The 57,671-nt window shown below is 46.9% G+C and carries 56 protein-coding genes (1 of these 56 cut by a window edge); 11 read left to right on the forward strand and 45 right to left on the reverse strand.

The annotated features are described in order from the left end of the window. The first annotated feature begins 25 nt into the window (after positions 1–25). Positions 26–790, forward strand: a complete 765-nt coding sequence (locus tag QP775_RS08095) for a hypothetical protein (RefSeq protein ID WP_285105050.1) — start codon at positions 26–28, stop codon at positions 788–790. Between the two features lie 574 nt (positions 791–1,364). Next, entirely contained in the window at positions 1,365–1,700 is a 336-nt protein-coding gene (locus QP775_RS08100; protein ID WP_239328702.1) for a DUF898 domain-containing protein, read from the forward strand. A 184-nt stretch (positions 1,701–1,884) separates the two neighbouring features. Here the strand turns inward: QP775_RS08100 and QP775_RS08105 are convergent, their stop codons facing one another. The 5 genes from QP775_RS08105 to QP775_RS08125 form a co-directional block, all read right to left on the reverse strand. Then, positions 1,885–2,391 carry a Crp/Fnr family transcriptional regulator gene (locus tag QP775_RS08105; protein ID WP_239328703.1) on the reverse strand — a complete coding sequence of 169 codons (507 nt, stop codon included), beginning with the start codon at positions 2,389–2,391 and terminating at the stop codon, positions 1,885–1,887. Positions 2,392–2,523: 132 nt separating this feature from the next. Then, complete coding sequence (locus tag QP775_RS08110) at positions 2,524–2,817, reverse strand: hypothetical protein (protein WP_239328334.1); 294 nt, start codon at positions 2,815–2,817, stop codon at positions 2,524–2,526. A gap of 50 nt (positions 2,818–2,867) precedes the next feature. After that, positions 2,868–3,458 (reverse strand): nucleotidyltransferase family protein, encoded by a 591-nt coding sequence (locus QP775_RS08115; RefSeq protein WP_285105054.1) that lies wholly within the window; start codon positions 3,456–3,458, stop codon positions 2,868–2,870. Continuing rightward, positions 3,458–4,081, reverse strand: coding sequence for an NUDIX hydrolase (locus tag QP775_RS08120; protein ID WP_239328336.1), 624 nt, complete (start codon positions 4,079–4,081; stop codon positions 3,458–3,460). Before QP775_RS08120 ends, QP775_RS08115 begins: the two co-directional genes overlap by 1 nt. Before the next feature lie 186 nt (positions 4,082–4,267). Then, a complete protein-coding gene (locus tag QP775_RS08125; RefSeq protein WP_285105060.1) occupies positions 4,268–4,510 on the reverse strand; it encodes a DUF2164 domain-containing protein in 243 nt (80 codons plus the stop codon). Between the two features lie 175 nt (positions 4,511–4,685). On the opposite strand from QP775_RS08125, the gene QP775_RS08130 reads away from it, so the two are divergent. Beyond that, positions 4,686–5,099, forward strand: a complete 414-nt coding sequence (locus QP775_RS08130; protein WP_285105062.1) for a YhjD family protein — start codon at positions 4,686–4,688, stop codon at positions 5,097–5,099. Between the two features lie 147 nt (positions 5,100–5,246). Here QP775_RS08130 and QP775_RS08135 read toward each other — a convergent pair whose 3' ends face one another. Further along, the gene (locus QP775_RS08135) at positions 5,247–5,768 is read right to left on the reverse strand and encodes a GNAT family N-acetyltransferase (RefSeq protein WP_285105065.1); all 522 of its coding nucleotides are present in this window, start codon (positions 5,766–5,768) and stop codon (positions 5,247–5,249) included. Between the two features lie 430 nt (positions 5,769–6,198). On the opposite strand from QP775_RS08135, the gene QP775_RS08140 reads away from it, so the two are divergent. Together QP775_RS08140 and QP775_RS08145 are read left to right on the forward strand one after the other, a co-directional pair. Continuing rightward, positions 6,199–7,467 carry a DNA polymerase IV gene (locus QP775_RS08140; protein ID WP_285105068.1) on the forward strand — a complete coding sequence of 423 codons (1,269 nt, stop codon included), beginning with the start codon at positions 6,199–6,201 and terminating at the stop codon, positions 7,465–7,467. Then, a complete protein-coding gene (locus tag QP775_RS08145; protein ID WP_285105071.1) occupies positions 7,464–7,946 on the forward strand; it encodes a YhjD family protein in 483 nt (160 codons plus the stop codon). Before QP775_RS08140 ends, QP775_RS08145 begins: the two co-directional genes overlap by 4 nt. A gap of 124 nt (positions 7,947–8,070) precedes the next feature. On the opposite strand, the gene QP775_RS08150 is transcribed toward QP775_RS08145, so the two are convergent. Continuing rightward, a complete protein-coding gene (locus QP775_RS08150; protein WP_285105073.1) occupies positions 8,071–9,900 on the reverse strand; it encodes a DNA/RNA non-specific endonuclease in 1,830 nt (609 codons plus the stop codon). 476 nt (positions 9,901–10,376) lie between these two features. Here QP775_RS08150 and QP775_RS08155 point away from each other — a divergent pair, with 476 nt between their 5' ends. Then, positions 10,377–11,072, forward strand: a complete 696-nt coding sequence (locus QP775_RS08155) for an SOS response-associated peptidase (RefSeq protein ID WP_239328343.1) — start codon at positions 10,377–10,379, stop codon at positions 11,070–11,072. Positions 11,073–11,159: 87 nt separating this feature from the next. Here QP775_RS08155 and QP775_RS08160 read toward each other — a convergent pair whose 3' ends face one another. The 6 genes from QP775_RS08160 to QP775_RS08185 form a co-directional block, all read right to left on the reverse strand. Next, on the reverse strand, positions 11,160–12,446 hold the full coding sequence (locus QP775_RS08160; RefSeq protein ID WP_285105766.1) for a globin-coupled sensor protein: 1,287 nt from the start codon (positions 12,444–12,446) through the stop codon (positions 11,160–11,162). Positions 12,447–12,642: 196 nt separating this feature from the next. Next, a complete protein-coding gene (locus QP775_RS08165) occupies positions 12,643–12,930 on the reverse strand; it encodes a stage VI sporulation protein F (protein WP_239328344.1) in 288 nt (95 codons plus the stop codon). Between the two features lie 161 nt (positions 12,931–13,091). Next, positions 13,092–15,140: an ATP-dependent DNA helicase RecG gene (recG, locus tag QP775_RS08170; RefSeq protein ID WP_285105078.1), complete on the reverse strand. Its 2,049-nt coding sequence runs from the start codon at positions 15,138–15,140 to the stop codon at positions 13,092–13,094. 19 nt (positions 15,141–15,159) lie between these two features. Next, positions 15,160–16,032, reverse strand: coding sequence for a DegV family protein (locus tag QP775_RS08175; protein WP_239328346.1), 873 nt, complete (start codon positions 16,030–16,032; stop codon positions 15,160–15,162). 48 nt (positions 16,033–16,080) lie between these two features. Then, positions 16,081–17,808: a DAK2 domain-containing protein gene (locus QP775_RS08180; RefSeq protein WP_239328705.1), complete on the reverse strand. Its 1,728-nt coding sequence runs from the start codon at positions 17,806–17,808 to the stop codon at positions 16,081–16,083. Positions 17,809–17,862: 54 nt separating this feature from the next. Beyond that, positions 17,863–18,222 carry an Asp23/Gls24 family envelope stress response protein gene (locus tag QP775_RS08185; protein WP_239328347.1) on the reverse strand — a complete coding sequence of 120 codons (360 nt, stop codon included), beginning with the start codon at positions 18,220–18,222 and terminating at the stop codon, positions 17,863–17,865. Positions 18,223–18,405: 183 nt separating this feature from the next. On the opposite strand from QP775_RS08185, the gene rpmB reads away from it, so the two are divergent. After that, complete coding sequence (gene rpmB, locus QP775_RS08190) at positions 18,406–18,594, forward strand: 50S ribosomal protein L28 (protein WP_239328348.1); 189 nt, start codon at positions 18,406–18,408, stop codon at positions 18,592–18,594. A gap of 182 nt (positions 18,595–18,776) precedes the next feature. Here rpmB and spoVM read toward each other — a convergent pair whose 3' ends face one another. From spoVM to QP775_RS08285, 19 genes are all read right to left on the reverse strand, one after another. Further along, the gene (gene spoVM, locus QP775_RS08195) at positions 18,777–18,857 is read right to left on the reverse strand and encodes a stage V sporulation protein SpoVM (RefSeq protein ID WP_036696910.1); all 81 of its coding nucleotides are present in this window, start codon (positions 18,855–18,857) and stop codon (positions 18,777–18,779) included. Between the two features lie 423 nt (positions 18,858–19,280). Next, complete coding sequence (locus QP775_RS08200) at positions 19,281–19,541, reverse strand: hypothetical protein (protein WP_239328349.1); 261 nt, start codon at positions 19,539–19,541, stop codon at positions 19,281–19,283. A 25-nt stretch (positions 19,542–19,566) separates the two neighbouring features. Continuing rightward, positions 19,567–20,229 (reverse strand): ribulose-phosphate 3-epimerase, encoded by a 663-nt coding sequence (gene rpe, locus QP775_RS08205; protein ID WP_239328350.1) that lies wholly within the window; start codon positions 20,227–20,229, stop codon positions 19,567–19,569. A gap of 1 nt (position 20,230) precedes the next feature. After that, on the reverse strand, positions 20,231–21,148 hold the full coding sequence (rsgA, locus tag QP775_RS08210; RefSeq protein ID WP_239328351.1) for a ribosome small subunit-dependent GTPase A: 918 nt from the start codon (positions 21,146–21,148) through the stop codon (positions 20,231–20,233). Positions 21,149–21,182: 34 nt separating this feature from the next. Next, positions 21,183–23,408 (reverse strand): Stk1 family PASTA domain-containing Ser/Thr kinase, encoded by a 2,226-nt coding sequence (pknB, locus tag QP775_RS08215; protein ID WP_285105084.1) that lies wholly within the window; start codon positions 23,406–23,408, stop codon positions 21,183–21,185. After that, positions 23,405–24,172, reverse strand: coding sequence for a Stp1/IreP family PP2C-type Ser/Thr phosphatase (locus QP775_RS08220; RefSeq protein ID WP_239328353.1), 768 nt, complete (start codon positions 24,170–24,172; stop codon positions 23,405–23,407). Before QP775_RS08220 ends, pknB begins: the two co-directional genes overlap by 4 nt. Before the next feature lie 5 nt (positions 24,173–24,177). Further along, complete coding sequence (rlmN, locus tag QP775_RS08225) at positions 24,178–25,230, reverse strand: dual-specificity RNA methyltransferase RlmN (protein WP_285105087.1); 1,053 nt, start codon at positions 25,228–25,230, stop codon at positions 24,178–24,180. Between the two features lie 223 nt (positions 25,231–25,453). Continuing rightward, a complete protein-coding gene (rsmB, locus tag QP775_RS08230; RefSeq protein WP_285105090.1) occupies positions 25,454–26,842 on the reverse strand; it encodes a 16S rRNA (cytosine(967)-C(5))-methyltransferase RsmB in 1,389 nt (462 codons plus the stop codon). Further along, the gene (fmt, locus tag QP775_RS08235) at positions 26,839–27,801 is read right to left on the reverse strand and encodes a methionyl-tRNA formyltransferase (protein ID WP_285105092.1); all 963 of its coding nucleotides are present in this window, start codon (positions 27,799–27,801) and stop codon (positions 26,839–26,841) included. Before fmt ends, rsmB begins: the two co-directional genes overlap by 4 nt. 4 nt (positions 27,802–27,805) lie before the next feature. Then, positions 27,806–28,282 carry a peptide deformylase gene (gene def / locus QP775_RS08240; RefSeq protein WP_239328356.1) on the reverse strand — a complete coding sequence of 159 codons (477 nt, stop codon included), beginning with the start codon at positions 28,280–28,282 and terminating at the stop codon, positions 27,806–27,808. A 192-nt stretch (positions 28,283–28,474) separates the two neighbouring features. Further along, on the reverse strand, positions 28,475–31,192 hold the full coding sequence (gene priA / locus QP775_RS08245) for a primosomal protein N' (protein ID WP_285105097.1): 2,718 nt from the start codon (positions 31,190–31,192) through the stop codon (positions 28,475–28,477). After that, positions 31,179–32,435, reverse strand: coding sequence for a bifunctional phosphopantothenoylcysteine decarboxylase/phosphopantothenate--cysteine ligase CoaBC (gene coaBC, locus QP775_RS08250; RefSeq protein ID WP_285105100.1), 1,257 nt, complete (start codon positions 32,433–32,435; stop codon positions 31,179–31,181). The genes priA and coaBC overlap by 14 nt, the downstream gene beginning before the upstream one ends. A 416-nt stretch (positions 32,436–32,851) precedes the next feature. Beyond that, a complete protein-coding gene (rpoZ, locus tag QP775_RS08255) occupies positions 32,852–33,058 on the reverse strand; it encodes a DNA-directed RNA polymerase subunit omega (protein WP_028545060.1) in 207 nt (68 codons plus the stop codon). Between the two features lie 82 nt (positions 33,059–33,140). After that, entirely contained in the window at positions 33,141–33,707 is a 567-nt protein-coding gene (gmk, locus tag QP775_RS08260; protein ID WP_239328708.1) for a guanylate kinase, read from the reverse strand. Between the two features lie 13 nt (positions 33,708–33,720). Then, a complete protein-coding gene (gene remA, locus QP775_RS08265; protein ID WP_005548256.1) occupies positions 33,721–33,981 on the reverse strand; it encodes an extracellular matrix/biofilm regulator RemA in 261 nt (86 codons plus the stop codon). A gap of 32 nt (positions 33,982–34,013) precedes the next feature. Next, positions 34,014–34,898, reverse strand: coding sequence for a YicC/YloC family endoribonuclease (locus QP775_RS08270; RefSeq protein ID WP_285105103.1), 885 nt, complete (start codon positions 34,896–34,898; stop codon positions 34,014–34,016). A 32-nt stretch (positions 34,899–34,930) separates the two neighbouring features. Continuing rightward, positions 34,931–36,850, reverse strand: a complete 1,920-nt coding sequence (locus QP775_RS08275; RefSeq protein ID WP_285105106.1) for a bifunctional homocysteine S-methyltransferase/methylenetetrahydrofolate reductase — start codon at positions 36,848–36,850, stop codon at positions 34,931–34,933. Positions 36,851–37,053: 203 nt separating this feature from the next. After that, on the reverse strand, positions 37,054–37,899 hold the full coding sequence (gene dapF / locus QP775_RS08280) for a diaminopimelate epimerase (protein WP_239328360.1): 846 nt from the start codon (positions 37,897–37,899) through the stop codon (positions 37,054–37,056). A 206-nt stretch (positions 37,900–38,105) separates the two neighbouring features. Then, positions 38,106–40,916: a calcium-translocating P-type ATPase, SERCA-type gene (locus tag QP775_RS08285; RefSeq protein ID WP_285105110.1), complete on the reverse strand. Its 2,811-nt coding sequence runs from the start codon at positions 40,914–40,916 to the stop codon at positions 38,106–38,108. 237 nt (positions 40,917–41,153) lie between these two features. Between QP775_RS08285 and QP775_RS08290 the strand changes: the two genes are divergently transcribed. Then, the gene (locus QP775_RS08290) at positions 41,154–42,950 is read left to right on the forward strand and encodes an Rqc2 family fibronectin-binding protein (protein ID WP_285105113.1); all 1,797 of its coding nucleotides are present in this window, start codon (positions 41,154–41,156) and stop codon (positions 42,948–42,950) included. Between the two features lie 83 nt (positions 42,951–43,033). On the opposite strand, the gene QP775_RS08295 is transcribed toward QP775_RS08290, so the two are convergent. The 9 genes from QP775_RS08295 to QP775_RS08335 form a co-directional block, all read right to left on the reverse strand. Next, positions 43,034–43,933: a PHP domain-containing protein gene (locus QP775_RS08295; protein ID WP_285105116.1), complete on the reverse strand. Its 900-nt coding sequence runs from the start codon at positions 43,931–43,933 to the stop codon at positions 43,034–43,036. Further along, positions 43,934–44,845: a selenium metabolism-associated LysR family transcriptional regulator gene (locus QP775_RS08300; RefSeq protein WP_285105119.1), complete on the reverse strand. Its 912-nt coding sequence runs from the start codon at positions 44,843–44,845 to the stop codon at positions 43,934–43,936. Positions 44,846–44,996: 151 nt separating this feature from the next. After that, positions 44,997–45,434: a hypothetical protein gene (locus QP775_RS08305; protein ID WP_285105122.1), complete on the reverse strand. Its 438-nt coding sequence runs from the start codon at positions 45,432–45,434 to the stop codon at positions 44,997–44,999. A gap of 234 nt (positions 45,435–45,668) precedes the next feature. Next, on the reverse strand, positions 45,669–45,932 hold the full coding sequence (locus QP775_RS08310; RefSeq protein WP_028545050.1) for a YlbG family protein: 264 nt from the start codon (positions 45,930–45,932) through the stop codon (positions 45,669–45,671). Between the two features lie 73 nt (positions 45,933–46,005). After that, entirely contained in the window at positions 46,006–46,446 is a 441-nt protein-coding gene (locus QP775_RS08315; protein ID WP_239328366.1) for a YlbF/YmcA family competence regulator, read from the reverse strand. Positions 46,447–46,477: 31 nt separating this feature from the next. Next, a complete protein-coding gene (locus tag QP775_RS08320; protein ID WP_285105126.1) occupies positions 46,478–48,574 on the reverse strand; it encodes a helicase-associated domain-containing protein in 2,097 nt (698 codons plus the stop codon). Then, on the reverse strand, positions 48,540–50,231 hold the full coding sequence (locus QP775_RS08325) for a DNA repair helicase XPB (RefSeq protein ID WP_285105772.1): 1,692 nt from the start codon (positions 50,229–50,231) through the stop codon (positions 48,540–48,542). Before QP775_RS08325 ends, QP775_RS08320 begins: the two co-directional genes overlap by 35 nt. 296 nt (positions 50,232–50,527) lie before the next feature. Next, positions 50,528–50,953: a CBS domain-containing protein gene (locus QP775_RS08330; protein WP_239328368.1), complete on the reverse strand. Its 426-nt coding sequence runs from the start codon at positions 50,951–50,953 to the stop codon at positions 50,528–50,530. Positions 50,954–51,011: 58 nt separating this feature from the next. After that, positions 51,012–52,217: a M20 metallopeptidase family protein gene (locus QP775_RS08335; RefSeq protein WP_285105129.1), complete on the reverse strand. Its 1,206-nt coding sequence runs from the start codon at positions 52,215–52,217 to the stop codon at positions 51,012–51,014. A 225-nt stretch (positions 52,218–52,442) separates the two neighbouring features. Here QP775_RS08335 and QP775_RS08340 point away from each other — a divergent pair, with 225 nt between their 5' ends. Further along, a complete protein-coding gene (locus QP775_RS08340) occupies positions 52,443–52,790 on the forward strand; it encodes a YugN family protein (RefSeq protein WP_239328370.1) in 348 nt (115 codons plus the stop codon). Between the two features lie 35 nt (positions 52,791–52,825). Beyond that, entirely contained in the window at positions 52,826–54,052 is a 1,227-nt protein-coding gene (ftsW, locus tag QP775_RS08345) for a putative lipid II flippase FtsW (RefSeq protein WP_285105134.1), read from the forward strand. 21 nt (positions 54,053–54,073) lie between these two features. Here the strand turns inward: ftsW and QP775_RS08350 are convergent, their stop codons facing one another. Beyond that, the gene (locus QP775_RS08350; RefSeq protein ID WP_239328372.1) at positions 54,074–54,460 is read right to left on the reverse strand and encodes an Asp23/Gls24 family envelope stress response protein; all 387 of its coding nucleotides are present in this window, start codon (positions 54,458–54,460) and stop codon (positions 54,074–54,076) included. Between the two features lie 224 nt (positions 54,461–54,684). Here QP775_RS08350 and cax point away from each other — a divergent pair, with 224 nt between their 5' ends. Then, positions 54,685–55,737 carry a calcium/proton exchanger gene (gene cax, locus QP775_RS08355; protein ID WP_481857261.1) on the forward strand — a complete coding sequence of 351 codons (1,053 nt, stop codon included), beginning with the start codon at positions 54,685–54,687 and terminating at the stop codon, positions 55,735–55,737. Between the two features lie 186 nt (positions 55,738–55,923). Here the strand turns inward: cax and QP775_RS08360 are convergent, their stop codons facing one another. The 3 genes from QP775_RS08360 to QP775_RS08370 form a co-directional block, all read right to left on the reverse strand. Next, positions 55,924–56,220, reverse strand: a complete 297-nt coding sequence (locus QP775_RS08360; RefSeq protein ID WP_239328374.1) for a DUF1507 family protein — start codon at positions 56,218–56,220, stop codon at positions 55,924–55,926. 139 nt (positions 56,221–56,359) lie between these two features. After that, on the reverse strand, positions 56,360–56,605 hold the full coding sequence (locus QP775_RS08365; RefSeq protein WP_028545041.1) for an HPr family phosphocarrier protein: 246 nt from the start codon (positions 56,603–56,605) through the stop codon (positions 56,360–56,362). A 132-nt stretch (positions 56,606–56,737) separates the two neighbouring features. Then, positions 56,738–57,671: the 3' portion of an aminopeptidase gene (locus QP775_RS08370; RefSeq protein ID WP_285105137.1), read on the reverse strand. Its footprint extends 182 nt past the window's final position; the window shows 934 of its 1,116 coding nt (coding positions 183–1,116); the start codon falls outside the window, past its right edge; the stop codon is at positions 56,738–56,740.

A 57,671-nucleotide genomic window follows, 5' to 3' on the forward strand; every position in this document is an offset into this window, starting at 1 on the left:
ATTACACTTTGAGAGGAGTGCTCTTTTGAAGAAATTTTTTTCTCATTCTTTGTCTTTGTTCCTAGTCGTCTGTTTGTTATTGACCGCAACACCTGTTTCAGCGCAGAATACAACTGCAACTAGCAATGTTTTCTACTACGACTATACTGACCTCGACGGGAACGTGGTAGGAAAGCAAAAGAAAGAGGTTACTTTAGGAGCCCCTGTTCATGATTCTAATGGAACTATACACGTTACTGTAACAGAAGTTATTTCTTTTGAACTGAATGATGATTTTGACTTAAAGGATAAGCTAAATACTACTACACGCACTACAACATTTTCCCATGACAAACTCGGAAACAATTATATCGACAACGAATTAGTTACTCCCCTAGAAGTAAATGATGACTTTTCTTCCCTCGACTCTGGCGGCCACTGGAAATACACCAATTATAATTGCGACTCACAAACTCAATGTTACTTGTACACTGGCTCTGGAGTATCTTACAATCTGCAAGATGTACACAACGCGTACAAAGAAAAGTATTTAGTGAAAAACAGTACGAATAACCCTACAATTTCAGACTTTAAGCTTTATGCAACACAAGCTGCTAACTCGGTTTCTATATATAACAATAGCGGAATAGCGTATGCACTAGCTATCGCAGGTACAACTGGAGCAATCCCATTCGTAAATGCCATTGCAGCAATAATTGCTGGAGGAACTGCGATAGCACTTGCCTATCAAGGTTACAGCGCTTGGAAAGACCTTAACGATGCCATGAAAAATGCATACTCAATTTTGTAGGTAAACAAGAAAAATCTGCACGAGTAAAATGCAGATTTTTTCTTTAGTCCAATTATTCAGGAGGTTAAGCAGCTATGAAATACAGGCGTCTATTCGTATATTTATGTGGACTTCTAGGCATTGCCATGAGTATCCGTGGTTTATTGCTTTCAATTTCTTTTGGAAAATCATACGTGATAGATGTTGTTGCTCTAGTCTTGTGGATATTATACCTTTACTCTTTTCGTTCTATTTTCAAACAGCAAATTGATAACGAAAAAAAAGGTAGTGCTAATACGTAGATTTAAGTATTGTGTGACGTGTTCAAAAAAACCTAGAATCTTTAAGTATCAGCAATAGAATTTATCCCTTCATCATAACGACGATCAACCATACTCCCGACCAACTAAAAATATATATTAGATGAAAGGCTCTGGAATTTAGTCCAGAGCCTTTATTGCGCTATCATCAAGGCTTCGGCTTTAAATATGTGAAAAAAAGTTCATATTTAAAAACAAGGCAGGAAAAAGCAACATGGAAATGGAAGTATACTTGTAGATTACATAGAAAAGGGGAAAACAAGATGAGTATGACGATGAATGCGCGTCCATATGCGCAGGATCAGGTGAGTGGAGACTCTTATTTTGATGGAGGATTGCTGCAGTACATCGGGTTAACGATTCTAGGCATTATGGTGACGGTGTGTACGCTTGGCATTTGTCTGCCATGGAGCTTTACAATGCTGTATCGTTGGAAAGTAGAGCATACGGTCATTGAGGGGCGACGTTTGGCGTTTACAGGAACCGCAGTCGGTCTGTTCGGCAATTGGATTAAGTGGTGGCTATTGTGTATTATCACGTTTGGTATATACAGTTTTTGGTTATTTATAGCACTGGAAAAATGGAAAGTAAAACATACCCTGTTTAAATAATATCCTTATATTGCATATTAAATACACAAGAGACCGTCCTACAGGAACGGTCTCTTGGCTTTCTTTATTAGTCACACCATTTGACGCTTCCTTAATGCCTGATGCTCGACAGCACTCCTTGCAGCACACCGACATCATATGGAACAGGATACAACATCCGCTTCTTACACGCTCATCGTTATCACTATACCCCTTGCCGAATAAGCCGATTTACTGTCTCGCGACGAACACCAATAAATTGGCCGATCTCTTCTTGCGTGAGCAGATCCGTCACCCGTTCTTCTTTGGCATAACTGTTCATCCACCTCTTCAGCAGCTCCAGTCGTTCCGCCGGCGATCCAATTGTCAGATGATCGATACGCTGCTGCATAAACCGCAGCTTCTCTTGCAGCAGCTTGGCGGCATCTAATGCTTTGTCTGTGCTTATTGCCAATTCCGCATACCAATCCTTCGCGGAGATGCGCTCCACTTCCCCATGTGTCAAGGCTGTCGCTGTGCCATGAAAATCTTTAGGAGAAATCAGCGAATGGTGCGGCACGACCTCTCCCGGATATAAAATATTAAACAACACAATATTCCCATTCTCATGCAGACGTGTTACTTTATACAATCCACTAATGATACGGTATAAATAAGTGCCAGGATCCCCTTGATGGAACAGCACTTCCCCTTTGTGCAACGTCATTTTCATTATATGCCCCTCCATCTGACCATACTCATACACCGCCCTGCTGCCTGCGTCTCTCTCGCCATGTACATGCTCCAAAATACATACCAGCGCTTGATCAGCCTTGTCCACGTCTGTGGATCAGCCACACAGTGTCTAAGCTTCCTGATGTTCTATGTAAACGCCCTGCTCCAAGTAATGCTTGTAGATACGGAAAAAGACCCGCATCCCGAGCCAATATTGCTTATCGCTCTGAATTGGTGTCAACCAATAAATGGCCTGATTCATTGCCTCGTCATGCCCCTCGGCTTCCATGTTCCGGTACCGCTCCAGATCGATATCAAACATGCCCTGCACGACCTCATCAGGTCCTGCTCCTTCCGCACGAAATTCATAGGTAGCCTTGCTTCCTTCCTCTGCAATCCGCTCAAATTGTACATGGTTTATCACTCGTATCCTCCGTTCTGCTATAATCCCCCGCTCATCCCTGATTATAGCTGCTACTTCATGCGCGCATGAGGCCATGTGACCAGCCACCCCTTATTGCGTACCCGCGCCTCATAATACGCACGATCCGTAAATTTGGGGCTTTGGCGAATGTTCATCTCCATTAAGTCTTGAAGGGCCTGCTCCCCCCACGGACATATGAAGGTCAGCGCCCCATCAGCCTCCATTCGTACACCTACAGCCGTCATCAACTCCGGCCAATGCATCATAGCGTCTGCCGTAGAAATAAATGGCTCGTCTCGTCTCAGCATATGCATGCGCGCTTGATTCTTAAACGACCACTTTCGATGCGGCAGCTTTGCTTGAAACGCTTGCTCATATTGTTTCTCAATCGATTCCTGTGTACATATCGAATCATAATAGACAACATCGACATCATTCAAAGGTGTGGGCTCTGCATAACGATGCAATTTGTCCCATACCAAATTGCGTACGTAGCCCGCTCCGATACACCAATCTGGCAAGTTCATCTCCCGAACAGCCTGCAATTCTGACATTCTGATCTCATCCTCAGCAATCCAGGCCAGTATACGCTGCTCTGCCTCATTGAAGCTCCATCTACCGACTTCATCCGTACGGTTCATCAATCAAACCACACCCCTAAGTCCGTGCTAACCGCCAAACGACACACACGATCTAACTGCTGCGCAGTGTTGCGTGATTCCGAGAGTTCAGGCCATTCTCCTATGCGGAAAAATGCCACCTCACTCGTCTCCATGCCTTGTGCAGCACTTCCTCCTGTAATTGTGCACTGGAAAAATAACTTGTACACATCATTCCAGCCAAGTGGGTGCTCATGCTTGTGCTTATCCAACACAGCGAGTAGTCTGACGGCTTCCACCTGGAACCCTGCCTCCTCGTACACTTCCTTCACAACGTTCTCTGCGGCAGACAATCCCCTGTCCGCCCAGCCTCCTGGAAGCGCCCAACGATTATCACTGTTCTCCCGCACAAGCAGCAGCTTGTCTTCATGCAAAATAACGGCTCTTACATCTACTTTGGGTGTCGCATAGCCTTGCTCCCCTGACCACAATTGAACAAGCTGCTCCGCATCTGTATCCGTATGCGAAGCAGCTATAGCTGCGCTTATATGTCTAATCTGTTCAAATCGTTCCACATCAAACGGGTCCTTTGAATAGGCCAAGCCGTTCTGACTAATGGCCTGAAGCTGTCGTGCCCAGAGCAGCCATTGCTTGCTATCCGGCATCACACATGCCCCCTATCCTACATTATCGTAATCGGATGTCATTGAACAGGATATAAAATATTCCTGTTTGCACGTACAGTAAAATCATACCCTTCCTCGCCTCAATGCTCGAACGAACCTGCATCGATACTCCTTGCAGCCTACTTGGTCCTTTTACTTGACTGCTTGAATAGGGATTGTCTGGTATTATCTCAGTGGACGCTTGTGCATCGCATACAATTCATCCTCAACAGCCGCAAAACGATCATTTAACATCTTACGGGCATCTTCCAATGCTTGATTATAAACGTATGGACCTATCGTCTTCAGCATAAATTCCAATATGTCTGCCGATGCAAGCTCTCCAATCGTTTCCGATCGTTCAACCTCATAATAATGCTGAACTTCACTTACTAGCACTTCCCGTTGTTCCTTCGTTAATTTAATCATCTGCTGCCCACACTCCTTTGTTATAGCCATTGATACATTTCGACAATGTCCTTCTCATTCCTGCCCTTTGGCACTCACTTCCGCTTGATAATCGAATATTTGTTCGTTATATTGAATATAATAAGAACACAAGTTCGTATAATGGTTAATGATAACGATACGAAGGAGGAGTCAGATGAGCTCCCGTCCAATGTCCCCTCAAGGGACGCTGCCCCACCACACCGATGATGCACTACTCGTAAAGCATTATGTGCTGCAGACACTTGTCCTCGATGTTCTGGAGCGTGATATAGCCAGACTAGCTGCTTCCTCGCTGAAGATGGCTTATATTTACATAGAAAGTCTGCGCCAAGCTCAGGACGAGGCGACCGCAGAACTCTACCGCATTCGTAAGCAATTCAGACAAAGAGGAATCAAAGTATACGATGAAGAGCGACAAACTCATGGTATACGCGTACATTACATGTGTAGAGGATACGAGCATTCTTTCTATATGCTGCGCGGCCTGCTGCGCACCGAGGTCACTGGCCTAATGAAGCGTTACTTGCATATTCATTCTTCGACACAACCGGATACGATCGCACCGTAATGGCATCAGGACAAGGTTAAGCCAGGACAGTTCATATTACAGAGCTCCTGTGAAAAGTAGTCGATCTCATCGAATCGACTACTTTTTTTTATTACGGGTTGTATCGAACGCCCTGAATAAACGAAACAAGAGACCATTTACTGGCTGCTACTGCTGAAAAAATTCTTTAGCATATTCCACAACACCGTGTACTCCTGAAAGACCACCCTCTGTAAGCTCAATGGCCATAAAACATTCGTCAGGTACTTCAAATGGAGCTTTAATCTGATATTGGCTAGCTTTTTGATAACCAAACTTAGGATAATACTGTTCATGACCCATAACAATAGAACCTTTATATCCGAGCCGGGAGGCGAGTTGATGTCCTTCCATAATCAGCAGCTTCCCTATGCTCTTCTTTTGCAGTTCTGGTAGTACAGCAACAGGCGCAAGAGCAACCAGAATATGATCCCCAACTTTTATTTCTGTAAACAGAATATAACCAACGATTCTGTCTTCATCTACAGCTACAAGCGACAATGCTGGAATAAACATGTCGCTTTTTCTTAGTCTGTTTACTAAATGATGTTCATCATGATCTGAATAGTCAGCCTTTTCAAAAGCCTTCCTCACTACATAAAATACCTCGTCAATATCTTCGATGCTTTCTTGTCTTATTACTATACTCATAGTTAACCACCTATTTTAGAAAAAGTGTTTTAATGAAAAATATAACATTTTTAAAATGCTTTACAAAGAAAAAGCAGCTATAGCACTAGACTATACCCACTTTTATGCGTAATAAGGCATCTATCAGGCATACCACCAAATAGACACCGCCTTTTCCATTAGATGCTCAAATTATACTTTAAGGGCACCTATACGTCAAACAGCAATATACCAATATTTACATAAATTCCCTTATAATCTTAGTAAAAACAACGCTATTTGTATAAGTAATTCCAGAAAATTCACTTGCATAACGAATGTATGTTCGGTATATAATAAAATAAGAATATATGTTCCCTTCGTGGATAAATTAAGTATTACATGCCGCTCTGGCTTTACAATGTTCATAATTTAGGTTAGTACCACGGTCTTAATAATTGGAGGGCTTAATGTGAGTCAAAAAAGTGAAAGGGTTATTTTTTTAGCAGACTGCGAAAGTTTTTATGCGAGCGTAGAGAAAGCGGAACATCCAGAATATAAAAATAAACCAGTAGCAGTAGCTGGCGACCCTACACGAAGGTCAGGTATTATTCTAGCCGCGTGCCCGATTGCCAAAAGTTTTGGTGTGACGACAGCCGAACGGTTAGGGGAAGCCCTCATAAAATGTCCTGATCTTATTATTATGCGTCCTCGTATGCAGCACTATATCGATGTTTCTTTGATGATTACTCAAATATATGAGGATTTTACAGATTTAGTTGAAGTATTCAGTATTGATGAACAATTTCTAGATGTCTCGGCAAGCCTATCGATCTTTGGTGACCCGATCACCATTGCCAAGACGATCCAACAACGAGTAATGATGCAGACAGGAGTAAGGATTCGTATCGGAATCAGTACCAATAAAATATTGGCTAAAATTGCGACAGACATCTGGGCAAAGAAAAATAAAACCGGTATTTTTACCTTACCCCCATCCGATATTACAACCACCCTTTGGAAAGAACCCGTCCATAAAATGTTTGGTGTTGGGTCGCGGATGAGCAAGCACTTTGCCAAACTAGGAATGGTGACAATCGGGGATATTGCAACAACTCCGCTGCCGCAGCTTAAAGATAAATTTCGGGCTCGCTTTGGCAAGCAGTCGGATATTCACGCCGAAGTGATGTGGCGGACGGCAAATGGACTAGATGATAGCCCAGTTACACCGAGTACCTTTCATACGCCGCCAAAGTCCATTGGCCACATGATGACCTTGCCCCGAGATTATGCAGTTTCCGCAGAGATCGATACGATTCTGCTTGAATTGACGGAGGAGGTATGCCGAGATTGTCGGCTGAAAGGATATATGGGCTGGGTTGTAACCGTGAGCTGCATGTGCAGTCCGTATGAAGCTCCTACAGGATTTTCACGTCAAATGAAAATGCCAGACCCGACGAACAATACGAATAAAGTATTTGAGACGGTAAAAAAAATCTTTTATCAATATTGGGACCATATGCCTGTACGCCGTGCGGGCGTTATGTTAAGCACGTTGGTGGATGACCAGCACTATCAACTGACACTCTTCGAGGATCAGGAGAAAACTCGAGCATTGGATAAAGTGACCGATACCATTAAAGAACGATACGGCAGTGCAGCAATTGTAAGAGCTTCTTCCCTTACCCGTGCAGGTCAAGCGCTAGAAAGATCCATAAAGATCGGGGGGCATTATAAATGAGTAAAAAGCTGGAGAAGAATGGCCTGTGGGAGTCCAGCCGGATGATGCTGCCGCAGCATCGGGAAGCTTTGTTGAACAGACAACGTGACACACCGAGTGATACAGCAAACCAACCGAAGAGGGAAGATATTGAATTAATGCGTGATTATATTCTGCTTCCGGTCATGTACACACTGGTAACCAAGAAAATTCACGAAGTTGAGGTCTCATCTGAAACGTTAAAAGCGCTTTATGCCAAAACAGCCCAGATCCTTGCAACGACTATCTACAAAGACTTGTCCAAAGTGAAACAACAAATGCTGGAGAAAGAAATTCGAATTATAAATGAAGAGAAGCACGACAGTACAATGCACTTACACTATACCTACCGTAACTATGAGGATAGCTTTATTATAACAAAAGAGTACATGAGGATGGCAATAAGTAAGCGATTAGCTCGATATACGGACAGTCTTATCTCCAAGTTAAGTAACTTATAAAGAGTATTTTGACTGAATCTATCGGTCACAGTGATGAGAGGCCAGCCAGTGTTCTGGTTGACCTCTCTGACTGTCAGTGCAGCACACTTCTATTTTCAGCCCGAATTGAGCCAGAAGAAAGCCATCAGATCAGCTGTATATCATCAAAGCGTTCAATCGGAACTTGTCCAAATGTGGACTCCTTAAGATCTAACCGGTCGTATATACGCAGGTTTCCAAAATCCAGCCCCGTCAAAGTCTCAAGCAAGGAGACTTTAACCTGAAATGTTTTGTAGGCGCCTAGCACAGGTTGTTCTTCCTTCGCCTTTCCTAGATATTTAATTAAACTCCACTGGGATGTGAGGTATGCCGTGACCGATAGCCGGTCGTTATGATCGATCATAACAGCAATTTTCCAATATTCAGAAGGAATTTGGACATTTCGATACCAGATATCATCCTTGCGGAATATTGGCCCTGTAAATACAGTTGCTTTGCGCTTCATGTTACTCATATGATTTAAAATATAATCCTCTAGCCCCAGCCAAATATGCTGATTAAATTTCTCATGCTGCGGTGAGCAGTTTGTAAAATGAAAGGAATCAATGTTGGCTTGTGCTCCAGTCCCCCCCCAGACTGGATCCCTTCTTCTTACTAAATGTCCTCGATCTAGAGGGTTGTCCTTGTACAATTCATTGCCACATTGATACATCCGGTCGATACGAGGGTCATAGCGCCAATCTACCCTTTCATAGTCGGTTAATTGGCTGCCATCAATATTGACCACAGTGTAATAAGCTAATCTCCGGGACTTGCTCATGGCAATGGAGAAATGCGTGTAATGGAGAATAGTGCCACCTTGTTTCAACCTGACCAGGTCTGGTTCAAGATCAATACGAAACGAAGGATGCAGAACTTCATGGGAGTCACCTAGAAACTTGCTGTCATGGCCAGTTAAACCCTCATACCAAACTAAGCTTAACTCCTCTCCTACCGTAAGACTTTCTCCTTCTGGGCCAACTCCTTCAGCAGATAAAATTAAACGATCAACATACTGCTGTTGCTGAGCTGTTAGACTTGGCTTCTTATCTTCAATATACTTGAGGATACTGCTTATTCGAACACCTTCATTCGCAATAAATTCCGCTGGGTTCTGCGGATCAGGGACACCCGAATGATGGAGAGCAACTACCATCCATTCATCATTAAACACGGCAGAACCTGATGAACCTGGCAATGTATCAGCAGAATAGTGAATAAAATTATCCAACATATCTGTTATTTTGTTCTCCCTTACGACCACTGCTTTGGGTGCGCCGGATGGGTGCTGAATAATCGATACGTATTCTCCAATCAGTACCTTACCTGTTTGTTTAACCAAAGACAAATAACCGAATTCAGCTAATTTTGTTCCATCAGAAGCTTGCTCCTCGACTGCTACCAATGTAAAATCCAATTCCTCATTCGTCATGTAAAACTGGTCCGGCATCAGTCGAAAGTTATGAATCACTCGTTCTTTCCCGTTCAGGTCGATTTCATAGTTGAACTGGCCAATGCTGGATAACGCAGTATCCGAATTAGGAAGGACATGATTATTCGTTAGCAGCAGATTAGGGGTCACCAGAAAGCCTGTCCCAAAACCTTCGACTCTTCCGGTTCGATCACGGATCTCAACTCTGCAGATGGCCTTACTGACTTGCAGCCCCTTTTCAAAAAAACTGATTGGAAATAAGTCGCTTTTTCCTAAAATACGTTCCAGCGCCATGCCGTCTCTTGGATCAATAAACTCTTGGCGTTGCGCAGCCCTTTCAGGACTATCCACTTCAAAGGGATTTTTGCGTTGCAGTTCTGACAGATGTTTATTCCGCTCGTTAGACCGCTGTTGATACCGTTGTGCAGTCAGATCATTCTGTTTTGCTTTTAATGAAATACCAATAAATTCGGATGAAGCCTTGTTGATCGGATGGATAAACATAAAGCTCAACCTCCTAATCTTTTATGAGCTTCCTATCTTAATCGTCCTACCCTTACTCTTTTGACGTATCGCAGCTTAATAGTTTGAGAAATCCCCTTAAAATTGAGCTTACTTAGTGCTGGGATAACTGAAAAATCATCGAGACAACCTATGCTTTTTCAGTTCTATAAGTACAGTGCTCTTTGCACTGATACTCTATGATATGCGGCAAAGCTATGAAATATGACAAGATTCTGTCAAACATCTAATAGATTTCAGCATTTGAAAGATAACTAGGGTCTATTGGCATACAGCATATCGATCTTTATCGTCATTGTTTGCTTGACTTATCACGGAGTGTTCAAAAACTAGGTATCTGCGGCGATTCCCCCGTTTCATTAGTCGAATCAATTCACGATATGCTACAATGCAGACATATTCACCTAACGCTGCATCCCCCGTTGCACAAGCTGTAAAGCAAAGGATGTGTTAAATAGATGTGCGGACGTTATACACTAACCATAACGTGGGAAGAACTTCTCATTTATTACGAGTTGGAGGAAGGCCCGTCCATTCCCTGCCATCAACCGCGCTATAATATAGCGCCCGGGCAAACCGCACCCGCCCTTATTCATGATGGGGAGAAACTTAAAGCAGGGCCTCTGCGGTGGGGATTAATACCTTCTTGGGCTAAGGATGACAAGATGGGATGGCGCACCATTAATGCTCGTGCTGAGACGCTGCTAGAGAAGCCTGCGTTTCGTCAACCATTCCAGCGCAAGCGCTGCCTGATTCCAGCAGACAGCTTCTATGAATGGAAGCTTGCTCCCGATGGCAAGAAACAACCGCTGCGTATCGTACCCGCAAATGGAGGCTTGTTCAGTATGGCGGGTCTATACGACACCTGGAGGAATGAACAGGGAGAGAAGATCAGCACTTTTACCGTCGTAACGACAACTCCGAATCGGGCCATGGAGCAAGTGCATGATCGAATGCCGGTCATACTGGGCCCTGAAGAGGCTGTCATATGGCTGGACAGAAGTGTAGAAGAAGTGGATAAGCTGCAACGCTTATTAAAACCTTGCCCGCCTGAGTGGCTGGAGATGTATGCTGTAGATACTAAAGTGGGCAGCGTCAAAAATGATTCGCCTGAATGTATAACGGCGATTAGTGATCCCCCGCTGTTATTCTAAATTAAGGTTACGTTTCAACTACTGATGTATATGCAAAAGGCTGTGAGTCGTCTACCTTCGTCGTAGTGACTGACAGCCTTCTGTGGATCAAGCCTTCTGTTCTTGCTGAATCATGTCCATCAGCACATCGGCTTGATGATTAACCGCATCCGAGGCTTCGCGAATCTCCTCCAGCATCGTGCCAAGAAACTCAACGTCGATTAGTACGTCCTGGCTTTGCTGTTGGTGATGTTGAATCTGCTCATAAATAAACGAGAAAAACTCAAACGCTTTACCCGTCTCCCCGTTGCCCGTCTGAATACGGTTGTCCACCTCCTGCATCACTTGATTGATTACAGCAATCTTCTCATGTGTCTTGCCGATCAAATGCTGAATGACAGTTGACGATTCATTGGTCCGCTCCGCCATACGACGAACCTCACGCGCCACAACGGCAAAGCCTTTTCCATGTTCTTCAGCGTGTGCGGCTTCAATTGTTGCATTCAAGGCAAGAAGCTGCGTCTGCTGCGATATCCCCTGTACGATGTCCATAATCTGATGTATCTCTTCAGATATAGAGATTAGCTCCGTCATACGGCCAGTTACATTATTCATCGCGGACACGATATTCTCCATACGTGCTTGCTGCTCACCTAACATCAGGCTGCCATCATGAGAAAGCACGGCTACTGAGTCAGAAGTCTGGTTGCTAGAACGTACTTTATCAAACATACACTGAGATCGTTGAACCATTTCGTTTAAGGCTTGCTGTGTTTCGGCCGTGCTGTGGGATAAAGCTGCGCTTGCCTCAGACACCATACGGCGAACTTTCTCCTTCTCCACCTCTGCCTCGGCGCGAAGACGACTATGCTCCTGCTCGTACGCTTCCAGCACAAGCTGCTGCTCCAGATTAAGCATGCGAGTAATCGCCTGTTCTAGGGCCTTATATTCATCCAAAGATATTCCTAATTTGTAAGCGGTTTCTAAAATGGATTGCTGGAGCGTATGAAAAGAGGCGATATACCATTTGGTCGGTAAATGAATGCGGACATGAACATGCGCTACAATGCGGCGTCTCTCTATGTATAGTTCATCGATCTTTCCTTCGAACAGCTGCATCAGATGCGGCCGCAGCGTAAGCTTCAGGCGATCTGTGTGGCTATGCTTGCGGATGATGTCACTTAACAGTTTTTCTTTATTCACCGTGTCATAAAATGAGTCAATAGTTTTGGCAATGCTGTCCTCTACATGAGGCTTCAACTGCTTTAGCATAGCGAGGTCAAGTGTAGTCAACCCAATCATGCGCAGTTGACTCAACATCGCCTGTGATACATCAATACGGCACGAACCACTATCAAGGCTATCGAACATAGAACTTTTTTTCTTACGTAACATGGATAACACGAATCGAATTCCCCCTATGCAGTTGGTTCCTGCTGGTCTCTATACATCGATCATACCACAACTCCCTTAATATGGATATATTTACACAGTAAATAATCAAACAAGGCACATTGCCTTTCCATATGACGACAGCTGCGGAGAAATAAAAAGAAGAACCAGGCGACATCCACCCGGTTCTACTGCAATGCTAACGAAACATTCCCCATAGTTTAAGCAAATGAAACGTATTGTTCGGGTCTATCTTAAGTGAAATAACAAAGTTGACTAGTTGATCTTCCTGTACAATCGTCAACGGCTCGTTAAGAGATTTGGCCACCTGACGAATAAGTGAACGTACTTTGGTACGATCCTGCAAATCATACTTGGTCACGCCATCCAAATGACGCTTAACTCGATCTTTTAACGCAGGATTGCGCAGCTTGGTTTTGATCCGTTCAACCAACTGCGGACTAATCCCATATTTGACATAACTCATAGTAGGGCACACCTCCGGTGCATCTTGCAGCCCTTACAACGAAAAGTAGGCTGCTTTACATGCCCAGTGCATATTGCTGAAACAAACACTGCACTGCACATAATCTGTACCATTGTATGCCCGACAGCTTGTCAACTGACCGTCCAAAAAAATGGAGGTTATTAGTCCATTAACTCACCTTGGAATAATTGATCCTTCTGCATTTCCTCCCGCAGCAACAAATACATCGGTGAGGTCCAATATTCTTCCGCACGAATAAGCTCAGCTGCATCATCGCGTGCCTGCTCCAAAACAGCAAAGTCACTCGCCATATCAGCGAGCTTAAACTCCGGCATGCCGCTTTGCTTGGTTCCAAAGAAATCACCTGGACCACGCAGTTCGAGATCACGCTGTGACAACTCAAAGCCATCTTCCGTCTCGGTCATAATATGCATACGCTCCTGTCCGATCTCAGACTTCGGATCGGCAATCAGCACGCAATACGACTGATGCTGTCCCCGTCCAACACGCCCGCGCAGCTGGTGCAGCTGGGACAAACCAAAGCGCTCCGCATCCATAATGACCATCAGGGTAGAGTTTGGCACATCTACACCAACCTCGATGACCGTCGTGGAGACGAGTACATGGATCTCACCCTCACCAAAAGAACGCATCACAGCGTCCTTCTCTACAGCGCTTAACCTGCCGTGCAGCAGACCTACCTGCAGATCAGGGAATGCCTGCTGCATCTGGACGTGAACGTCAATTACGTTCTGAACGTCCAGCTTGTCTGATTCTTCAATAAGGGGGCATATGATATAGGCTTGCCTGCCATCTGCAATTTCGCGCCTAATAAAGTTCAAGATTCGATCCAGCAGTTCATGCTTCACCCAATAAGTCTTAATTGGCTTCCGACCTGCTGGCCGCTCCTTAATAGAGGAGACGTCCATATCTCCAAATGCGGTAATCGCCAACGTACGCGGAATCGGCGTTGCTGTCATCAGCAGCACATCCGGGTTAAGCCCTTTACGGCGAAGCACGCTGCGCTGATTAACCCCAAAACGATGCTGCTCATCTGTTACCACAAGCCCTAACTTGCGAAAGTAAACATCGTCTTGAATAAGCGCATGCGTTCCAACCAGTATGTCGACCATTCCCATCTGCAAAGCGCCCAGCAAATCACGCCGCTTGCGTGCTGACACGCTGCCGGTTAATAACGCAACCTGTATACCATGCGGTTCGAACAACTTCGTAAGCGAACGCATATGCTGCTCAGCTAATATCTCTGTCGGGACCATAAGGGCTCCCTGATAACCGGAGCGAACTGCTGCGAATAACGCAACCGCTGCTACTACAGTCTTGCCTGAACCAACGTCGCCTTGCAATAAACGATTCATGCAGAATGGAGAACGCATATCTTGCAAAATGTCCGTCACGGACTTCTTCTGCCCTTCCGTAAGTTCAAAGGGCAGCGAGTGTACAAATTCACGCACAGTGGAATTAGCAACCTCATGTACAACACCATCTGCTCGCTTGCGCGTCAGTGCACGAAACATATGAAGCTTGAGCTGAAATAGGAACAGCTCCTCATATACCATTCTGCGCCGTGCATGCTTGCCTTCCTCCGCATCCTGTGGCTGGTGCAGCGTACGAATCGCCTGCTTGCGCGGCACTAACTGATAGCGCCGCACAAGCTCCTGCGGCAAAATCTCAGGGATCGTCTCCCCAAACTGAGTAAGTGCCTGAGCGATTGTCTTGCGCATCCATTGCTGTGTAATCTTTCCGCCAACGGAATAGACCGGCTGAAGCGTATCTTTGCGGAATACTCCTCGATCCGGAAATTCAGAGGTAGAGACTGTAAGCTGTAATCTGCGCTGATCCCACTTGCCGGTAACCAGAATATCCCGACCTTGAGATAATTGCTCACGCAGATAAGGCCGGTTGAACCAAGTCGCGGTCACCAGCCAGCTCTCGATCATGATTCGGCACGATAAGCGTGATTTCTTGCCGAACCGCTGTAGGACAGGTTCACTTACGATGCGTCCTTCCACCGTAATCTTCTCGCCGTCTTTTACTTCACTTAATTGCCGTACTCGAAAGTCTTCATAGCGAAATGGGAAATATAGCAGCATATCCTGAACAGTAGAGATGCCAAAGGCGTGAAGCTCTTGTTGTTTCAAAGTGCTCACGCCTTTAATCATCGTTACTGGAATTTGAGAATAGTCAATCATAAGTCAGCACACACTCCGACTAGGACTTATCTGCGGACACTTCCGCAGGCCATACAAACATGGCGACGACTCCGGGTCCGACGTGAGTTCCAACAACTGCGCCAATGCGCGTATATTGTACAGAACGGATATCAAATTGCGTCTGAAGGGCTGCTACCACTTCATCAGCCGATTCTTTTACTTTGCCATAACCAATGGCAAGATGAATAGGCTTCTCTGCAAAATCGCTGCTTAATATTTCAATAATTCGCTGAAGAGCTTTCTTATAGCCGCGTACCTTCTCCATCGCGTATACTTCGCCTACCGGATCGATGGACAGTATGGGCTTAATGTTAAGCAAAGTGCCAAACATTGCGGCCGCTTTCCCGATACGACCGCCCTTCTGTAGAAATTCAAGAGAATCAACAAGGAAGAACAACTTACGCGCCTGCTGCATCCGTGCGATCATCTCTAAAATTTCTTCCTTCGATTGTCCGTTTTGAGCCATCTTGGCTGCTTCAACAACAAACAAACCGAAACCGTATGAAGCAGAACGAGAATCAACTACCGTAATATCAGCTTCTTCTTCCATCATATTGCTAGCAAGCATGGCCGATTGATACGTACCACTTAAAGCAGATGATAAATGGATAGAAATGATAGACGTTTCCGGTTCTTCGTTCAGACGTTTAAACACATCTACAAATTCTATAGGCGAAGGTTGAGATGTAGTTGGCAACTTGGAAGACTGGACTAATTTATCATAAAATTGATCCGGTTCAATCGTAATGGCATCCTTGTACATCTCTTGCCCGAAATGAACTTTGAGCGGCACCATCTCGATGCCATATCGTTCTCGTAATTCGAGTGGAATGTCAGCGGTACTGTCGGTCACGATTCGAACTTGAGCCATGTCGTTGCCTCCCCTTCAACTTGCAATTATGATACTTATTTCAGTTGCTTATTCAACAGAAATAATGTAGGAATAAATAGGTTGTCCACCTTGATGAACTTCTACCTCTGCATCCGCATGATGCAGCGACAGCCACTCCAGCAGGGATTCCGTTTCTTCTTCCTTCGCATCCTCGCCCGTTAAGATCGTAATAATCTCGCCGCCATCTTCTAACATCTTGTCGAGCAGCCGCTCACAGGTTCCTGTCAGCTCTGCGGTCGTGGCTACAATCTTGCCACCTGAGATACCGATGAAATTACCCGCTTTAATCTCTAGGTCGTCCATGCTGGTATCACGTACTGCATACGTGACTTGACCAGACTTCACATGAGCGATTGCACTTTGCATAAGCTCCGTGTTGATCTCTACGGACTCTTCTTCCTGGAAGGCAAACGCAGCGGATATCCCTTGTGGGATCGTCTTTGTCTCAAGTACAGTTACGTCACGTTCAACAATCTCTGCCGCCTGCTTCGCAGCCATAATAATGTTAGAGTTGTTAGGCAAAATAAACAAATGCTGTGCCGTGATAGACTCGATCGCATCGATAAAGTCTTGTGTGCTAGGGTTCATTGTCTGTCCTCCAGACAACACGACGTCAATACCCAAGCTCTTGTAAATATCCGTGATGCCTTGGCCCATCGCAACGGCGATAAAGCCATATGGTGCAATCTCATCTGCAGGAGGCTCTACCGCAACAGGCTCCGACACAGAGCTTGTTACAGGCATATCTGCGAACACGTCAGCCATCGCAGATTCGCCGTGTTCACCATGCAGCAGCTCACGATGCTGTTCACGCATATTTAAAATATGAATACGAATCAATTCTCCATACTGCATGGCTAAATCCAACACTTCGCCAGGAAGGCGGGAATGCACATGAACCTTAACAATATCGTCATCCGCAATCAGGATGATGGAATCGCCGTTCTTTGCGAGCGCTTTCTCGAACTCCTCTTCCTTGTAGGGACGCTTGGCTCCACGCGAAAGATCGATAAAAAATTCCATATCGTATAAAAATTCAATATCTTCCGTATGCAGCTTGGCTTGAGCCGATGTGTTCTGCTCGCGCTTCGCCGTCTCTTTAACGACTGGAGCTGCAGGTGCCGCAGGAGATGTCACCGATTGAACTTCGCTGGTATCCGCAACAAATTCAGTTGCCCCTGCTTCTAGGGAACGGAGGAAGCCTTCGTAAATATACACCAAGCCTTGTCCACCTGAATCTACTACTCCTACCTGCTTTAATACCGGAAGCAAATCAGGGGTCTTGGCAAGTGCATCCTTGGCTTTTGCAACTACTTCGGCTACAAGCTCCCGGACATCAGGTGTCCGGCGTGCGATATGTACCGCATGCTTGGCCGCTTCTTTGGCAACGGTCAGAATAGTTCCTTCGACTGGCTTTACAACTGCTTTGTAAGCTGTGTCGACACCACTTTGCAGCGCATTAGCGAATTGAATGGCGTTCACCTCATCAAGTCCAGCTACACCGCGACTAAAACCGCGGAACAACTGGGACAAGATAACACCAGAGTTGCCACGGGCTCCCATAAGCAGTCCCTTGGACAACACCTCTGCCGTCTTGGCGATCGAGGCGGACATCTTAGCCTTCATCTCCGCCACTCCGGCCGTCATCGTTAAGTTCATATTAGTGCCTGTGTCTCCATCTGGTACCGGAAACACGTTAAGAGCATTAACGTACTCGGCATGGCGGTTGAGAGAGTCCGCACCGCTTAGCACCATATTGGCAAATTGTGTCCCACTTAAAGAACGCATGTTCAACGAAAATTCCCCTTCCTAGCTTAATACACGTACGTCCTGTACAAAGATATTCACTTGATCTACGGTAAGACCAACAACCTCATTCAACACGTATTTCACTTTTACTTGAATGTTATGCGCTACCTCTGAAATCTTCGTTCCGTAACTAACGACAATATACAAATCTATATGCAGCGCATCCTGAACACGGCGAACTTCAACGCCACGTGTCAGATTCTCGCGACCGAGCAATTCAGCTATACCATCTTTCAATTGCTTGCGCGAAGCCATGCCCACTAGACCGTAACATTCCATTGCGGCTGAACCTGCGATCACAGCGACGACTTCTTCGGAGATGCTTACTTTACCTAGTTCCATTCCAAGTTCAATGGCCATGGTTCGTTCACTCCTTTTTTGAGTATTATAGACTATTCACCATTGTACTATAAGAGAAAACAGAAATAAACAACAGAAATAAACAAAGTTATCGTTTCAGTTGACGAGGTAAATTAGCCTATGTTATGATATTTGAGTATTTGATTGTACGCTTGGTCGCTATGGGATAAGGAGGTGTTAGGCATGGCTCGCAAATGTTATATCACAGGTAAGAACCCTGGATCGGGTAACTCTAGATCACACGCGAACAACAAGACTCGTCGCTCTTGGGGCGTTAACGTTCAGAAAGTTCGCATCTTGGTCGATGGTAAACCGAAACGCGTATACGTGAGCACGCGCGCATTGAAGGCAGGTAAAGTGACTCGCGTCTAATCCCTAGCTTCAATATACAAAAAGCACCTGAACTCGAATCAGGTGCTTTTTTACGTGCGCGTGCCGAAACCCGTGTACATACACTTAACGTACGTGCCGCCTTTGAGTCATTTATACCGCTCTCGCGGAATGATCGTGTCGGATGGAAGGTGACGGATTCAGCAAAAGGGCCGCCTGCAACATCAGCTCTTGTTGAATGTGTTTAAGATCGCCTTCACAAATCCTCCCAGGAACTTAGGCAGCTTAAACGTATAAAATTTCATCTTCCACCCTCCTCGTTGTTCTCAATTATGCTTAAGAGCGAATATTGCCTTCCTTCTCAGTCCTCTCATCGCTTCACTCCACCTATACTGGAACTTCACGCTGACGAGGCTATCGGAGGATGAGCACCTAGAAGATACGAAGCTGCTCCGCTTCGAAAGCACAGATTTGGCTTATTCCCCATCAGGAACGCAGTTCTCGCAACACATCCAAAGCTACAGCGAACTTATACTTTCCTATCCGGACAAAAAAAGGTTACATGAGTCCATTGCTCATGTAACCATCATATGCCGAGTACTGGCATGGTATGCGTGTCACAGCATCAATTCCCTAACTCCCTGCCGCTGTCTAGAGTTGGACTTATCCAACTCGTTGGTTTACAGTCGGACAGGCCTTACAGCCAGCGAGACTCCGCTAACACCTATTTACGAAGGTATCGGCATTTGGGATACCGTAATGTATAACGACATTAAAATAAGGAACAACACCATATAAAAGATAGAGAGCACAATAAAAGCAATCCGCATCTTTCGGGAATCGAATTTTCGGAAGAACCACACACCTGCAATAAGTGCTCCTACGGAGCTAAGCAAATTAAACGGCATTGGCAGAAATGCGTACCAGCCTACCAGTGTGCCGCACAGAAAGCTAAAAAAACCGGTTGTTAACGCTGTTCTCCATGTCATACGGTATCTCCCCTTTTCCGTAATCCTAGATGTGTGTGCCTGCTTGGCGTATGGCTTGAATGGCTGCAGCACGATCCTTGCTGCCGTATACCGCACTACCCGCAACGAGCACGTCTGCACCTGCCTCAACAACGGAACGGGCCGTGTCAGTTGTAATGCCGCCATCTACTTCAATATGGAGGCCCTTGTGCCCGCGTTGGTCGCTTAATTGTCTGAGGCGACGAATCTTGTCTACACAGTTGCTAATAAAACGTTGGCCGCCAAAACCAGGGTTAACCGTCATTACCAATGCCAGATCGATGTCCATGATCACTTCTTCAATTGCAGATATCGGTGTATGCGGATTTAATGCGACACCAGCCCGCACACCCTGTTCTTTAATCTGATAAATGACACGATGTAAATGCGAGCAAGCCTCTGCATGTACAGTAATAATATCGGCTCCCGCTTTAGCAAAGTCTGCTACATATTTCTCAGGCTCGATAATCATTAAATGCACGTCAAGCGGCAAATTTGTATGCGGCTTAACAGCTTGTACAGCAAGCGGCCCAAATGTCAAGTTGGGCACAAATCGACCATCCATCGCGTCGATATGTATCCAATCGGCTCCGCCTTGAGTGACATCCGCCACTTCCTCTCCCAGGCGTGAGAAATCTGCTGATAATATGGATGGAGCAATCTTTAACATATCAATACCTCCGCTTTTTGTCTTTCATCTCTTCCAAGAAGAGGGTGTAATGATGATAACGTGAAGCGGCGATTTGGCCTGCTTCCAGCGCCTCTTTTACTTTACAGCCCGGCTCATGTGTGTGTGTGCAGCCACGAAACTTACATTCGTCAGCATATTGCTGGAACTCCCGGAAACACGCCCCAAGCTGCTCGACGCCAAGCTCCAAGAAATCCAGTTGACTAAAGCCGGGAGTATCTGCGATGTAACCTCCTCCTGGCAGTGCAATCAACTCCACATGACGGGTTGTGTGCTTCCCTCTCCCTAGGCGATGACTGATCTGATTCGTCTCAAGCGTAATTCCTGGAATCATGGCATTTAGCAAGGATGACTTGCCTACACCAGACTGACCAGCAAACACACTAACATCGTGAGACAACTTTTGCTCCAGCTCCTGATAGCCAAAGCCATGTTTTGAGCTGGTTACGATCACGTTATAGCCGATTTGGCGATACGTCTCGATATACTGCTGCACTTCGTCACGCTGCCTCTGACCGATTGCTGCGGGAAGACGATCTAACAAGTCCCATTTGGTAAGCACAATGACCGCATCTAGTCCTGCATGTTCAATATGTACAAGAAACTTGTCTAGCAACTGCGTATTAAAATCCGGCTCTAATACCGAAAATGCCAGCAGCGCAAGACCAACGTTGGCTATTGGCGGACGTATAAGTTCCGTGGAACGCGATCTAATCTCTTCAACCGTACCTTCGCCATTATCAGTCAAAGAGAAGACGACATGGTCCCCGACAAGCGGGGACACGCCTCTCTTCTTAAATATACCTCTTGCTCGACACTGAACCGTTGCTTGCATCGACTCTCCGTCCGGTCGAACGTAATAATAGCCGCTCAGCGCCTTTACGATTAAACCTTCCGGCATACTTCATCCTCCAATGTCTGATGCTTATTTATACTTAACCGCCATGTGCTCCGGAGCCGGTTCCAGTATCAGTTCCAGCATTGCCTCCAGAATCGTTACCTTGCCCCGCTCCGCCCTCTGCATGCTGTCCATGACCTTCTTCAGCTTGGCCTGCCCCGTCATCTGGTTTGCCATCAACAGGATGCACTTCTGGAATAGGTACCGTACCTTGCTTCGCGTCCGAATATGAGATCGGATACGTATCTACAAACTTCCCATCACGATGTAATGAGACTACACCATCCTTATTAGGAGCGAGCACAAGCGGGATGGAGAAGACTTGAGTGGTATTGATCTTCTTTGAGCCCCACTCCATATTCTCGCCGCGCGCATCTGTATACACAATGCGGATCGTACTTGTCTTGCCTTCCTCCGCTGGAGTTACAGGCAAATTAAATGTATAGTTGATCGCTTCGGGAGGGTAGCCAGAACTAACGTAAATCTTCACCTCAGCACCCTTCATAACAGGATCATTAGGTTCATATGGATATTGCTTAATAACAGAACCCTGCGCCGCAAAGCTTGCCTCTTCAATAATACCATCCTTAGCCAGCTTGAGTTGGCTTGCTTCGATCTGTGCAATCGCTGCATCTTTAGTCATTCCTACTAGATTTGGCATCCCAAACGATTCCTTACCCTTGCTGACATTGAGCTTTACCGTCCCTGTTCTGGGATCAAGCTTCGCTCCTGCCTCCGGCACCATACCCACAACAATACCGATCTCCGCATCTTCATCAAACACAGGTTTCTCTGAGATCCGTGAACTGTCGAAGCCCATCTCCAGCAGCTTCTTCACGGCATCGTTAAAGGTCAATCCTTTTAAATCCGGCAGCGACTTGGCAGGTTCACCTTCACTAACATACAACTTAATCGATGATCCTTCCTTAACCATTGTCCCCTGCGCTTTGCTTTGGTTAAATACAATCCCTTTCGCAAAGCCTTCCTTAGGCTCTCTAATAATCGGGTCCTCCGCATGAATGCCGATCTTAGCAAGCTCCTGCAGCGCCGCTTCCTCTGTCAACTTGACTAGGTCAGGGAGTTTAACCTCATCGACAACGAGTAAGCTTTTGACGTAGAACACAACACTGATGAGGATGCCTAGAAATACAAGCGTTGAGCCAATCCAGATCGTTGGTTTCACCCATTTCTTAACAGGAGGCTTGTTAGAGCCATGCTTGCTGCTGCCGCCCTCATCCCGTCCACTAGCACGAGAAGACAAACTCCCAGGTGCTGCTGTTCTTGATTTGTCATAAGACGGGGCATACCGATCCTTGTCCGGACCTTGATATTCTGTCGCTCCAGTAGAGACGTCAGGACGAATGGCTGGCATTACACGCGTTTCCTGCTCATCATCGAATATTGCACCGCCGTTCGCAAATGTAACTTTAGGCTCATACATCCGCTCAGGTTGAAGACAAGTGTCCAGGTCGTTTAACATTTCTTTCGCCGATTGGTATCGCTCAATCGGGTTTTTCCGCATGGACTTCAAAATCACATTTTCCACACTTTGCGGGATTAACGGATTCACAAGCCTCGGCTCTTCAAAAGGCTCCTGCAAATGTTTTAACGCCACACTGATCGGGCTTTCCCCAAGGAATGGAAGCTTGCCTGTCAGCATTTGATATAACACGATACCGAGAGAATATAAGTCAGACTTCTCCCCTGTCGAGACACCTTTCGCATGCTCAGGTGAAAAATAATGGACAGACCCGACCACAGAGCCAGTCTGTGTGATCGTAGAGGAAGTAACCGCTCGTGCGATACCAAAGTCCGTTACTTTTATACGGCCATTATTGCCAATTAATATATTATGCGGTTTAATATCGCGATGAATAATATGGTTATGGTGTGCGTGATCAAGCGCATCGCAGATTTGCATGGCAATGCGCACGGCTTCGTCAGATTGCAACGGTGCCCGCTCTTTAATAATTTCATTCAGATTATAGCCTTCCACGTACTCCATCACGATAAAATGAATATCCTCTTCTTGCCCCACGTCATACACACTGACGACGTTAGGATGGGACAGCGAAGCAGCAGATTGCGCCTCACGGCGAAAACGACGAATAAACTCCTCATCGTGCACAAACTGCTGCCGCAGCACTTTAACTGCTACATAACGATTCAGCAGCACGTCAAGCGACTTGTACACCAATGCCATGCCGCCTCCGCCAACGCGAGCGATAATCTCATATCTTCCAGCTAACGTAGTGCCAATCATGCGTTCCACCCCTCTTTCTCGGTGCCCGCACCTGATCCTTGCAAGAGCACAACCGTAACGTTGTCCTCTCCGCCCGCTTCGATAGCCTGGTCAATCAAACGATCAGCTCTCACTTCTAGCGGTAAGGACGGGTCAATGACAGTAGACCAAATATCAGATACACTCACCATATTGGTCAAACCATCGCTGCATAAGAGCAGTGACTCCCCTTCGGTCAACTTTAATGCATTCAGATCTACTTGCACCTGGTTATCGGTGCCTAGCGCACGAGTCAACACATTCCGTCTCGGGTGTCGCTCTGCTTCTTCCGCCGATATTTGACCAGACTTCATTAATTCATAGACTAAGGAATGATCTTCCGTTAATTGCTGTATCCGGTTCCGATTAATTAGGTAAGCACGGCTGTCGCCAATATGACCGATCACACCTGATTGCCCTTTCAAAAAAGCCGCCACAATGGTCGTTCCCATATGGTTGTATTTTTCATCCTGAGAAGCAATCTGATAGACCGTGTCGTTGGCACGTAAAATAGCATGCTTTAGCGCCTGCCCGCGTTCTTTCTCTTCTAAATGCTCCGGTAAAGAGGATAGCTCCCTCACAACAGTATCTACCGCCAAGGTACTTGCGATATCTCCTGCCTGATGTCCGCCCATACCATCAGCTACAATTGCGAGCGTATAACCGTTCGTAAGTGTAGCTGTGTAGGCACGATCTTCATTTACTGCCCGGATCAGCCCAATATCGGATCGATCTACAGCTTTCATTATGATCACCTCGCATTAGATTCCATATGCTTCGCACGCAACTGACCACAGGCCGCCGCGATATCGTGACCCTGCTCACGTCGAATCGTCGCATTAATTCCTTTATCCACAAGCGTATTGTAAAATTTAAATATTTCGTTACGAGGCGTACGAACATAGTCGCGCTCCGGGACGTAGTTAACCGGAATCAAGTTGACATGCGCCATCATTTCCATTCGTTTCAACACATCAGCCAGCTCTTCAGCGTGCTCCACCTGATCGTTGACGCCGCCAATAAGCGCATATTCAAACGTAATCCGACGGCCTGTCTTGTCCTGATAATATTTGAGCGAATTCATTACATCCTCAAACGGGAAACGACGGTTAACGGGCATCAGCTTAGAACGCAGCTTGTCGTTAGGAGCATGAATCGAAATAGCCAGATTAATCTGCGTGTTCTCATCTGCAAACTTATAAATACTAGGCACGATTCCGCTTGTAGACACTGTAATATGACGCTGACCAATATGAAGACCTTTCTCCGAGATCATGATTCGTAAAAAGTCCATAGTTGCTTCATAGTTTTCAAATGGTTCACCTGTGCCCATAATAACGATACTGCTCACACGCTCATTTGTTTCATCCAATATTTTCTGCGCTGCAACAACTTGGGCTACAATCTCCCCTGCTGTAAGGTTACGCTTGAGTCCCCCTAAAGTAGAAGCACAAAACGTACATCCGACCCGGCATCCCACTTGCGTCGTCACACAAACACTGTTGCCATAGTTATGCTTCATAACGACTGTTTCGATGGCATGATCGTCATGTAATCCAAACAAGAACTTAATCGTTCCATCCTGTGATTTCATATGGGTTATTTCTTTAAGGGTTACAAATTGGAATTGCTCGTTCAGCTTGGTGCGCAGTGATTTAGACAGGTTGGACATCTGCTCAAAGTCTGTCACTCGCTTCACGTAAATCCAGTCAAAGATTTGCCCGGCACGAAACGCCGGTTCATCGTTCTCCTTCAGCCACTCCTGCAGCTTGTCGAACGACAGATCGTATATAAATGGTTTCATTAATTATCACACTACCTATTCTGTTATAGCTTACAACGATTATATGAAAGATCTACCTCACCCATTATAACGTTGTAGTCGATTTATTTTACCACAAATGGCAAGTTTGCAAAAATAACTCTGCCCAACTAACAAAACCCGCACCATACAGGGTCCATGCAGTCCCTTACAGCGCGGGTTCTCCGTATCGTAAACTTTGTATTATCTGTAACTGTGTATCCTGTTAGTCGCGCTGTAAACACGCGATAAAGAAACCATCGGAATCAGCATCATGCGGCAGCACCTGCAGCATCCCTTTCGCGCTGCGCTCAAGGGCAGCCGCAAGCTTGTCCGCAGGCAAATGAAGCTTCCACGAATCGTCAAGGCTCCAATTCGTATGCTGCTGAAGAAACTGACCTACAACCTCGTCATTTTCCTCACGCTCGATCGTACAAGTGGAATATACTAGTCTGCCCCCTGGACGAACCAGCTTGGCAGCCTCCTGAATCAATCGGCTCTGTAGGATTGAGATCGAAGCAACATCTTGTGCGTCCTTGCGCCACTTCAAGTCCGGTTTGCGGCGAATGACACCAAAGCCGGTACAAGGAGCGTCAAGCAGAACCACGTCAAAGCTCGCTTCAGGCAATTCTTGACTTAACGTCGCCGCATCAACATTGATCGTTTGTACAGCAGACAAGCCAAGGCGGGACGCCTGCTCTGCAATAAGTGCAATCTTGTGCGCATGTACATCGTTAGCGACAATTTCACCTTGATTGCCCATGCGCTCCGCAATATGCATCGTCTTGCCACCAGGGGCTGCACAGCAGTCCAGTACTCGCATGCCTGCTGTTGGACGCACAGCCTCAACCACCAACATGGAGCTTTCATCCTGTACCGACAGCCTCCCATCCTGATACCATGAGGTCTGCGCTAAGTTACCAACGCCGTACCCGATTATTCCGTCAGGACTAAGCGCGGACGGCATAACCTCCAATCCAAGCTCACTCATCTCCTCGAGCAGCAGATCGCGAGTACCGTGCAGACGATTCACTCGACCGCTTGCATGTGGTGCTTCATTGTTAGCAGCACACATTTTAGCAGTCTCCTTCTCGCCATAAGCCTTAATCCAGCGAGCAACAAGCCATTCCGGGTGCGAATGATTCCAAGAGATAAGCTCAACCGCATTGGCATTCTGAGGTGCATCCCATACTTGCGGATCACGCATGACCCCGCGCAGCACCCCGTTCACAAACCCGGCCATCGCTTGTTGACCACGTCGCTTGGCAATGGATACAGCCTCATTAACTGCTGCATGAGCAGGGATACGATCCAAATACTGCAATTGGTACAAGCTCATACGGAGCAGGTTGCGCATCCAAGGTTTTAACTTGCTCGTGCCCTTGGACACTTTGCGCGCAAGCACACCATCTATCGTGTAGAGCCGCTGAATAGTGCCATACACGAGCTCTGTCGCCAGACCCGCATCCACACGTTCCAGCTTTGCTTCATTTAGCGCCTCATTGAGCTGCAAATTGCTATAAGACTGTTCTTTATCGACCATGATCAGCACATCAAGTGCTACCTCACGTGCTGTCTTTCGTCTAGGACGTACTTCCGTTCCTTTATGGCTCACAACAGCACCGTCCCTGGCGTCATTTTGCCTCCACGAACAAAGTCACGAACTGACATCGCCTTTTTCCCCGCAGGCTGCACTTCAGTTAAGAAAATGGAAGTGTCGCCGGTCTTTACTTCGATTCCTTCTTCGCTCACCGTCAACACAGTGCCGGGTACTACATCCAGCCCAGCAGCAATGCTGCTTTTTGCATCTGAAGTTACAGGAACTGCCGTCGCCCACACCTTAAATACTTCTTCGTTCCAGGTTGTGAAAGCACCAGAGAAAGGAACAAGACCTCTAACCTGATTAAACAACTCACGCGTAGAGCGAGTCCAATCCAATCTTTCATCTTCTCGCTTCAAATTCGGTGCATATGTCGCCAGCGTTTCATCCTGAGCTTCTGCTTGTACATGACCAGCAAGCAGCTCAGGCAAGGTACGACGCAGCAGCTCGGCACCTTCGGCACTAAGCTTATCGAACATAGTCCCTGCGTTGTCAGCATCAGTAATCGGCACTTCTACACGGCTGATCATATCACCAGTATCCATGCCTTCCGCCATGTACATAATCGTGACGCCGGTCTTTGGCTCACCATTCATGATGGAACGTTGAATTGGCGCTCCACCGCGATAGCCCGGCAGCAGTGATCCGTGTACATTAATACAGCCTAAACGCGGAATATCGAGCAGCACCTTCGGTAGAATCTGTCCATAAGCCGCCGTTACGATCAGATCAGGAGCCAATTCGCGAATATGCTCAATAGTCTCAGAGGTACGGAGCTTCTCTGGCTGCCATACCGTAGTTATCCCCTTATCCAGTGCCGCCTGCTTGACTGGAGTCGGTGTCAGCACCCGCTTGCGGCCCACGGGACGATCCGGCTGGGTAACAACCGCTGCCACTTCGTATCCCTCGGCGAGCAGCATTTCCAGGGAAGGCACCGCAAATTGCGGTGTACCCATAAATACGATTTTTGTCATGCGACTACTCCTTGCCTTGACGCTGAATTTCATATACACTGTCCGCTATCGACGTAAACAGAATACCGTTCAGATGGTCAATTTCATGTTGGAATGCTCGTGCCAGGAAGTCTTCTGCAATCATTTCGAACACTTCACCGTTGCGATCCAAGCCCTTTACTTTAATCTTCTGGTGACGTCGCACATCACCGTTTAAACCGGGAATACTCAGACATCCTTCTGGACCGAGTTGTTCCCCTTCCATCTCAATCAGCTCTGGATTTACCATTTCAATAAGTCCGTTATCGTCTCCGACATCCACAACGATCACGCGCTTTAATACGCCGATTTGCGGAGCAGCCAGCCCCACACCTTCCGCATCGTACATCGTATCTGCCATATCGTCGAGAAGCTTGTGCAGATTTGCGTTAAATTTGGTTACTTCTTTAGCCACTTCATGGAGAACCGGATCCGGTTCGTGTACAATAATACGAATTGCCATGTTAAAGCACCGTCCTTTTAATGATCTATTTACGTTATACCCCTATCTATATGGGCATATATGAGCAGTTATCATTGAATAACCCCAGTTTACATTACCCGTGTGGATAACAGGCGATCAACCTTAGACTTTAAATCTAGGTTTAAATCAAATTTAAATCAAATATAGCATAATTCAATAACTCCACGCTCATTACATCATCATCTGCGGATCTATGTCCACGCTAAACAAGACTCCTTGCTCACGCGACATGGGTTCAAGCGTTACAAGCACTTCGGCCATTAAAGCCGACAAATCGATGTCTCCCTTGCATTTGACAGTACATTGGAACCTGTATTTGTTCTTAATGCGCGGTATTGGAGACGCGACTGGACCAAATACGTCAACAGCTTTTGCTGTAGTGTGCAGCGGCTTCAGCCACCCTTGACGTTCCGCTAGCTCCTTGATTCGAATCGCCGCGTTCTCTGCAGCTCTAACTAGCAGCGGGAGCTGTTCATGTGTCATCGTGAGCAGCGCGAGACGACAAAATGGCGGCACGAGCTGAGTCCGGCGATGACGAAGCTCATCAGATGCAAAGCCGCTGTAATCATGCTGCGACGCATGGATGATCGAATAGTGCTCAGGCGCATACGTCTGTACGACAACCTCACCTGGAAGATGATGCCTGCCTGCACGACCAGCAACTTGCGTAAGCAGTTGGAATGTCTTCTCAGCCGCTCTAAAGTCCGGCATATGCAATGCAGAATCAGCCGCAATGACACCTACAAGCGTGACGTAAGGAAAATCTAATCCTTTAGCAACCATCTGCGTACCAAGCAGTACATCAGCACGCCGTTCACGGAACTGCTGCAGCATCCGCTCATGCGATCCCTTCTCAGTTGTCGTATCCACATCCATACGAATGACTCGAATACCTGGGAAACGACGCGCCAACTGTTCTTCTACCCGCTGTGTACCGGTTCCAAAGAAGCGGATATGCTCACTTTCGCAGGATGGGCAAACGGAAGGCGCTCGCTCTGTATAACCACAATAATGGCAGCGCATGTGCTCTGTCTTCATATGATAGGTCAGAGAGATGTCACATTCTGGACATTGGGCTACGTACCCACACGTTCGGCACATTACAAATGTAGAGTAACCCCGCCGATTCAAGAGCAACACAGTCTGCTCTTCTCGCTCCAATCTTGCTTCCAACGCCGCTTCTAACTGCTGGCTGAACATGGAACGGTTGCCCACTTTAAGCTGCTCGCGCATATCAACTATTGTGACGGGAGGCAGTTCCCTCCCCTCTACACGAGTAGGCATCGCAAGTGGTGCAAGCTTCCATCTTGGTCGTTCTAACCCTTGCGGAATGTCATCATATCGATCCATCTTCGCAGCATAATAGGATTCCATGGAAGGCGTAGCTGAACCAAGCACCACCACAGCATCGTGTAATCTGGCACGCTCAATTGCTACATCACGAGCATGATACTTTGGCGTTTCTTCCTGCTTGTAAGAGGTTTCGTGTTCCTCATCAATAATAATAAGACCTATATGTCGAAAAGGAGCAAATACAGCTGATCGTGCGCCAATCGCTACCTGTACTCGACCTTCTCTAATCTTGCGCCATTCATCATACCGCTCTCCCTGAGAGAGACGACTGTGCATAACGGCTACCCTTGAGCCGAATCTGCCCTTAAACCGCTCTACCATCTGAGGAGTCAACGATATTTCAGGTACAAGCACGATCGCCTCTTTACCGGCTTTTAGACTCCGTTCAATCGCTTGTAAATATACTTCCGTCTTCCCGCTCCCGGTAACACCGTGCAGCAAGAAAGAACGGGCTTTGCCTTCCTCCAGCGCCAGTGCCAACTGATTGAACACGGATTGTTGCTCTTCCATCAATGGCAAAGGATCTGACGGCTTAAATCTTCGATCTGCGTAAGGGTCTCGCAGTACCTCAACTTCATCTATTGCGACAATACCTTTGTCAGCAAGTGCTTTAACGGCCGCAGCGTTTAAGTCTTTAAGCGGCATTTCTCCATCCATCAACAGCAGCGCTTCCATGGTCTCTCGCTGCCGCTTAGCTTTTAGCGACGCCAGAAATGATTCCGCTTCAATAGACGACACTTGAAGCATTACTCGCTTTAGTTTCTTGACTCCGATGCGATCTTTAATACGTTCCGTCTCGACTAACCATCCGGCAAGTAACGAAGCCTTGATCGCTCTTGCCGCATAGGGATAGGCCTGCAATAGTTTATCTGTAACTACAGGTTCGTGTTCCTTTACATAATGAAGAAGCCTTCTTACAGTCGGCTCGTCTAGCATCGACTGCGAAAGCCACCCGATTAGCGTCTGGTCTCCAACACCATGCTGGTCCCCAGCATCTCGGATCCCCATTGATTCTTCGCTGATTATCGATTCATTAGGCCCTTCATCTTCCCAATCCATCAATTGAGATCTGGTTGAGGACAGGTAAGCCCGCGCTTCTTCTCCAAGACGAAGCGCTTTTTCACTCTTCCCTTTTAAAGCACTAGGAATCATAACTTGTAGTGCTGCCGTATGTGTACACACATATCGATGGCTCATCCATTCCGCCAGCATGACTAAGTCCGCAGGTAATGGCGGGACTAGATCAAGTACTTGCTGAACAGCCTTTAACCGGGCAGAAGGAATATCCGAGCCCACTGTCAGCCCAATCACAAAACCCTGCACAGTTCTTGGCCCGAAAGGAACGCCTACACGGCTGCCCACTTCTAACCAAGGGCGCATCGATTCAGGAACGCTATAATCAAACGGACGATTCGTCTGCTTGCTGGGAATATCAACAATGACACGCGCAATCCAAGTTACTTCATCCGCCTCGTCTTTAACTTCCGCAGCTTGATCGAAGTCCTGCTTGAATAAGAGTTCATCATTCAATCGCATGCACCTCTTGTACGATGCGTTCCACAGCCAGTTCCATTATGCGATGGGCGATTGCTGACTTTGAGGTCAACGCAATAGACTCTACAAGGCCATTACGATCATATATTTGTACTTCATTATTGTCTGTTCCAAAGCCTGCATCATCGCGAGACACGTCATTGGCTACAATAAGATCACAATTCTTGCGATGCAGCTTATCCATTGCATATCGCTGTACATCATTCGTCTCGGCGGCGAACCCGATTAACACTTGCTGCTGTTTCTGTTCGCCAAGCGTTGCCAATATATCCGGATTGCGCTCTAATTCCAGCATCAACTTGTCAGCTGTTTTCTTCATTTTCCTATCTGCACGTACGACAGGTTTATAGTCCGCTACTGCTGCAGCCTTCACGACAACATCAGCAGTCGGGAATAGATCCAAGACAGCATCATACATATCTTGTGTAGATTCTACTCGGACCAGGTGTACCCCCTCAGGAGGTGTGACCTGTGTCTGTCCCGCAATCAGAGTAACTTCAGCCCCCATGTCGCGTGCAGCCGCTGCTACAGCAAAGCCCATCTTACCCGATGAATCGTTCGTAATATAACGCACAGGATCGATTCGTTCGATAGTACCGCCCGCAGTAACGATAACTGAGCGGCCCGTTAATGACTTCTGTTGTTCTTGCTGTGTGCTATCAACATTTATGTGCTTTTCGCTGCTAGAAAAAAAATGTTCCACTTGTTCAACGATGTATTCCGGCTCCGCCAAGCGACCTTTACCTACATATCCGCAGGCAAGCAGTCCTTCGCCAGGCTCCACCATAAATACGCCTCGCTCACGCAGCGTATTCAAGTTCTGCTGGACAGCCGGATGTGCATACATATGAACATTCATTGCCGGGGCAACCATAATCGGCGCGGTTGTCGCCAGTAAAGATGTAGATAACATATCGTCAGCTAGACCATAAGTCATCTTTGCGATAATGTTGGCGGTTGCTGGGGCAATCAGAAACAGATCCGCACTATCGGCCAAATTGATGTGCGACACAACTGATGGATCACGTTCATCAAAGGTGTCCGTGTACACCGGCTGACGCGACAATGTCTGCAGCGTCAGCTCGGATATGAACTGAGTAGCGCTCTTTGTCATGATAACATGGACTGCAGCTCCCGCTTGAGTCAGCTTGCTGCAAAGCGCTGCCGCTTTATAGGCCGCAATCCCTCCGGTTATGCCCAGCACAATCGTCTTCCCGTGCAACATAAGCTCCCGCCTTTCGTGATCTAAATCTCTTCAAGCTGTACACCAATACTCGATAAATCACTATTAGTTGTATATATCACTAGTTGCATAAACCACTGTCTGCAAATGCAACAGTTATTTATAAACTCGACACTCTATAAGCCAACCTGGTTAAAGAACAATCGTCCATATGAAAAAAATAACAACCTTGCGGTTGTTTAATGTTCTCCATCATAAGTGCCGTAGGAACAGCACATGTATAACAAGGCATCCTGCACTGCTATGTAACAAGCCGATTAAGCGTTAATGGTGCCTTGACGTTCATTGAACCATTTCTGGGCAATAAGCCTGTCCTATTGTACCATGCCATCATACATGCGAGAGCATCGCCTACTGAATCTCCCGCAGGTGATTCAATACGCGATGCTCCTGCAGCTTTATTGCTGTTGCGGGTCCTGCTCGATACGAATAAATTCATCGTAAATTTCTTCGAGCGCCATCCCTACATATTTGTGAGATTTCGGCTGCAACAACTCCGAACGCTCCCCTTCACGAAGCTGACGTGCACGACGAGAAGCTGCAACAACCAAAGAATACTTGCTGTCGGCTTTTCTTACCAATTCATCGATAGATGGATATAACATAGTTCCGCACCCCTTTTGGCAAATTCAAACCGTGAGAAGGCACACTTGAAAAGTGCGCCTTCCTAAAGTCTACGCGGTAGACTTAAATTTTACAATGTTCGGCTATAATAATACTTTCTATACGTTTGCAAGCCATGTCGATCTCATCGTTAACGACAGCATAATCATAATGCTCCATTAACGCGATCTCTTCAATCGCTACATTCATACGATGGTCGATAACCGTTTCATTTTCCGTACCACGACCAATAATTCGATCCTTAAGCTCGTCCAGCGACGGTGGCAAGAGGAAAATAAAAATACCGTCCGGAAACTTCTCCTTGACCTTCAGTGCGCCCTGCACTTCAATCTCAAGAATAATATCTTTACCTTGCTCCAATGTCGTGTCGACGAAGTCACGTGGTGTTCCGTAATAGTTACCGACGTATTCTGCGTACTCCAGAAGAGCATCCTCTTCGATCATACGGAGGAAGTGATCACGTGACTTAAAGAAATAATTCACGCCATCTACTTCGCCAAGACGAGGCTGGCGAGTTGTAGCGGACACCGAATACGTCAGATTCGATGTCTTCTTCAGCAATGCTTTACATACCGTCCCTTTTCCAACACCGGATGGACCGGACAGCACAATCAATAAACCCTTCTTCATGTTCTTCTCCATTTTATTCGTCGTTGTCGTCATCCTTCGTTGATAAGCGATGAGCCACCGTCTCCGGTTGAACCGCCGATAAAATGACATGGTCGCTGTCCGTAATGATAACCGCGCGCGTACGTCGTCCGTAAGTCGCGTCGATCAGCATATGACGGTCACGTGCTTCTTGGATAATACGCTTGATCGGAGCCGATTCCGGACTCACAATCGAAATAATGCGGTTGGCAGATACGATGTTACCAAAACCGATATTAATCAGCTTAATTGCCATTCCTGGTCCTCCCTCTAATTCGACGCTCCATGTTACTCCATGTTCGCTACTTGCTCGCGAATCTTCTCTAACTCTGCCTTCATCTCTACTACCCGATTGACCAGTTCCAGATGATTCGCCTTTGAACCTATCGTGTTCGTTTCGCGATTCATCTCCTGTATCAGGAAATCAAGTTTCCGTCCAATCGGTTCGTTGCTGGAGAGCAGTTGGTTGAATTGCTGTAAATGACTCTTCAGCCTGGTTAGTTCTTCATCGACGTTGGAGCGCTCCGCAAAAATCGCGACCTCCATACCGTACTTCGCATCATCAAACGTAAGATGCTGATCCGCCAACTGCTCGAGTCTCTGCTTCAGCTTCGCCCGATAATCTGTTACTACTACCGGCGCCCATTCTACTAGTTCAGTATGAATGGCTTCAAGACGGGCCAGTCTTTCCTTGGTATCCTGCTCCAAGTGACTGCCTTCTATTGCACGCATCCGACATAGACCTTCCAATGCTTCGCTTAATCCGTCCTCCAAGCAAGCTTGCAGCTGTTCATCAGACCAAGTCGTCACTTCACGAACCGTCATCACATCCGGTAGACGGAGCAATTCATTCACATCTACATGACCAGACATGCCGTACTTCTGACGAAGCTGCTCAGCTGCTTGCATGTATGCATCAACAACTTGCATGTTGATTTCAACCGAACTTGTGGATTCGCCTGCACGCTCTTTGTTAATAAAGACATCTACACGACCGCGAACGATTCGCTGCTGCACCATACGACGCAGCCGATCTTCATAACAAGTCCATTCCCGCGGCATTCGAACCACGATCTCGCTGTATCGATGATTTACGGATTTCATTTCCATACTAATCTTATATCCACCGATTTCTTGGGTGGACTGACCATATCCGGTCATACTGAAAACCATCGGAACCACATCCATTATTCTATTCTAATTCATTATGTTAGTCGAAACAAGGGGTCGGCCGGGCGTTCCGCTTTTTCCCATACATAGGATGTTAATTCTACTGTCATCTCATAGAACATAAAAGGAGTAATCAAATAAATCCCATTAAAATGTTTCATGGCTTCGTCGAGCAGTTCTTTGGCAATCTCAACTCCGACCTTTCGCCCAGCCGCACCCTCTAGCCCAGCCATGCGGGCACGAACCTCATTCGATAACGTAATGCCTGGCACCTCGTTGTGAAGATACTCTGCATTCCTTCCACTTGCAAGCGGCATAATCCCAATAAAGATCGGAATATTCAAGTGACGCGTAAGCTCGCCAATTCGAGCGATCAGTTCAACGTCATACACAGGTTGGGTCATAATATAATCTGCCCCGGCTTCAATTTTGCGTTCGAGACGGTCAACCGCTTTCTCCAAATACTTCACGTTGGGGTTAAATGCAGCTCCAACAACAAAGTTAGCGCGCTGCTTGAGCGGCTTGCCTGAGAACGCTACCCCAGCGTTTAGCTGTTTAATCATTCTTATTATCTCAAATGAAGTTAGATCGTACACCGAACTCGAGTCAGGCAAATCTCCAAAGCGCGCAGGATCTCCGGTGACGGCAAGCACATGATCAATATCAAGCGCATCCAATCCCATCATATGTGATTGTGTACCGATCAAGTTGCGGTCACGACATGCGATATGAATTAAAGGTCGAATCTGCGCTTCCTTCTGAATTAAATGGCCAAGCGCCAGATTGCTCATTCGAGTCACTGCAAGTGAGTTGTCTGCCAACGTAACAGCATCCGCACCCGCAAGCTTTAGCGCATGCGCGCCTTTCATAAACTTGGCGGTATCCAGATCACGTGGCGGGTCAAGCTCGACAATAACGGTATGACGCTTCGCGACCAGATCCACAATACTGTCTTCGCGCTGTGCGCCATCATTACGATCTTGGGTGGACACAGTCCCGCTGACTTCCAGCGCAGATCCACTTTCTATGGTCGTCTCGTCCTCTACCATTAGGCTTATATCAGGAAGCTCTTCAGCCTTCACCTGACTTAGCGCATCAGCGATAGCTCGAATATGATTAGGAGTAGTACCGCAGCAGCCGCCAATAATACGGGCACCTTGCTTAGCAAACTCCACCGCGCTTTGCGCCATGTACTCTGCGGAAGCGACAAAGTTATAGCGACCGTCTACATAATCCGGAAGACCTGCATTCGGGAAAGAAGACATTGGCAGGCCGACACGTCCATTCACCGCTTCGAATGCACGTAATATACCGTTAGGTCCCATACGGCAGTTCAGGCCGACAATGTCCGCCCCGTCTTCACGCAGTACACGGAACGCCTCTGCGAGCGTAAATCCATCCTTGGTACGATAAGATTCTTCTACTGCGAATTGACAAACTGTCGGAACTTGCGCGTCCAAGCGACGTGTAATTTGTAATGCCAATCTCATTTCTTCCAGGTCATAGAAGGTCTCAAACATAATACCATCCACGCCTTCTTCCAGCATGGCTGAGATTTGCTCCTCGTAATCTCGCGCTACAAGTGAGGTGTGAATATTTTCTCGCTTACCCGCACGAATGGAGCCGAGAGCACCGACTACATAGGCTTTACCTTGAGCCGCTTCACGCGCCAAGCGAACGCCTGCTCTATTAATATCTTTGACTTTAGATTCCAGTCCATGCTTATACAATTTTTCTCGGTTCGCTGTAAAGGTATTGGTCTCTAATAGCTGCGCCCCTGCCTCTACATACTCGCGATGAATGTTACGGATAACGTCAGCTTCCGTAATGTTAAGCGCTTCATAAGAAATCCCGACCGGGTAACCAAAATGATATAGATACGTTCCCATAGCACCGTCACCAACTACAATACCCTGCTGCACAGCTTGTCTTAAGTCCTTCAGTTTCCCTATCATATGAGCCACCCCACTCCACACTATTGGATACCTGTTTATTTATGAACAAAAGACGCCCCGAGCGGGGCGTCACGCTTCTCATGCAACATCAGACAACTAGAACTGGAATCCATGATTCAACCTTCTAGCTGCTTGACTTCTTTCCATTATACCGCTTTATTCCCAAAAATGCGTTAAAAAAAGCCTAGTATTCATCTATTTTTTTAAAGATTTCCTTTTACCCATTGACCTGTAAATACAATTTCAGCAGGTCCAGTCATATAGACATGATTATCCTGCTCATTCCATTCGATAAACAAATCTCCGCCAGCTAGCGATATCGTGGCTTCACGCTCGGTTTTGCCGTTCAGTACGCTTGCTACAAGTGTCGCACAAGCGCCTGTTCCACAAGCAAGTGTTGGTCCCGCACCACGTTCCCACACCCGCATATCCACAAAGTCACGACGCTGAACGGAAGCAAATTCAACGTTGATCTTGCGCGGGAATAGTGGATGCCGTTCCAATACAGGCCCCCACTGCTGAACATCAAAAGTAGTGGCATCCTCTACGTAGATCACACAATGGGGATTGCCCATCGACACCGCTGTAAAATGAAACGTATGACCAGCCACTTCAACCGGCATGTTCACCACTGGCTTAGCATCGATTGTAGTGGGTATTTGGAGGCCATCCAAAATCGGTGAACCCATATCGACTCGTACAGATTGCACGATCCCGTTATCTGTATTGAGCTGAACCCGCTGTACACCTGCGCCGATTGTCTCAATTGTTAGCTCGTCTGATGTTACATATCCGCGATCTGCTACGTATTTGGCTACACAACGAATCGCATTGCCGCACTGTTCAGCTTCTGTACCGTCAGAATTAATGATTCGCATCTTAAAGTCGGCACGCTCAGATGGAAGAATATATACGAGACCATCAGCACCAATACCGAAGAATCGGTTGCAAGTCTCTATCGCAAGCTGCGATACTTGATCAGGCAGCGCTTGTTCGCCATGTACCACGATAAAGTCATTTCCAAGACCGTTCATCTTCGTAAACTGCATCGACTGTCACTCCTTCTACTTCGCCGCAAATCGTCAATGTGTCTCCCCTTACTTAAAGCAGAAGAGATTAATCTCCCCTATTCACATCAGATAACTAGATATGCAACTTATAAAGTAAGGATACCGTAAAAGGACAAAAATGTATATTGATGAACTGAAAAAATGTTTGCACTTTATCACGTAAAAATGAACAGACCAACGAACACCTAAGCAGCACGGCGGCGCGGTGGATAAGTCGCCTTTCTCCGTCTATTGGTCGACTTCTTGCCAGACATTACAGAGCCGATGCCAAGCAAGAAAGTTGGAATTCCAGCCATTACAAATGTGATGGCCCAATCACGCAAGCCTAGCGGAACGGTTTTAAATATAGGCTGAAGCTGCTCAATGTACAATACGCCCAGCAAAAGCAGCACGGATGAGAGGACAGCCAGCACCAAATATTTATTCTGGAACAAATTACGATGGAAGATAGAACGTGAGCTGCGGCAATCAAACACATGAATAAGCTGAGCCATGACCAGCGTCGCAAAAGCAACCGTCTGCGCCTTCATCAACTGCTCAGCGCTATCTGGATTGGCTTTAAGCGTCATCCAGAAAGCTGCCAGCGTACAGACACCGATCAGCAAGCCGCGGCTAATAATCTTCCAGCCAAGCCGTCTTGCAAATATGTTTTCCTTTGCAGAACGCGGTCGATGCTCCATCAAGTCTTTCTCTGCTTGATCTACACCAAGTGCCATTGCCGGCAAACCATCCGTCACTAGGTTAACCCACAATATTTGAATCGGAATGAGCGGCAGCGGCAGTCCTAGCATCATCGCAAAGAACATCACTAATATTTCACCAACGTTGGACGCGAGCAAATAACGGATAAACTTGCGAATATTTTCGTAGATTCCTCTACCTTCTTCAATCGCAGAGACAATTGTCGCAAAATTATCATCACTTAAAATAAGGGAGGAAGCCTCCTTTGTCACATCGGTGCCGGTTATCCCCATTGCAATGCCGATATCTGCCGCTTTAATAGCAGGTGCGTCATTGACACCGTCCCCCGTCATCGCTACGACATGTCCTTGTCGCTGCAGCGACTTCACAATACGCAGCTTATGCTCCGGTGATACACGCGCGTACACATAAATCTGATCGACAACTTTGTCCAGGTCGTCATCTGTCATATGGGCTAACTGCGCACCATTTACTGCGATACCCCCCTTCGGCATAATGCCTAGCTGACCTGCGATAGCCTCGGCAGTCAATTGATGATCCCCAGTGATCATCACCGTTTTAATACCTGCCCTACGGCATTGGCTGATCGCATCACGCACTTCGCGCCGCGGTGGATCCATCATACCGGCCAACCCAACAAAAATAAGTTGAGATTCTACAGCATTCTCGTTGTCAACCTGTTCACTCGGCTTTAACTCACGATAAGCTGTGCCAAGCACACGCAGTGCTTGCTTCGCCATCTGCTCATTAGCAGCCTGAGCTTTCTGCTTGAGACTGCCTGTAAAGGGAACCACTTTACCATCCCATAATACATACGCGCACCGATCCATTAGTACGTCTGGCGCGCCTTTTGTGAACAGTATGCTGCCACCCTGATGCTCAACAACTACAGACATACGTTTCCGTTCCGAATCAAACGGAAGCTCCTGTACGCGCTGATAGGCGCTGCCAATTGAAGACGCCGTCACGCCCAGCTTGGCCGCCATAACAAGCAGAGCTCCTTCTGTGGGATCTCCCTTAATGCCCCACACAGGCTGAACATCATCTCGTCCCTTTCGTTTCGCGCCTTTACCCGACTTCTCCATTTCCGCTTCCTCTGGATAAACCTCATCAAGCACCGCATTGTTACATAACGCACTAATTTGCAGCAGGCGACGAAGCTGCTGGTCATTTTTCAAGTCCAACGGTTGGCCTTGTTCCGAAATATGACCGATTGGCTCATACCCCTCACCGCTCACCTCAAGCGTTCGGCCGCCAAGCCACAAATTGGTGACCGTCATCTTGTTTTGCGTCAGTGTTCCTGTCTTGTCAGAACAAATGACAGATGCGCAACCCAATGTCTCAACAGATGGCAATTTGCGCACAATCGCTTTACGCTTGATCATCCGCTGCACCCCAAGAGCCAGTGCAATGGTTACAATGGCAGGCAAACCTTCAGGAATGGCTGCAACCGCAAGACTTACGCCAGCCAAAAACATGCCAAGAGCTGGTTGACCATGCATAATACCTGCCACAACAACCATAATGGTTAGTACCAAAGCTACGATAATCAAAATTTTACCCAATTGTTCCAAACGGTGCTGCAGCGGTGTCTCCATCGACTCCGTGCTCTCGATCAAATGCGCAATCTTGCCCATCTCCGTGTCCATGCCTGTCCGTACAACGATCCCTCTGGCCGTGCCGCGGGACATCATCGTACCCATAAAGCCGATATTTTTCATATCACCCAGTGGAATATCATCCCGATTGATGGCCTCAAAATGCTTATTAACTGGCACAGATTCACCTGTTAAAGCCGATTCCTCGACATAACAACTATTCGTTTCCAACCAACGAATATCAGCAGGCACACGATCTCCACTCTCCAACACGACTATATCCCCAGGTACAAGCTCTCTTGCTGGAAGATGCTGTAGTTGACCAGAGCGAATCACTTTGGCTATCGGGGCTGATAACTGCTTCAGTGCACGAAGCGAGCGCTCCGCTCGGAACTCCTGGACGAAGCCAAGCACCCCGTTCAAAATGATAATGGCGATAATCGTCACTGCATCCAGATATTCGCCAAGCATACCGGATACAAGTGTCGCCCCCGCCAGGACAAGTACCATAAAATCTTTAAACTGATTCAAAAATAAAGCCAAGGGGGATATTCGCTTACCTTCCGACAGTTCGTTAGCTCCATAGCGGTCTTGACGTTGTGCGGCTTCTTCTTCTGTGATTCCTTGGTCTGCGTGGACGCCCAGCGTATCCAGCAGTTGTGTACACGTCAGCCGGTGCCACTTGATTTGTTCCATGTTCCGTTCCCCTTTCTACCCAATTGTGCTGCACCGATGATTTCGTGTGAATCCAATATTCTTGAACAGCGTAGTAACCCGTGAGGAACCATTCAAGTGCTCATACGGACAGCCTTTAGATTAAAGTTATTCGGACGAGACTAAAAATATCCCAATCTAAAAACGTACTCTTAAGTTTTGCTTGAAAGTATGGCATCATAGGGAGATAAGAACGCAACAGGAATAGGAGAAACCAATATGTCATTAGACGGTATTGTTACCCGTGCGCTTGCACATGAGCTTGAGCAAACGGTGAGCGCCCGCATCCATAAAATTCACCAACCATCACCACACGACGTTATTTTCCATGTGCGGTTTGGAGGAGCTAATCACAAGCTGCTTATATCAGCCAATCCTACTTATCCGCGTGTTCATTTTACAGAGCAGACGTTCTCCAATCCTGCAGAACCGCCGATGTTCTGTATGTTGATGCGTAAATACTGTGAAGGCGGATTCGTTGAACGAGTGGAACAGGTAGGCATGGAACGAATCATTCATATGTACATTAGGCAGCGGGACGAGTTGGGGGACGAGTCTGTCAAGAAGCTGATTATTGAGCTTACTGGACGTCACAGCAACATCATTCTGATTGACCCCGCAACCAATCAGATTATTGATGGCATCCACCATGTTACACCTTCAATCAGCAGTTACCGGATTGTCATGCCCGGATTTGGTTATGTTGAGCCGCCTGAACAGCAAAAAGCGAATCCTTTAGAGGTTGACTTCGAAACGTTTGAGGAATTGTGGCAGCAAACAGATGGAGAAGCACACGGGGAGGCTGACACCTCCACTCATATAGGAGATGGTCCTAATCAGCTTGCCAAATGGCTTGTTCAGCACATGTCCGGTATTAGTCCGCGCATCGCAAACGAGTGGCAGTATCGCGCGGAGCAAGGAATGGCAGAGTCACGCTTGACTCGTTCATGGAATGCGTTTCACGCGTTAATGGAATCCGTCCGGCTTCACCAATACGTTCCTACCATCTTGGAAGATGAAGCGGAAAAAGTATACTTTTCAGCGCTGCCAATCACACACATACAAGGTAAATCAACTCAATATGAAGCGATGAGCACTTGTATGGAAGCCTTTTATGGCGAGAAAGCCATCAGAGATATGGTCAAGCAGCGTGTAGGAGACCTAACCCGCTTTCTGCAGCAAGAACGAGTCAAGAACGAGAAGAAGCTGAAAAAGCTGCAAGAGACGTTGGATGAAGCGCAGGATGCGGATAAATATAGAATTATGGGTGAGCTTCTGTTTGCTTCTCTTCATCAGCTTAAACGGGGCGACAGCACTGTTGAGCTTGTCAATTATTATGATGAGAACGGCGGAACGATGCATATTACCCTTGACCCGCTGCTGCATCCTTCAGATAACGCGCAGCGTTATTTCAAGAAATACAATAAAGCCAAGAACAGTATGCAGGTCGTAGAAGAACAGATGGCTGCAGCACGAAAAGAAAACGACTATTATGATATTTTGCTCCAACAGCTGTCTGAAGCAAACGTACAGGATGCGCAAGAGATTAGAGAAGAATTGATTGAACAGGGCCTCGTTCGAGATCGTGATCGCAAATCAAGACGCAAGAAGAAGGACGGGCGACCGACTGTATATTGTTATACTTCTTCTGAAGGCATCCCGCTTTATGTAGGGAAAAACAATAAGCAGAACGAATATGTTACCACGAAGCTGGCCAACGCCAACGACACTTGGCTTCACACCAAGGATATTCCCGGCTCACATGTCGTCATCCGCAGCGAGCAGTTTGGGGATTCCACTTTGGAAGAAGCCGCGCAGCTTGCAGCTTACTTTAGCCAGGCCAAACATTCAAGCCAAGTTCCTGTCGACTATACGCTTGTACGCCATGTACGCAAGCCAAACGGGGCTAAGCCCGGCTTTGTCATCTATGAGCGACAGAAAACGCTCTACATCACACCTGATGCACAAAGAATCGCGAGCATGCCCTTCCAGATGAAGCAAAGCGGCAACGCTTAATTACATGACTAAAGGCCGGCATCCTGCCCTTACAACAGGATACCGGCCTTTTATATACAAGCATTTGTTCCCTCGTGAGGTCCTTAGGTTAGTCGGCGGCGCTCTGCAATCTGATACAGTTCGTTTACCGTATCCATACTCACACGTCGACTGCCTAATTGACCATGAAACACTTTTCCTTGGCGAGCGCCATGAAAATCAGAGCCAGCTGTCATGATGCAGTTGAATCGCTGCGCCAGAGCAGCGTAACGCTGCACGTCCTGCTCGTCATGATCCGAGTGCCATACCTCAATACCATCAGGCTTCATCTCATAAACAATTCGTTCTACAAGCTCATCACTGCCGTACAACACAGGGTGTGCAAGCACAACAGCCCCTCCAGCATCACGAATCCAATCTGCCGCTTCATGCGGTCTAATGCGGGGTGGGTTTACATAAGCAGCACCGCTCGCACCTAAATATTTATCAAATGCTTCTCTCATATCTTGGACGACACCTCTACGAACCAGTGCATCTGCAATATGAGGCCGCCCAACGGTTTCTCCATCAGCAAGCGGCCTGCCAAGCTCGGCCACCACTTCCTCCATCGTGATAGGAATGCCAAGCTCTGTCAATTTGTCTGTCATCATAACATTACGACGATCACGTGTCCTGCGTAAACCGCTCAAACGTTCCAACAATACTGGATCGCGGTCATTAACATAGTAGCCCAGCACATGAATATCCACGCCTGCTTCCACAGTACTGATCTCCACACCTGGAACTAAGTGTATGCCAAGTTTATTCGCCTCTGCCATAGCCTCTGCAATACCTGCTACCGTATCATGATCGGTTACCGCCAATGCTTCTAACCCCGCACGATGAGCCAAACGAACGTTATCACGCGGCAATTCCATTCCATCAGACGCCGTCGTATGAGAATGCAAATCAGCCCCTCCACGTTGGATCGGAAAACCAACTTCTGCACATCCACCTGTAGTCATCTATTCACTCTCCTTCTCTCGGTGCTGCCGCAAGAAATTTAAAAACGACGCTGCCGGCCAAGTCAACACGCCTTCCTTACGGTGAACGACGTAGAACTGCCTCCTAAGCGACAGCCCCTTAACCCGTAACACTTTCACCAATCCCAGCTGGCGTTCGTGTCGGACCGCTGACGGAGACAACATCGTCACACCAAGTCCAGCTTCCACGGCGGATTTAACCGCACCAGTGCTGCCCAACTCCATTGCTACCTGAAGGTTTCTAAGATCCACTCCTTGCTGCTGCAGCGCATCCTCCATCACACTTCTCGTACCAGAGCCCTCCTCACGCAGCACATAGGAACAAGCTAATGCCTCCTGCAAAGTGACTTGTTCTCTTCCTGCCAGGTGGTGGCTGCCAGGTACGATCAGCATCATCTCATCCTCCATGACCGCTTCGACAACCATGTCGATGTCCGTTACAGGAGCTTCCACCAAACCCAAGTCAAGGCGGTGCGCACGGATCCCTTCCATAATCTGCGTTGTATTCATTACTCTCATACTTAGGGACATCTGGGGATGTTCCACCCCGAACCTACCTAACAAATGAGGAAGCACATATTCACCAATGGTTAAACTTGCACCGAGCTGCAGCTTGCCATGAAGTTCTTTCGTAAACGAAACCATTGCCTGCTCTGTCTCCTGTACAAGATCTAAACTGCGGCGGGCATAAGGCAGCAACGTACGCCCCGCATCAGACAACTGCAGCTTCTTTGTAGAGCGGTGGAACAGTTTCGAACCGAAGTAATCCTCCAAGGATTGAATTTGCATCGTAACAGCGGGTTGAGTCATATGTAACACTTGAGCCGCAGCCGAAAAGCTGCCCCGTGACGCTACCGTGTAAAAAATATGCAGTTGATGAAAACTAACCCCCATTACTCCCGCATCCCCTCACTTATATATAGAACTATTATAACATAGCCCTCATACACAGGTCGCACAGGTCACATAACCAGTCATACAAAAAGCCGCATCCTGACTATCAGGATGCGGCATCACTTCATACGTATAACGGGGGGGCATCTACCTACCTGCGCTTCCGCGAATTCTTTACTAAGGTCATCCGTCTGGAATGGCGCAGCCACGAATAATAAGTCTTCAAATCGCGCAGCTCCATCGTTTCTGACATGCGTCCTAAAAAAGTTACCACAACCATCTTCATCATCGGGCAGCCCGTAATGTCGAAGTCGCGATCCGACTCTACCAACTCAGCCACCATAACGATATCTTCATCAATTAAATATACATCTTCCTCATGGCGATAATACGACGTCATACTTTGGTTCTTCAAATACTCCCACATTAACGTTGCAATACTCTCCACATCGGTATCCGATTTCGCAATACGATCGTTCCAGCGTGTCTTTGCATGATTAGTAATAACGATGTCTGCGATCTTCTTGTCACCAAGCCAGACATAAAATGGCTCATATGTGCTCCAACGCTCCATTACCTTGTCTCTCACCGGTACCACTCTCCACCAGATAGGTCTTTTTCTCTATGTATATTTACCCATAATATTACATGATGCGTAAACGATTCTCAAGTTCATACGGGCCATAACTAGCTGTTTTTAGGAAATCTTTAACAAGATGTCGAGGTTATGACAAAAAAGACAACGGTAGTGGAACCATGATAGTGGTCTCACATGCCGTTGCCTTGTGTTCTCTCTGTAACTTAACCTTGTAGGATTATAAATTTACATTCCGTAAAATCTTGTCTTCTCTTCAAACTCGCCGCTATATTCTGTTTTAATTTCATTACGATATGAGCGTTCAATCTTCTTTACGTAATTAAGACGTTTAATATTCTTCATCGTCTCTTCCGCACGTTCAGCATTTACATAAAGAACGGCATACTGCATCTTACGTGACACATAGTGCAGCGAACCGTATTTCTCCAAATTACGAGCCGCCTTTACGTCGCTCACCCAAATGATAAAACCTGTACGATCTGGAAACATGCTGCTTTCCCTCGCTTTCCGATTACATTACGCTTCGCAAGAGAGCGAATATCGATAGACTGCAATGCATTCATTAACAACTTCCGCAACTTCCGCTGCAGCCACTACCACAGCCACCGGTAGACTTAAGCGAGTTGCTTGGTACCTTGATCGTGTCTGATACCGCGGTAGCTATCGTCTTGGACAATTCATATAACATCTCGTCCAATTGCTCCTCCGCTTGTTTATACTGACGCACTTCCTCATATTCGTGCAGTTGACGTTCAACCGCCTTCACGGCAGCCTTCGCCTCATGATAGTCCGGATGATAATGTCCGAAGCGTTCCGTCTCGGAAAATGTCTCTTTCTTGCGAGCAAATTCAAGAACTAATTGCTGCACATCTTGTTGAGTTGCCATGCGCTCTTTCCAATATAAATAAGAAGCCATCTCGGCTGAATCCTTAATCATGTCTCCTAATTCGTACGCTTGGATAAGCAGAGCGGCCATGTCAACAGGTTCATGTTCTTGTGGCATTTGTTATCACGCTCAACTCTCTATTTGCGGTCTATTCATTCCCGCGTACTCGTTCAAGCCACTCTGGCAATAGGATTCGAACGCCTTTCCACTGATCCGGCTGCACCTTCGTCTGATTCGTAGTGCCATCCCGTGAGATTGAAGCTTCCAGCAGCCAGGCTGACTCTGGCAGTTCTTGTACTCGAAATGGAACAATTACTTCCCTTTCGCTGCCGGCGTTACCCGGCTCGACTTCGAGCGGCAGCATCTGTTCGATCGCGGTCTGAACTAATTCTTTCATCGTAGATGCATGGTACGAGCGGACAGCATTCGTCCACATGACTGGCAGGCGATAGAACGGCGATAATACAGCATCTTGTTGTAAAATATCTGTATCCATTTCATAATACTGCAATGAACTTGGACTGTAAACCATCCCTTTTGCATCATAACCTCCAAGTGCTGTCGAAGTCTCATCCTGCAGCACCTCTTCGTTGGAGCTTACACCTATCATTCCCGCGTTTGCTTCCCGGCCAAGAGCCCCCACGTTCCACTCGATCGGCGTTAGGTTCGAACCAAGAACCTCCTGCTGGCCCCAACGTTGCATTGGAGCCATGCCAATCTGCTCCAGCCTGCGGCGAATCCGATCCACCTCTTGGCGCTCAACGATAAAATCTTGCGTGCCAATTGGAGTAAGTACAGTTTGTTCTCCAGTTGCCTCCCAGACCGATCGGAGTGCAGCTGCAGCCTCCTCGTCGGCGCAGCGCAGCAGCACAACTTCGGCAAACTGCACACGGCCGTACTGAGCATGCCAACGCTCCACAGCATCCATTACATTGTGAGGAATTCCTGTAAATGCATAGCTTTCCATAAAAGAAACAACTCTATCTATTGTGTAGCCCCGCTCCACAGCCGCTGTGTATGAATCTCTTGTGAGGCGGAACGTGTGCATTGCATCTGAACTGACGCGCTCAGCCATCATCTCTAACTCCCACCGTACATGTAACGGGCAGTCAGGTGGCACTATAATCTCAAAGTCAGGCTGAATAAACAACCCAGAAAACGATTCAGATTCATTCTTATTCTGTACTGTTGAAGCAGCATATCTGCAACTCAAATAACTTTCTTTCCACCTGTACCACCAGTTACCTTCCACATCTGTGCCAAGATCGCAAAACCCCATCGTGTGTGTCATAAGCAGCCAGCTGCGATATGCTGGCATTTCATCTGCATGCAACCACTTATCATGCGCAAGAACCTGCAAGCTGGCATCAACTTGCCGCCAGTCAGCAGTGTGTCCCATCATCGCAAGCGCTGCAATAGCATGCTTTAATCCACTTTGTCCTGGTATAAAGTGCTCAAAAGCGATCTCAAAAATGGCCGCACGCCATTTAAAGAGCGGCTGTTGAATCCAATATTGGAGCATATCCGGACGAACTGCGTATTGTTGTGCTTCCTTTCGCAGCACCCCAAACCGCAGAGCAATATCTAACGTTACTGCTAATGAAGGCGCAAGAATCGAGGATTGGGGATACTCACATCCACTTGCCATAAGGGCTTCATCTGACATCTCCATGACGTCGAAGAGCCGCTGCATCGTCTTCTTATGCAGCACGCCTTTAGCAGTTATGGGCAATCCTTCCTTCACGGCGTATACAAGCAGGCGGAATACATCTCCTGCAGCTCCTTCTCCAGCTTCAACTCGGTCGCTGCCAGGAAGTGCCTCCAGGTGCAACGGCGTATTCCTGGTTAATGCCAAATCATTACGCCCCTCAATATGAGAGGCGCCTGCCCTGCTCCAATATAGATCAATCATTACGAAATAAACATCACGTGGTATGAAATAGATCCGTTCTCCCCATGATTTGCGCAAAGCTGCTATTAAGCCCAACTGCTGTAAATACGGCAGTGCTGCAAGCAAGTATGCGCCTGCCGCCTCAGCACTATGCCACTGTCCAATCTTATCTTCGTTAAAAGGCAGGGAACCTGCACGCTTGACAATGACTTCGAATTGTCGAAGCAGATCAGGCGGCAGTTTAAGTACAACTTGCCTAATCTCTTCGGCTGAAGCCGCATATTTCCGCCAATACGATTGTGCAGGATGCCCGCCTATTTCAACTGTCCGCGCAAGCAGCTGTGCCGTATTCATGCAGTTGTTCCTCCTTCACAATGTCATATTGATACCCTTGCTCAATCAGAAAGAGCTGACGCTTCATCGCATATTCCTGCTCCTTCGAATGTTCCGATACGAGCGTGTAGAAATAAGCACGCCTGCCGTCTGACTTTGGTCTCAGCAGTCGTCCCAGTCTTTGTGCTTCCTCTTGCCTAGAGCCATAGCTTCCCGACACTTGTATTGCGATCGTGGCATCAGGGAGATCAACAGCAAAGTTGGCCACCTTAGATACAACCAATACATGAATTTCTCCATTTCTGAACTGCTGGTACAAGCGCTGCCGTTCTTCCTGAGGGGTACTTCCAGTTAAAAGCGGCGCTTGTATTCCTGCAGCTATAAGCCTGAGCTGATCCAAATATTGTCCGATAATAAGTGTAGGCAGTTCATTATGGCGTGCAAGCAGTTCTTTGATTACTCGCAACTTGTCTATGTTTTCCCCTGCCAAACGAGCTTTTTCTCTTGACTCCGCGCGTATATACCGTTCATTTAATGGAGCAGACATCGGGACCAGCAGCTCTGCACAGCTAACTTTCGCAATCCAGCCCGCTTCCTCCAACTGACGCCACGGCAGCTCATACCGCTTCGGCCCAATTAATGAAAACACGTCCTGCTCGCATCCATCTTCTCTCACCAGCGTTGCAGTCAAGCCAAGACGTCTCGTCGCTTGTAAATCGGCTGTCGTTCGAAATACGGGCGCAGGCAGCAGGTGGACTTCATCGTAAATGATAAGCCCCCAATTCCGCTCATGAAACAGCCGCATATGGACAAATTCCTCATTTTCCGCATGTCGATAAGTCATCATCTGATAGGTCGCAATGGTAATCGGCCTAACCTCTTTTGATTGGCCCGTATATTCTCCGACCTTATTATCCGCCAGCGTAGTCTTCTCTAGAATTTCGCGTTTCCACTGTTTAACCGATGTCGTATTTGAAGTCAGAATCAGCGTCTCACTTTGCAGTTGTGCCATCGTTCCAATGCCTACAACCGTCTTGCCTGCCCCGCAGGGAAGCACGATAACACCGTCGCCACCCAGCTTATCAACGCCTCCCGTGAACGCTGTTACCGCCTCCTGCTGGTAGTCTCTCAGCTGAAATGCAGCATCGTCTTCCACTGCAGCCGCCAGTGCAAATACAAGCGGCTCTCCATCCTGGTATCCTACCTGGTCTATGACTGGATAGCCGATTCGTGCAAGCTCCTTCTTGATTCGACCCCTGAACTTTGCGGGTACGCTGACAGCACAGGCTCCCAATGTCCCGCTAAATAATGTGCCAATCTCGCTGTCGTGTATAAAGCGAGTCAGCAAGTTCTGATCACTGCAATTGAGACGAAGCGCTTCCGCATTGTCTTCCCCAACAAGAATAAATAATCCATACCGTCCCATCCATAACGCAATTTCTTGCTTCGCACGTGTCGGTATCGGCCAACTAGCATACTGTTCCAACGTATCAGTAATATCTTTTGCACACATCCCCGCAGCAGCAGCGTTCCACAACGTAAGCGGAGTCATCTTAAAAGTGTGTATCCCCGCAGGATGCTTAATCAGTGTCGCGAAGCGCTGCAGCTTCGGGCGAATCTCCGTATAACGCGAACTACTATCATGTACCAGTACAGTTAAGTCTTGTTGAACGACCATTTCAAAAATGGACAAAACTGTCACCTCCTCATCGGGACAAGCGATAGATTTATGATTTGTTTACTTCAAAATTTCTGTTATATCACTTTCAGTTCATATCTTTTTGATCTCGCAGGCTGCACCTGCCTTACTTCTGTCTAATACAAGTCCGATATTTATCACAACAGCTATGTATAATTACACCATTTTGTCCTTGAATGTTCACTGCAAAAAAGTTCATCTCCGCTCTCCCACCAGCGCTTTAGACGCATACATTGGCGGAAGAGAGAAAGATGAACTCCAAAGTTAAAATCTGCTTAATGAGTATACGGCGATTCAGAAATTTCACTAAGCGCTTGACCAGCTTCATCTGCCAGAGGACTGCGAACAGCCAAGTCACCCAAGGATACTATACCTACCAATTGACCGTCGTCAATTACTGGGAGGCGGCGAACTTGATGCTCTGCCATCACCTCTGCCGCTTCGTCGACTGACATATTTGAGCGCACCGAAATAATATGCTCTGTCATGACATCGCGAATATGTGCGGAGTTAGGGTGCTTCTCTGCAACGCCGCGTATAACGATATCACGATCTGTTACCACACCAACAACCCGCCCTTGATCTACAATCGGTACGAAGCCGATATCCTGCTGTTTCATCAGTACAGCAGCCTCGTATACATTATCTAGCAGCGTCAAGGTCGAGCATGAATCAGTCATTACTTCTCTAACGTTAGACATGGATATCCCTCCTGTTCAGGCATATACTTCCCATCCTAACGTTATTTCATACTTTAGATTATACTGTATTAAGTTCCGAGTCGCTTACCCGTGTTACTTTCAGCGCATCAAAGGCCATAGCCAGCAGCAATTGGCCTGCTTGCAGCATCGCGCTTTCTTCAAAGTCAAACATCGGGTGATGATGCGGGTAACGGCAGTTCTGCTCATTGCCTGCGCCAACAAAGATAAAACAACCGGGAACGACTTTATTATAGTAAGCAAAGTCTTCCGCAGGCATCATCATTTCCGCTGTATGTACAGCCGCCTCGCCAAAACATGCTGCCGCTACACGGAGAACCCGCTCTGCTTCTGCCTTATCATTTACGAGTGCCGGATAACCTATTCTATATTCCAGTTCATATTCTGCATCATACATAGCACACGTATGTTCAATCATGGATTCCACGCGCGTTCTTAACAACGATCGAATCGTAGGATCAAAGGAGCGCACAGTTCCCTTTAAGATGGCGCAGTCTGCAATGACATTTTGCGTAGTTCCTGCCTGAAGCGAACCTACGGAGATCACTGCCGATTCCAACGGGGATACGTTGCGACTGACAATTGTCTGCAGCTGCTGCACCAATGCAGCGCCTATGACAACAGCGTCAATGCATGCATGCGGCATACCCGCGTGGCCTCCCTTTCCATGAATCGTCAAGAAAAAATCATCAACAGCCGCCATCATAGGACCTGGACGTGTAGCTATCTTCCCTGCAGGTAGCGGTGTCCATAAGTGCACGCCATATATGGATTGCACGCCTTGAAGAGCACCGTCCTTGATCATAGCCTGCGCACCGCCAGGGCTCACCTCTTCAGCTGGCTGGAAGAGCAGCCTTACTTCTCCCCGCCACTTGTCGCGATGCTCCTGCAACAGCCTAGCGACGGCGAGCAGCGTGGCCGTATGACCGTCGTGTCCGCAAGCGTGCATCACACCAGGTACTGTAGAGCGGTAATCGCATTGCTTACCGTCTTGTATCGCAAGCGCATCCATATCAGCCCGGAGTGCAATAACATTGCCCTCACCTGATTTAACGATGCCCACTACTCCATGGCCACCAATATTCCGCTTAATTGGTATGCCAAAAGATGTTAACTTCTCCGCGATATAATCGGACGTATTTGCCTCTTCGTAAGATAACTCTGGATGCCTATGTAAGTATCGACGCCATTCCACCATCTCATCAAAGTGCCACTCCGCTTTATCAACTGACCATTCGTTGCACATATGACTTCACGTCCTCTCCCCCAAGCCGTGATATACCCTGCCTATTGTTGTACCATATTGTAACATACCTCTACCGTCCGATGCTTGTCACAATTTAGTCACACAACATTCACTTCTCTTTGCTCGGTCTGACCCCTGCCGATCTCTTGCAGAAGAACTGGAAACATACTATCATGGAAAAGAGATTTGAACTTGGCGTTTTATAGAATAAGGAGGAACTGGCACATGATTATTGAAAATTCAGGCCTGAACGGTATTGTCTCTGAATTGGCACATCTCGATGAAGTGTCCGAATCGCTTGGTTTTGTTCGCTGGCAATGGGAATACTATCGAGCTACATACGATCTGAAATTGGAAGATACGCAGAATGGCGCGGAATATTTCGTACGTGTAAATACACGGGTTACGGAAGGCAAACTGGAAAAGCCCGATACGCTGCTCGCCATTGAAGCGGTATATATGGGCAAAGCGACGTTCCCGCATGGACTGGATTATGAATCTCCTATCCCGCAAGCGATCGTTAATGCCGCAACACAGAAGCTTGAGCAATTCAAGCAAGCTCTGATTGCCTAGAGGGTTCATCATTGAATCGAACAACCTATAAACCCATGAAACGAGATACCCCGCCCCTGTTAAGTAAAGGTACGCCTGACTTCCAATTACTCGTGCTTACTTTGCTGCTTGTCGGGTTCGGTGTTGTCATGGTATTCAGTGCGAGTTCCAGTCTTGCTGCCGTTTCAGAAAAATACAACTATGATGCTCTATACTTCGTAAAACGCCAAATGATGTGGGCCGTCATTGGATTTGTTGCGATGCTCGTCGCAATGAACATCCCTTATTCCTTTTATAAGAAATGGTTTATACCCTTTTTTATCGTGACCTTAATTATGCTTGCTTTAGTTCCTTATATAGGAAAAGATTTGAATGGTGCTAAAAGTTGGTTCGGCGTCGGGAGTATCGGCATTCAGCCCTCCGAATTAGCGAAGATCGCCACTGTCTTGTACTTGGCTGCCCTCATTACCAAAAAGGGTGAGGTATTCCGTGACTTTAAACGCGGCTTGTTCCCTGTCATGATCATCGTGGGGGTTGTCGTTGGGCTGATCATGCTGCAGCCGGACTTTGGCTCTGCAATGATTTTGGCGATGACAGCAGGTATTATTGTCATTGCAGGCGGAGCCAACATGAAGCATATATTTAACTGTGCATTTGTTGGTCTACTCGGTGTTGGAGCAGTTCTCGGTATGAGTTATCTCATCTCGCCCGATAAACTTACTTCTGGTTATAAGTTCGGCCGGATTCAGTCATGGCTTGATCCATTGCATGACATTCAGGCTTCAAGCTACAACTTGGTCGAGTCGCTCAAGGCAATCTCGCATGGTGGCTGGACAGGTGCCGGTTTCGGGCAAGGCATTCAGAAGCTTCTCTATTTGCCTTATCCTTACAATGACTTTATTTTTGCTGTTATCGCAGAAGAGTTAGGCTTTATCGGCACGACTATGTTCCTCATTGTGTATGCCTACTTAATATGGCGCGGCTTGCTTATTGCACTTCGCTGTCCAGACATATACGGAACATTAGTAGGCGTCGGCATTATCGGTAATATCGCCGTACAAGCCTTCATTAACATTGGTGGCGTCACTCGGACGATTCCCATAACAGGGGTCACACTTCCCTTTATTAGCTATGGCGGGACATCGCTTCTTATTACGATGGGAAGTATCGGAATACTGCTTAGTATATCGCGAGAGTACATGCGTGCAGCACAATCCAAGACGCCCAATCGTAAATCAGGCGCTTCACACAAAAAAGACTACCAGCCCTTGCGGCCTGTGTAGTCTTTTTTTCTTTACAGCCTATCATTTTACACGCTGCAGATCATCCAATTCTTCGTCCTTGAAAGCTACGCCTTCCACCTTCACATTCACTTCAACAACTGCCAATCCTGTCATATTCTGTACCGACTCACGAACATTTAATTGTAATTGACGGCATACTTCCTGAATCGGCATTCCATACATCACGATGACACGCAGATCAACGGCAGTCTCCACTTGACCAACCTCAACCGTAACTCCGGTTTGCACATTCTTGCCGCTAAGTCGCTTCGCCCAGCCCTCGGACAGTCCACCAGACATTGCAGCAATACCAGGAGTTTCTAAAGCTGCCAGACCCGCAACGGTGGCGACGACATCATTAGAGATCCTTATGTTACCTTCTTTGTTTAACAATTGTTCTTCCGTCATCGTCGTCAATCCTCCTACACATTATTCACAGCAATACCTCACTGCAAAAGCATGGTTATCTTTGATACTATTGTAACTATCCATGTTCATGAAATCAAACCCTCCTGTTATTAACTTTGGGTATTTGGGGTAAATAAATTAGGTTGGGGTTACTGCAGCGAGTCATACGAATGATACCGTGAGGAGTTAGAGAGAGAATAGGAGTGAGCAATTTGAAAGCACGAATGTTTAATTGGATGCTGATTGGAATGTTTGTATTAAGCGGGATGGGACATTTCCTAGAATGGAGTATGGTGTTAAACTTCTTTCTTTCCGCAGCAGCAATCGTATTTCTTGCAGCATTTTTGGGCAAAGCAACTGAAAATGTCGCGTTTTATGCAGGTGAACGTGTAGGGGGCTTTCTTAATGCTACCTTTGGTAATGCTACTGAACTTATCATCGCCATCTTCCTCGTTAAAGCAAATATGTTCGATATGGTCAAAGCTAGCCTCACTGGGTCGATCATCGGCAATTTGTTATTTGTGCTTGGTCTGAGCCTACTGCTAGGCGGTTTTAAATTCAAAGAACAATCCTTTAACTTAACACTAGCCAATATGGATGGGTCACTGATGGTGTTAGCCGTGATTGCACTTTTTGTGCCAGCCGTCTTCTTTAACACCCATGCGATCAGCGATGAAGCCACAAAAACCCTTAGTCTAATCGTAGCTGGTCTGTTAATTACCGCATACATACTCTGGCTTATTTTCTCTATGGTCACCCACAAGGAATTGCTCGCTGAGGAAGCAAAAGAAGTATCAGGCGAAGCTGAGCAGCCTGACTGGAGCAAACGTACGTCCATCCTTATGCTTGTTATCGCTACCGTTATGGTTGCTTTCGCCAGCGAATGGCTTGTCGATACGCTCGACACCTTCTCAACACAATTCGGATGGTCTGAACTGTTTATTGGGGCATTTGTCATTGCAATTGTTGGTAATGCAGCAGAGCATGCCGCAGCAGTCATTCTCGCGATGAAAAACAAGGTCGGTGCTTCTATAGAGATCGCCATCGGAAGCAGCTTGCAGATCGCTTTATTTGTGGCACCAATGCTTGTATTTGTCAGTGCTGCTTTCGGAAACACGATGGATTTTGTGTTCTCTGTGCTGGAAATTGTGGCGATTGGAGTAGCAGTCTTTATCGCAAAATCAATATCACAGGATGGTAGATCCAACTGGTATAAGGGGCTTATGCTGCTTATTGTCTATTTAATTCTTGGGGCTTCATTTTACCTGGTCCCCTAAAGCAAGCAGGAAAAACACCAGCTCATCGCGCTGACCTAAATCAGTGAAGGGCAATAACTTATTCATTTTTCTAGATCTTGCGTATAATCGCATCTCATGTGTATGCATTACGTTGGAATCCGTTATACAACTCTGTGTACGAAAAAAAGCTTGGACGACAAATGTCATCCAAGCTATATTTATGCATTAAGCATTGCGGACCGACTTCTCTAATGCTTCATACAAAGAAGCAAGATTCCGTTCCAGCTTGCTTACGATCTGCTTGCCAAGACCTTCTTCCACAAGTCCAGCCTTAACGGCAAAATCAACCTGACGTGAGAAACCGTACATCTGAGTGTCCAGCACTTCCTCATAGAGAGGGCAATAACGTGTCGCCAAGTTCTCCATCTGAACTTGTATCAGCTTCTCTATTTGAAGCGCCTCTTCTTCTAGCAACGCGAGCGCTTTATCATTTAATTGTTGCAACACATTCGACGAAGTCATGCCTATATTCCCCCCTATGACCTGTAGTCACGAATCTTCTATTATCATATTAGACGAATCTGACTATGAACACAAGATGCACGTACAGAAAAAGCCGAGAACGAGAATCGTCACCCGGCTTTTACCCTCTTATTTAGTATTATTCACCTATAATGGTTACATTTAAACCGTATTTTTCGAATACAGCTGCCATTGCTTCTTTTGCTTCTTCAGCATCTGGTCCATGGACATGAAGCTCATATGCATGATTGCCGAGAAGCGTTGTGAACAAGCCTAATATGCTTTTAACGTCGATGTATTTATTCTCTGCTTGCAACACGATTGAGGAACGGAATGTGTTCGCTCTTTGCGAAATTTCTACAACTGCCGCGTTATTATCCGCCATTGTTAACCCTCCAATATAAATGCTGGAATTGATGTTCAATTTCTAATACCATCATACCTTGAACCAAATCAACGACGCAAGGATATTTCGGATGAAAATAGTGCTAAAGACAATATTTCCTTTACTCACTAATTACTTCAAATTCTCGGGATTTAATTGCTCCAACTCAGGTAGTACAAACAAGCCATCTTTACGTACTAATACATCATCAAAGTACATCTCACCGCCACCATATTCAGGACGTTGAATCAGCACCAGATCCCAGTGGATGGAAGAACGGTTTCCATTGTCCGCCTCTTCGTATGCCTGTCCAGGTGTAAAGTGGATGCTGCCTGCAATCTTCTCATCAAACAGGATATCCTTCATTGGATGTAAAATATACGGGTTCACGCCAATTGCGAACTCACCGATATGACGAGCACCTTCATCTGCATCCAGAATTTCATTCAGACGCTTCGTATCGTTGCTTTTCGCTTCTACAATTTTACCGTTTTCAAAGCGGAACGATACATTTTCAAACGTTGTGCCGCTGTACAACGTTGGTGTGTTATATGTAATAGTACCGTTGACAGAATCGCGAACTGGCGCTGTGTATACTTCACCGTCTGGAATGTTGCGCTGCCCAGAGCATTTGACTGCCGCAATGTTTTTGATAGAGAACGTCAAGTCGGTTCCAGGACTGACCAGTCTGACTTTATCTGTTTTCTCCATGAGTGCCTTAAGTGCATCCATTGCTCGATCCATCTTAGAATAATCCAGGTTACAGACATTAAAATAGAAATCTTCAAATGCCTCAGTTGACGTATTAGCAAGCTGTGCCATTGAAGCATTTGGATAACGGAGTACAACCCATTTTGTGCGCTTAACACGCTCTTCCATGTGTACCGGGTGGGAATAGATCGAATCAAACAGCTTCTGTTTATCACTAGGAACATCGGACAGCTCATTTACATTCTCGCCAGCACGGATGCCGATGTACCCTTGCATACGCTCCATACGGAGCAAGTCAAATTCTTTCCACGTCTCCATCTGTTCCTTTGAACCGTTCATAAGCAGCGATCGGAGC

The sequence above is a fragment of the Paenibacillus sp. UMB4589-SE434 genome (assembly GCF_030226685.1).
Classification (GTDB): domain Bacteria; phylum Bacillota; class Bacilli; order Paenibacillales; family Paenibacillaceae; genus Paenibacillus_B.

Bases quoted from the DNA above. Each gene is read 5' to 3' on its own strand.
- QP775_RS08100 (WP_239328702.1), top strand. From the start codon at position 1,365: ATGAATGCGCGTCCATATGCGCAGGATCAGGTGAGTGGAGACTCTTAT.
- QP775_RS08105 (WP_239328703.1), bottom strand. From the start codon at position 2,391: ATGAAAATGACGTTGCACAAAGGGGAAGTGCTGTTCCATCAAGGGGAT.
- QP775_RS08115 (WP_285105054.1), bottom strand. From the start codon at position 3,458: ATGAACCGTACGGATGAAGTCGGTAGATGGAGCTTCAATGAGGCAGAG.
- QP775_RS08120 (WP_239328336.1), bottom strand. From the start codon at position 4,081: ATGCCGGATAGCAAGCAATGGCTGCTCTGGGCACGACAGCTTCAGGCC.
- QP775_RS08125 (WP_285105060.1), bottom strand. From the start codon at position 4,510: ATGATTAAATTAACGAAGGAACAACGGGAAGTGCTAGTAAGTGAAGTT.
- QP775_RS08130 (WP_285105062.1), top strand. From the start codon at position 4,686: ATGAGCTCCCGTCCAATGTCCCCTCAAGGGACGCTGCCCCACCACACC.
- QP775_RS08135 (WP_285105065.1), bottom strand. From the start codon at position 5,768: ATGAGTATAGTAATAAGACAAGAAAGCATCGAAGATATTGACGAGGTA.
- QP775_RS08145 (WP_285105071.1), top strand. From the start codon at position 7,464: ATGAGTAAAAAGCTGGAGAAGAATGGCCTGTGGGAGTCCAGCCGGATG.
- QP775_RS08150 (WP_285105073.1), bottom strand. From the start codon at position 9,900: ATGTTTATCCATCCGATCAACAAGGCTTCATCCGAATTTATTGGTATT.
- QP775_RS08155 (WP_239328343.1), top strand. From the start codon at position 10,377: ATGTGCGGACGTTATACACTAACCATAACGTGGGAAGAACTTCTCATT.
- QP775_RS08160 (WP_285105766.1), bottom strand. From the start codon at position 12,446: ATGTTACGTAAGAAAAAAAGTTCTATGTTCGATAGCCTTGATAGTGGT.
- QP775_RS08165 (WP_239328344.1), bottom strand. From the start codon at position 12,930: ATGAGTTATGTCAAATATGGGATTAGTCCGCAGTTGGTTGAACGGATC.
- recG (WP_285105078.1), bottom strand. From the start codon at position 15,140: ATGATTGACTATTCTCAAATTCCAGTAACGATGATTAAAGGCGTGAGC.
- QP775_RS08175 (WP_239328346.1), bottom strand. From the start codon at position 16,032: ATGGCTCAAGTTCGAATCGTGACCGACAGTACCGCTGACATTCCACTC.
- QP775_RS08180 (WP_239328705.1), bottom strand. From the start codon at position 17,808: ATGGTGCTAAGCGGTGCGGACTCTCTCAACCGCCATGCCGAGTACGTT.
- QP775_RS08185 (WP_239328347.1), bottom strand. From the start codon at position 18,222: ATGGCCATTGAACTTGGAATGGAACTAGGTAAAGTAAGCATCTCCGAA.
- rpmB (WP_239328348.1), top strand. From the start codon at position 18,406: ATGGCTCGCAAATGTTATATCACAGGTAAGAACCCTGGATCGGGTAAC.
- spoVM (WP_036696910.1), bottom strand. From the start codon at position 18,857: ATGAAATTTTATACGTTTAAGCTGCCTAAGTTCCTGGGAGGATTTGTG.
- QP775_RS08200 (WP_239328349.1), bottom strand. From the start codon at position 19,541: ATGACATGGAGAACAGCGTTAACAACCGGTTTTTTTAGCTTTCTGTGC.
- rpe (WP_239328350.1), bottom strand. From the start codon at position 20,229: ATGTTAAAGATTGCTCCATCCATATTATCAGCAGATTTCTCACGCCTG.
- rsgA (WP_239328351.1), bottom strand. From the start codon at position 21,148: ATGCCGGAAGGTTTAATCGTAAAGGCGCTGAGCGGCTATTATTACGTT.
- pknB (WP_285105084.1), bottom strand. From the start codon at position 23,408: ATGATTGGCACTACGTTAGCTGGAAGATATGAGATTATCGCTCGCGTT.
- QP775_RS08220 (WP_239328353.1), bottom strand. From the start codon at position 24,172: ATGAAAGCTGTAGATCGATCCGATATTGGGCTGATCCGGGCAGTAAAT.
- rlmN (WP_285105087.1), bottom strand. From the start codon at position 25,230: ATGAAACCATTTATATACGATCTGTCGTTCGACAAGCTGCAGGAGTGG.
- fmt (WP_285105092.1), bottom strand. From the start codon at position 27,801: ATGACAAAAATCGTATTTATGGGTACACCGCAATTTGCGGTGCCTTCC.
- def (WP_239328356.1), bottom strand. From the start codon at position 28,282: ATGGCAATTCGTATTATTGTACACGAACCGGATCCGGTTCTCCATGAA.
- priA (WP_285105097.1), bottom strand. From the start codon at position 31,192: ATGCGATTGAATGATGAACTCTTATTCAAGCAGGACTTCGATCAAGCT.
- coaBC (WP_285105100.1), bottom strand. From the start codon at position 32,435: ATGTTGCACGGGAAGACGATTGTGCTGGGCATAACCGGAGGGATTGCG.
- rpoZ (WP_028545060.1), bottom strand. From the start codon at position 33,058: ATGTTATATCCATCTATCGATGAATTGGTAAGAAAAGCCGACAGCAAG.
- gmk (WP_239328708.1), bottom strand. From the start codon at position 33,707: ATGAAGAAGGGTTTATTGATTGTGCTGTCCGGTCCATCCGGTGTTGGA.
- remA (WP_005548256.1), bottom strand. From the start codon at position 33,981: ATGGCAATTAAGCTGATTAATATCGGTTTTGGTAACATCGTATCTGCC.
- QP775_RS08270 (WP_285105103.1), bottom strand. From the start codon at position 34,898: ATGGTTTTCAGTATGACCGGATATGGTCAGTCCACCCAAGAAATCGGT.
- QP775_RS08275 (WP_285105106.1), bottom strand. From the start codon at position 36,850: ATGATAGGGAAACTGAAGGACTTAAGACAAGCTGTGCAGCAGGGTATT.
- dapF (WP_239328360.1), bottom strand. From the start codon at position 37,899: ATGCAGTTTACGAAGATGAACGGTCTTGGAAATGACTTTATCGTGGTA.
- QP775_RS08285 (WP_285105110.1), bottom strand. From the start codon at position 40,916: ATGGAACAAATCAAGTGGCACCGGCTGACGTGTACACAACTGCTGGAT.
- QP775_RS08290 (WP_285105113.1), top strand. From the start codon at position 41,154: ATGTCATTAGACGGTATTGTTACCCGTGCGCTTGCACATGAGCTTGAG.
- QP775_RS08295 (WP_285105116.1), bottom strand. From the start codon at position 43,933: ATGACTACAGGTGGATGTGCAGAAGTTGGTTTTCCGATCCAACGTGGA.
- QP775_RS08300 (WP_285105119.1), bottom strand. From the start codon at position 44,845: ATGGGGGTTAGTTTTCATCAACTGCATATTTTTTACACGGTAGCGTCA.
- QP775_RS08310 (WP_028545050.1), bottom strand. From the start codon at position 45,932: ATGTTTCCAGATCGTACAGGTTTTATCATTTGGGTGAGCGACGTAAAG.
- QP775_RS08315 (WP_239328366.1), bottom strand. From the start codon at position 46,446: ATGCCACAAGAACATGAACCTGTTGACATGGCCGCTCTGCTTATCCAA.
- QP775_RS08320 (WP_285105126.1), bottom strand. From the start codon at position 48,574: ATGAATACGGCACAGCTGCTTGCGCGGACAGTTGAAATAGGCGGGCAT.
- QP775_RS08325 (WP_285105772.1), bottom strand. From the start codon at position 50,231: ATGGTCGTTCAACAAGACTTAACTGTACTGGTACATGATAGTAGTTCG.
- QP775_RS08330 (WP_239328368.1), bottom strand. From the start codon at position 50,953: ATGTCTAACGTTAGAGAAGTAATGACTGATTCATGCTCGACCTTGACG.
- QP775_RS08335 (WP_285105129.1), bottom strand. From the start codon at position 52,217: ATGTGCAACGAATGGTCAGTTGATAAAGCGGAGTGGCACTTTGATGAG.
- QP775_RS08340 (WP_239328370.1), top strand. From the start codon at position 52,443: ATGATTATTGAAAATTCAGGCCTGAACGGTATTGTCTCTGAATTGGCA.
- ftsW (WP_285105134.1), top strand. From the start codon at position 52,826: ATGAAACGAGATACCCCGCCCCTGTTAAGTAAAGGTACGCCTGACTTC.
- QP775_RS08350 (WP_239328372.1), bottom strand. From the start codon at position 54,460: ATGACGGAAGAACAATTGTTAAACAAAGAAGGTAACATAAGGATCTCT.
- cax (WP_481857261.1), top strand. From the start codon at position 54,685: ATGTTTAATTGGATGCTGATTGGAATGTTTGTATTAAGCGGGATGGGA.
- QP775_RS08360 (WP_239328374.1), bottom strand. From the start codon at position 56,220: ATGACTTCGTCGAATGTGTTGCAACAATTAAATGATAAAGCGCTCGCG.
- QP775_RS08365 (WP_028545041.1), bottom strand. From the start codon at position 56,605: ATGGCGGATAATAACGCGGCAGTTGTAGAAATTTCGCAAAGAGCGAAC.